Raw genomic sequence first — 56,368 nt, forward strand, 5'->3', positions numbered from 1 at the left:
AGCCAGCTGGAGCGTGAGCGAGAGCTGGAACGTCTGAATGCTGAGGTAGCCTCTGCATCGCATGCGTGGAAAGAACAGCTTGCGACACTGACGGCAGATCGTGATGAGCTGTTGCTGCAGGTCGCAGAGCTGCGCAAGGAAGTTGTCGAAACCCGTGAACGCGCCCTGCTGCAGGAATCTGGTGTCTATGAGTATGCGCATCCGCTACAAGACGCGGTTGCCTACAAGGATCGGCTTGATCATATCCGCGGACTTATCAAAGAACTGAACAAGGCGGACGGCCGCGCTGTTGTAGCTGCAGTGGGCTGGACCGTTAACGGCTCAGAAGCGCAGGGCAAGACCATGCTTCGGGACTACTGTAAATTGATGTTGCGGGCATTCAATGCAGAGGCCGATGTTCTGGTACGTGGCTTGAAGCCATATGCACTTGCTGCGGCAATCGATCGGATTGAAAAAGTAGCCAAGACAATCCAGCGCCTGGGCAAGACCATGAGCATCCGTATTACGCATGAGTACCTGCAGCTTCGTATTACAGAATTGCAGCTCACTGCGGATTTCGTGCAGAAGAAAGCTGAAGAGAAGGAGTTGGAACGGCAAGAACGCGAGCGGCTGAGGGAGGAGCGAAAAACCCAGCAAGAGATGGAGCGCGAGCGTTTGAAGCTCGAAAAGGAACGTCAACACTACCTCAACGCGCTAAAGGCTCTGCTGGCCAAGGGTGATCCAGAAGCTGTTGAGCGGATGCGCGCCCAGGTATCAGAGGTTGAGCGTGCAATTGCGGACGTCGACTACCGCGTAGCCAACATCAGGGCAGGCTACGTTTACGTGATCTCCAACATTGGCTCTTTTGGTGAATCGCTGATCAAAGTCGGTATGACGCGTCGTCTGGACCCGATGGACCGTATCCGCGAACTCAGTGATGCATCAGTGCCCTTCAACTTCGATGTGCACGCGCTATTCTTCTCGAAGGACGCTGTTGGAATCGAAGGTGCAATGCACGCACGGCTGGCGAAGAGCCGGGCAAACCTTGTAAACCATCGCCGCGAATTCTTCCGTGCAACCCCGACAGATGCAAAGAATCTACTCGCAGAGCTTGCTGGTGATCTCCTTACATTTCACGACATTCCTGATGCGCTTGAGTTTAGGCAGAGTCAGAAGATGATGGGGGTAGGCAAACCGTAGCGATGACCACTCCTTCGACGCAACACGAGAGCGGGGCAGAGTAGTTTTTCAGAATAGAATAACTGGGTCAGGTTCTTAGCGGTCGACGGCGCATGGCTTGGGTGACCGACGAGCGGGTCTGGCGCCTGCGAGGCAGCAGGCCTTGACTTCTACCATCGTGCGGAAGGCGTCGTTGCACAGGGCTTCATTGAGCAGGTACGGTAGGCGTTAGATGCCGGATCGGATCATTGACAAGCGCAAACCAACAGGGATGTGGCATCAGTGCCGAGCGCTCGCGCTGAACCCAGGTGGGCAGCTGGACTGGTGATGCGCCACCGGGTCTTCGGTCAGGCGAGCATACATCGGGTTGAGTTCAATGTAGCGATAGCAGTGAAGGATGTAGTCAGAACTGTCCACAAGACAAGCTTTATACGGATCTTCCCATAGCCTGCCAGTGTGCCCATGGCGACCACTGAAAGCACCACATAGTACGCGCAAGCCGCTGCATCAGTTGCCTGATCTGGCCCGGTGCAGGTGGCGTGGCAGGCAAGTACGCATGGTCGCCCATCAATACATAGGCATGAAGCTGGCAACGTATGGCATGTAGGATCTCATTTGGGTGACGGGGTCAGGTTCACTTCTAGATGTAAGTTAACCTGACCCCATTTCCTGCCATGTCTCCCCTTAGATAACAGCATTATCCCTATTGAGGGCCTCAATTACCTATCAAAGCTCGTTAGGCTTTTCGGGATTCACAACGGGAGCATGGGACTCATAGTCGGTTTGTCTCCACTCCCCGCCACCACCGCCGCCAACCCATTCAAACGTCCAAGTTTCTACATAGCCGCCGGGAAGCTCGTTTGTGATCGTGATTTTTTCGCCCGGGCTTCCAGACGCAGGCAACGGAACCGGAGGGCCATCGTTAGCCGCAGTCACCATCCCTCCTTTGGATGTCTTTGAGCTCCTTATGGTAATTTTACCCAGATCCATGGTCCGCCTGTCCGCATTCGGCACAGAGTCCAGCCATTTCTGGATTGCACTCGCTTCGGGCGTGTTGGCCCGGTAAACCTTTGTCGTCTGAACGGTGGTGGTGCTTTGGCTGGCCGCCGCTACGGCGCTGCTGCTCAAGCTCCCTAACGCCATGGAAAGGGCTAAGAACAAGGTGCGATTGACCGACATATCACCCTCCTGAGAGTTGCTCCATGTGACGCGATTGCGTCACTTTTAGGGTGCACATCGAAAAAACCACTTTCAAGTGACGAGTCTCACAAAAGACGCGATATCAACGCTAATTTATTCAATGTCTTGCATGCTTTTTCGGGCATAGGCTCACGCTAAGAGGTTCAGGTTCTTATGTGGCCGGCGGCACTCGGTTTGCGTAGCCAATGAGCGCGTCTGGCACCCGCGAGACGCGGCGGGTCTTGGCTTCGACCATCGCGCGGAAGACGTCGTAGCCAAAAGCTCGCTACTGCTGTAGATGAAGGCGGATGTTGGCGAGCAGTTCGTCGGGCAGGGCTTCATCGAGCAGAGCGTGGTAGGTGTTGGATCGCTCAATCGAGTCATTGCCAAGCGCAAGACAGCAGGGATGTGGCGTCAGCGCGGAGTGCCCGCGCTGGCCTAGATTGGCCGGGCAGCTGGACCAACGATACGAGGCCGGATCGTCGGTCAGGCGAGCGCGCACTGGGTTGAGCTCAATGTAGCGATAGCAGCGAAGCAAGTAGTCCGCACTGTCCACGAGGCAGGCCTTGTAGCGTCCCTCCCATAGCGTACCGGTACGCCCGTGGCGGTCATTGAGCAGAGCGCTACGTAGCTGCGGCCAAGCCCCTGCATCAGCTGCGCGACCCGCCCCGTTGCAAGTAGTGTGGCACGCAAGTACACATGGCTGTCCATCAACATATAGGCATGCAGCTGGCAGCTGTGGCGTGCAGGCCTCAGGCAGCTGGTGGAGGTAGCGCAATCGGTCGCCATCATGCAGAAAGCATGGCAAGCGGTTGTTACCGCGCTGCACGATGTGCTGCAGGATGCAAGGGAGTCGATGCGCGGGAGTTCGGCCAACTGGCAAGAGGCGCAGCAAGGCATTGGTGCAGATGGCGAGGGCACCCTCCCGAAAGATAAGGCCGCAACCTGAAATTTACGTAGGAAGTAACCTGGCCGCTGTCAGCGGTGTATAAATAAGCAGAGCCATAGACGCGCGGCTCGCTGGTCTTGCTTAAAGTGAAGGGATACACATGCACCGATACGGGCAACTACTGCTATGTGTTCTGGTCTGCTCAGGCATCTCGCTGCTGACAAGTTGCCAGGCACAGACAACCCAGACGCAGGACGTGCCAACGCGCGTTGCGGCTGATGGGCAGGTTCCCATCGTACGACCGCTGCAGTTGGCGACGATGACCAGTCCGATGGTGGTCGAATTCAACGTGCAGCCTCCTGGCAAGAGCGCGACTGGCACACTCTTTCTGGGTATCCGCGTCGGTGACGAGGATGCTCTGAAGTCACTTGAAGCTGCTCAAACGCTCCGCAGATCCGGCCTGCACGCTGAGCTTGTTCTGAAACGGCTTGAACCAAGCGGTGCAATCAACATGCCGTTGGTGCGTGTTGAATCGCAGGCAGGCGTCCCCGCTCGGACCGTCGCCGTGAGTGCAGACGGGCGTGTTCCAGGCGTCTGGCTGGACGAGGTGGATGGCGCGTCCCTTCAATCTGCGGGTCTGGAATCTCCAAAGCGTCGCTATACGCAGCTTGCCTTCGCATGGGCGCAAGGAATTCAGCCTGGCAAGTATCAGCTGAGCATTAGGCTGCTTGGCCAGCCGCCGCAGTTGGCATCGATCAAATCCGAGTTGCTGGTCGCTTACCGGCACAAATCAAAGTAGGAACACCTCATGGACGATAAATACGCTGTCACTCTCTACGTTGCCGCGCCGGGGACACCGCTTCTTGACGGTGGAACATCAGCGGCAGGGCACATGTACTACACAGTCACGCACGGGAAGGAACAAACCAGCTTCGGGTTTGCGCCCATCGAGCACGGCGTGATGGCAGGGCCTGGAAAGGTCTACAACGATGACGCCGATCAATACCAAAAGCCTTTCTATCAACGCACGATGGAGATCAGCAAGGATCAGTACGAAAAATTGATGGAGTTTGGTGCAAAGCCCGGCGAACACGGCTTCAATACGCAGTATCACGGCGCAATGAACAGTTGCATCGATTACACATGGGGCGCTGTCAATTACGCCGGTCTGCATCGTACCAACCTGAAGTTCATACAGGATAAGGACTTCGAGGGTGGCCTGAAACCGCTCAGCAACGTTGAGTACATCCGTAGTATCAAAGCCCCTGTTCCCGACAGCGAATTGAACACTGAGCAATACAACCCGATGCCGGAGCGGACACTCCTGCAGCGCGTGATCAGTGATGCGCAGTTGCCAGACAAGGATCGTGAGATGCTCAACACGATTCGGGAACAGGTTGCAGGCATCGATCAGCAACATGGCAGGGCCTACGATGCCACTAGCGAGAGGATTTCCGTTAGTTTGCTGGCAACCGCCAAAGAGGGCGGACTGAGCCGCGTAGACCACGTAGTACTCGGAAACACTCCCGGTGATGGAGCAGGCCAGCGCCTATTTGTAGTGCAAGGCGAGTTGGATAACCCTGCTCACCTCAGAGCATCGATAAACGCCGAAGAAGCAGCAAAAACACCTGTCGAGCAGTCCTTCGCAAAGGTCGAGCAAATCTCTAGCACTCAACAAGAACGTGCGTTGGCAGCACAGCAGGAACCTGCGCTTGAGCAAAGTCGGGCGCCGATGCAGATGGGTTGATCGCCGTTGGTTTGGCTGGGGAACGGAGCCGGTTGGTGAGGGAATGGCTGGGGTCAGGGTTACTTATCAGTTGGCGGCACTTGGCTTGCGTGACCGATAAGTGAGCTTGACCCCGGCGAAGCAGCAGGTCCTTACTTCGAGCGTCGCATGAAAGACAGCGTGGCTGGGCCTCTGCTGCTGCCATGAATAATGGCAGATTACGGTTTTTATCGTTCTTATGATTGAATTAGAAGGTCAACGTTTCTTCGGTGTCTGCATAGACCAGCACGACCTTTTCGCCTGCATACGGTAAGGCGACCTCAGGTGACGATGGCTCAGTCTTGGAAAATTCAACTTTCGCCATGGTGCCACATTTGTCACTGATGCTGCATCTGCGAATGGCGATACGCAATACGCCGTGGTCGTTTGCGAAATCCACACCGGGAGAATAAAAGAGGCTTTCTGCAGGCATGTGGTAGCTAATTCGGATTGCATTGCCCTCTGCTTTTTCGATCTTGACGGGCTGAACATCTTTCTTCTTGTAATCAGAGCGTATCTTTCCTCCTGTACATGCAGTCAAAGTTGATATCGCAAATAATCCCGCAGCAAGAGTAAGCCTGATTTTCAAATTCACATCAATACCTATCTGTAAATTTGCCAAAATAACTTGGCGCCCACTCCCCAATGTCCTGCGGAGCTCGGTGCACTATAAGCTTGCTTAGGTGGATTCCGTCTGCAGAATGAAATCCGACCATCCATGTAACCGGTACAGGTGGCGCGGCCACCGAGGGCTGCGCTTCTTTCATGATGGAGGGAAGCTTGCAAGCTACTGACGCCTTGTAACCTGCCCCCGAAGAGCTAAGTGCCTTGCATTGGAAGCCGAGGTTCTCAAGATTCTTTTGCGCGGCTGTAAGAGGCGAGCCGATCGGATTATCCGCTTCAAGCTGCTGCCTTGCTTCAGTGGAAGACTGTTGAGTATTAAACACGAGCGGTGAGTCTTGCTGCATGGCAGAGCACCCCGATATGAAAAAGAGGCTAGCAGCTACCAGTGGTGCTAGAGAACTACGCTTGGCTTGAGGATCGTTTTGCATGATTTGACAGCTCCACCGCAATCACACGGATGGTCATCCATGTGGATGTCGGTTGCAAGTATGCTCCTATAAGGTAGTGGAGCTATGACGTAACAGAGTCCGGTTTAACTTGATCTCGTTTCATCGCAGTCTGTGCGTCGGTTGCTGCCACATCTTTCGCTTTGCTCTTCAATGCCATCTCGAGCAAATATTCATAGGTCTGAAGCTTACCCCTAGCAGATGTGGCCACCCAGCAGATCATCCAGAAGAACAGCAGGAAAATACCCACCATTGCTGTCAATGGGGACATTGCTAACGGATTGCCACCTGCGCGCAGAACCAGAAAGAGCGACACCGCGACCGGTAGAAGTCCTAGCTTGTCGATGCTTCCAGCCAATAGCGCAATGCGGCCCGCACGGCGCATATGACTGTAGCGGGCGTGATCTAGCATGACTTGCAGGGTTGCCGCCGGATACCCTTTCAGCCAAGTCACCTCCTGCATGAATTGCTCCAGTTGATGATCAGTGCGCATTGCTTGATCTACTGTCCACCGACGTAGATCAATCACAATTCCATAGATGCTAAGCACAAACAGGACGATCAGCGCTACCAATGCAACCCAGAAGCCAGCCGTTGCTGCCTTCTTTAGCAACTGGGGAGGAACATTGGTAAAGCTTAAGAACGATGCAATAAGGGTCAGGGCGATTCCCAATGCCATAACGATGGCTGCGCCGCGCAGGAGGCGGCTTGGGCTGGCAGTGTCGGCCGGGAACTCTGGTAGCGCGCGCAGGCGTTCTTCTAATACCCTGAAGGTCAAGGGAACGACCGGTGCTACGCCGCTACTTTCCATGACGCCTGCCATCGTTGAGTGATACGGCAAGATTAAAGGTGTCTGGTCTACACGGCCAGGTGGAAATGATGGGACGGCACGAAATTTATTTCGTAGTGCGCCCGGTTCGTAGCGGGCCTGTGATCTTAACTTTCTAAGCACAGGGGCTGTGTTTCCGCGCCTTTTGGATCTGCCTTTCAAGAACAGATGGCCACAGTTGACATCGCGATCCGTGCGTTGCAATCTCCAACTTAAGGAGCGTCGAAACTCCTCACACAGCGGTACCCACCTCCGTCAAACCGGTGGGTTTTTTGTGCCTGCATCCTGCAGGTACAAGCCGACGCAATGCCTGCGTCGGGAGGGCGGCTAATACAACACCCGCAAGGGGAATACGCCCGCCGGCTGTGTGCGGTTTCGAACCTCCCGACATCCCGTCGCCGTTGGCGGCGGTTCTTGGGTTGTTCCAGGAGGGCGTTGCCATGTCTACCGCACCATCCATGCCGGCATTTGTGCCGGTTGATCTGTTGCCAACCTTCGCTCACCGCCTGCGGTGGGATGTGCGTGAGGTGCTGCGCCGGCTCGCCGCACGCGCAGCTCTTAAGCAGGTGAGCGAGCATCTCGCGCATCCGCTGAGTTGGCAGCCCGCTGTGTTGCCGCACACTTTGCGCCGCCGGTTCGTACGCAAGGCCGTGGCGTTGCAGCAGCGCGTTGCCGCATCCACCAACCACCACCCGGAGGCGCCATGACACGCCGCCGCCCACCCACGGCATCTGCCAGCGCACTGCCCACCCGCACGCGTACGCGCCCCGCGCCACCCAAGCGGGTGCAGTGGGTTGTTGTGGAACCCGACCGCACCAAGCTGCCACCGATGCTGCCGCCCGACCCGGACGCCTCCCCGCAGGGCCCCGGCACGCTACGCGCACCCCGCCGCGCCCGCCGCCCGCGCCAATGCACCGTCAGCTACACCCATTACCCCGGTGCCCACGACCACGCCGGCGACCAGCACGTGCCCCACGTCCGCCTCAGCGGCCTATGGCTGGAACAACTGGGCTTCGCCATCGGTACCAAGCTGCGCATCACCGCCAGCGAAGGGCAGCTGCTGATGGAGGTGTTGCCGCCGGTGGAGGTGCCGGCCAAGGCACGCAGCGTGCGGTGATGATGGTGCGGCTGCCAGACCCCTTGCGATTGACCTCGGTGCCCGATGCCACTAGCGTCGCAGCCACACCAGCGCACAACGGACGTTTCATGATCGCGCGCCCTCTCTACGCCTTGCTCACCGCCTTCGCCCTGGGCGCATGCGCCCACACGGCGGCCACCCCAGCCCCGGCAATCGTCACGGAGACATCTGCCATGAGTTCCTCAGCCGATCACGTACCTGCAGATCCTTCCAAAGGTGGACCACGTACCGCGCAGGAAGCGTTGGAGCGGGTACTGGAGCTGATTCGCACAAGCACAAGTATTGAATCGTTCACTGCCGACCATGTGTCTCGAGCAATGGGCCAGTCGGTACAGCATCGCGGTGATGGTTCCGGGCGGTTCGGTGCCAGCGGAGTGCTGACCCGAAACTGGAACTACGGGTTTGGTGTCAACAAAACCGAAATAAAGGGTGCATGGTTCGAGTTCCTGTTCCTGCCTAATCCGCCAGAAGTGTCTCCGTCTATGTCGGATATCTGCCAGATCGACTTCGAGGCATTTGCGGCGCACCTCGAAAAAATGGGTTTCTCGCGGCAGCGCAATCTTGTCGAGGACGGGCGATGGATGAGCGATATTTTTCAACGCCCAGGGATGCGCGTAGAGCTCTTCCCGCGTGGCGAGGCTGACGAACCTTTAGCGCGCACTACTCATCAGTGTGTCGAGTGGGTTCAAATTCGCTAGTCCAAGGAGCGGACATGTTGAGCCAAGAAGCAAGTGCCGTGGTGGCGTCATTTGGTCAGCAACCAGGTGTCACACGTGAGCATCTGGACAACGTCAACCGGGTCCTGAACGATTCGCCCGAGTTGACCCGCCAAATCAACGAGGCGGTGCAGAAAAAGGTGCTGAAAGGCTTCGCGCCGTTAAACGATCCGCATGCGGGAGGCACCTATGATCCACGCGATCAGGAAATTCATCTGCCACTTGCAGCGCTGGTGAATGATGCCAACGGAAAGCATGCAGCAGCAGGCGATTTGACTTTCGTCTTGGGACACGAAATTCAGCATAGCCTTTACAATCCCACTGCTGCGCTGGCGCGGGAGCAGTTCAAAACAGAGGCAATAAAAATTGCCAGTAGCACGCACGATTACACTGCTGCTGGCGAGAAGGTGCTGGCCAGTAACCGTGCGGACGAAGCAACGGCCGAAATAGCCGGATGGAACGCTATCGTGAGCGCGGTCAAGAGTCGTAACCCTAATCCTACGCTTGAAGATGTGTACCTGTTTGCGGATGGTCGGGCCAGAGATTTCGTCACGCGCAGCGGTTATCCAAGTGTCTATACGCCCAAGGCAAACCTGACGTTCAATAGCGACCTGAAGTTGTCGCCCACTGCGGGTAACGTCGAGGCAATGGGAGTGAATTACTTCGACAAATCGGTCAAGGACACTCGTATCGGTCATGCGGGCCAGTCCGACTACGTCAACCATTACGGTCCGTGGGTGGTCGGCGCAGCCGCCATCTACGAGCGACACTACAACAAGTCAAAGCCCGGCGAGCCGGAGCAGCCAATGATCCTGGACATGCAGCGCCTGGGATTTAAAGAAGAAATTTTGGAGCACAACGGCATTGACCTGGGCAGCGATACCCGCCCCATGCCATACCTGGACAGTAGTACGCAGCCGCCAACCCCTGGGCTCTTCCAGCACAGCAAAGACACTCACCTGCACGTCTCGCCGATTTCTGCCTGGGCGCTGGAGCAGGAGCTGCGAGAGCGCGATCCGCAATCGCCACCTTTCCCGGCGCAGACTCCTTCACAGCCAAGCCACCCAGACTACGCGCTGTATCAGCAGATCAAAAGTGGTGTGATGCAGCTCGACGCCCAGCACGGCAAAGAGTGGGACGGGGCGAGCCAGCGCATGACTGCCAGCCTGCTTGCGTTGGCCAAAGAGGAAGGGCTGTCGCGGGTGGATCATGTAGTGCTCAACAACCCAACCCCTCAGCTGGCCGGCGGCGAGAAGGTCTTCGTCGTCCAGGGCGCCCTCAACGACCCGGCACACCAGCGCGCACACATGCCGACGGTGGATGTCGTGCAGGCACCAGAGAGCCAGTCGTTCGATCGCCTGCAGGCAATCAACCAGACCCAGGCCCAGGCACGCGAACAGCAGCAGGCGCTGGAGCAGTCGCAGCAAGCCGTTACCCAGGCCGGCCCGTCAATGACGCGCTGAGGGTCAACAGAATAAGGTAAGTCTCGGCCGCCCACACGCCTGCCCGCCGCCGTAAGTGCAGTTGGCCATGCGGGGTGAGTAAGCGATACGACGTTGCATAGTGACCGCAGAAGATGCAGCTAAGATGGCCCATGGTCCTGGACGCGGATTTGTCTTGAACCTCAGATCCAGCATCACACTCACAGGAGAGATACGGTGCTTATTACAAGCGGTCGAATGCGCTTTGCCGTTGCAGCATCGATCATCGGTCTGATCATAGGCTGCAGCATGCAATCGCCCCCCGCAAATACCTCCATCGCAAAGGAGCAGTCAGCTATGCAAACCACGGTGCCATTGACGCGAAGCTTGCTTCCGCACGACGGCGAAGAAATGGTGCTTGAGTTCGACGTACCTGCCCAGCCGGATGACGCGAGTCCACCAATTTTCATCGGCGTTCTATTGACGGGACGTGAGACCGGCACGGTAGCGGATGCCGCCGACCGTCTGGTGCGTGCCGATATCATTGCAGTCGTGCATCTGGAACGTATCGAGCAGGCCGGGGCGGTTCCGGTGGAGCTGCAGCGCAGTCAGCGTGTCGGAAGAGAACAAGAGTTGCCTGTTGCCATCGCCGCAGACGGCATTGCAAAGGGGTTGTTTGCGCTAAATGCAGATGTCGCGACAATGGCACGCGCCGGGCTACCCCCGACCGGCACGGTCTCCGAGGAGCTCGCGTTTGCCTACAGTACTTCCCTCCAGGCTGGTCGCTATCGTCTTCGATTGCGTATTGATCAGAACCGGCAGGCATTGCTAGATGAGAACGCTCAGCTGTTGGTTGCTTACACTCACAAAGCAAAATAAGGTTGGCGAGACATGGATGATCACGACAAGCGCTACACCGTCACCGTCTACGTCGCTGCGGCGGGCACCCCACTCTTGATCACCGGCGGCAACTCCATGGCCGGCCACATGTACTACACAGTAAGCGACGGCAAGGAAGTTAATAGCTATGGGTTTGCTCCCGCTGAACACGGCGAGTCTAGCGGGCCAGGAAAGGTATTCAAGGATGACGTCAGGAACTATAAAGATCCTTATTACTCGCGCACGATGGAAATCGATCAGTCGCAGTACGAGAAGCTAAAAGACTTCGGCAAGTCGCCTGCGAAACATGGGTTCAATATGGAGTACGGTGGCGCTTCCAACAGCTGCATCGACTTCACGTGGGGTGCGCTGAACCATGCGGGACTGCATCGTACGACCAGACAGGGGGTCGACAAGGACTTTGAAGGCGCGCTCAAGCCGGTAGGGAATGTCGACGAGATCAAGAGCATCCATGCCCCCTTGCCCAACAGTGAGTTGAACCGGGAGCGCAGTAATCCTAAGCCCGATCAGCTTTGGTGGCAGAAAGTGATCGGAGAGGCGCATCTACCCGGTAATCAGGTGTCCCCGGGCGAGGTCAATGCAGTAGCCGCGCATCCACAGGCGCATGATCCACTTCATCGCCAGGCCGAGGATGCCGTGCGTCGCCTTGAGCAAGGCATCGGCAGGGAGTACGACGACAACAGCGCACGGCTGGCAGCAAGCAGCGCGTATCTAGCCAAGGAAAACGGGCTGGCGCGGATCGATCATGTCGTACTGAGCGAGAACACCAAGTCCGTGCGACAGGGCGAGAACGTCTTCGTGGTGGAAGGCGCGTTGAACGACCCCGCTCACAAGATGGCGTATATGAAGACCAATGACGCCATTGCACAGCCGGTTGAGCAGTCTCTCGCGCAGTTGCAGGCCTTGAACGAGACGCAGCGCCAGCAGCACTCCCAGCAGCAGGAGCAGCAGCGCGAGCAATCGATCGCCCCACAGCACCGTATGGTGTGACGCCTCATACATTTGGCTGCCTCGTGCAGGGTCGCACGCATTCTCCTGCGGCATGCTGCGAGAGGTAGGCGAGATGCTGTGCTGGTTGCCCGATGCCTGGAAAACATCGCTTTACCGCTGAAGGGAGCCAAGCCGTATGCCATCGCTATCTGTCGTGCGCTACCCGATGTCTTTCGTGTTTGAGCCTGTCGGTCACGGCTAGTCCTTCTTTTGCCTGGCAAGCCCTTTTTTGCACAACCCAATATTGGTTCTAGCTGCGCGGACGATTGCCAGATAGCGATCGGCAAGGACAGGCGGCCAGTTGTCCGTCACCGCATCGTCTGGTGACGCTGCATCTTCAGTGTAGTCGTGCAGCGTTTCCAGGCATTGCGTGTACTGGGAAGTCTTGTACTGGGTGATTGCCAGGTCGTTGCGCATATCTCCCTTCTCGTCCCATTCCAGTGTCTGCCCGCACTGCGTCAGGATGGGAGACAGTGTAGAGAGCGCTGCTTGATAGTCCTTGCGATCGTAGTGCTGCTGAAACACCGCGCGCGTGCGGGCAATGGCGTCGCGGTCGCAGCCTGTCGGGGCACGAAGGTAGCGCGCCTCAAAACCGCCGTTATAGCCGCACAGGGTTTTGCATTCCATTGGGGTGGGCGTTGCGACGTCGATGCCTTCGGCGACTGGTGAGAACCGAACCTTGCAGCCTGTAGCACCAGTTTCATCCTCTGCGTTGCCTTGCGTGCCGCGGACGGTGCCCTGCAATGAACACATGGATTGGCCGGTGGTGCTTTCTACGGAGAATCGGAGCGCGCCATTGTCTTTGGTCAGCAGCAACCGGCCCCATCCCGCATCTGTAATGTATTCGCCTGGCTCAAGCGGCTTGGCCTCCACATGCTGCGCAACGGCAGATGTATGGGGAGCTGCCGTCAATGCGGTTGGCTCAGGCTTACCGATGGTTGACTGTGCAGCAATTGGCGCGGCGATAAGGGTGCCGGCAAGCCCTGCGAACATCCAGGCGGTACGCATGAGGTAGTCCATTACGTCGGGTTTCCTTTGCTTTTATGCGTGTGGCGTAAGTTGGTTGCATCGATCTACGCGGCGTCCGAATCCGGATGGCAGCGTGCCCTGATTCCGTCATCAGCACTGCAGACGATAGTCTGCCCGTTTCGCTTTGCATCTGCCGTATGTATGTGCCTGCTGACTGCAATATGGGGGCTCATTTGTTCTCGGCTATGCATTGGTCTAGTGCACGCTTCGTAGCAAGCGGCGTATCCGTTATCTGCAACTGCTAAAGCGTGCCGCCTCGCTGTTTGCATAAAGTGCGCGGGAAAAGCGTGGCAACCAGGCGATGCCGCGCTCCGCTGCGTGCAGCGATCTAGTGTCGAGCGCGTGGTGGTCATGCTCCAGGCTGACTAACGCGCAAAACGTAGGGGGTTAGCATCGCTTGCCGTCATAGAGGAAGAGGTGGGGCTGCGGTTCGGGGTGCGGTGCCCACCACCCACTCTCCACCTTTTGGCTGCACTGCTCATGTTCAGATCCACTTGCACGGCCCTTGCGCGCGCATGGCGCTGGTGTGTTGTGTCGCAAGATGCGTGGGGGCGTTGGTGGGCAGCGGCACTTGGCCGAAGGCGCGGCGATTACGATGAGCTCGCGTGACGGGCCGCCTGCGGCGCGCGGCCAGCTGTCGCTTGGGGAAAGGGAGCGCCTGCGTGCCGAGTTCGACCAGGCGCTGGCCGCACTGCATCCTGAGCTGTTGGTGTACCTACGCCGCCGTACGCGCGATGCCGAGACGGCGGCAGACCTGGCGCAGGAGACCTTCTCGCGGATGATGGTGTACCGCGATGCGCCCAACATCGGCGACCGCCGGCTGCTGATGTATCGCATCGCGCACAATCTGGTGATCGAGCTGCGGCGCTCGCGTCAGCGGCGGCTGGCGGCGCAGCATGTGTCGCTGGATCAGGTGGCGCCGATCAGGGCCGACGAGGCCGGCGTGGACGAGATTGCCGAGGCGCGCCAGACGCTCGATGTGCTGCTCAGGCGCACCTTGCTCGAGCTGCCGCCAAAGTGCCGGCTTGCGTTCAAGCTGAGTCGGTTCGACGGGCTCACCTATCCGCAGATCGCCGCGAAGATGGGCATCTCCATCAAGATGGTGGAGAAGCACATCAGCCGTGCGCTGCTGGCGTGCCGCGCGGCCGTGGGGGAGTTGCCGCAGTAACCGGCCTGCGAGGCGGCTGGCTGGCGCCGCCGGAAGTTGCTGGTAGCATCGTGCGCGAGGGCGCAGGGAGACCGCCCGCCAGGAGTCACCAGCCATGCGTGCAGAGTCCGAGCGCATCCATGCGCAGGCGGCCGCCTATCTCGTGCGACGGGGCAGCGAGAACGCGGCCGAGCGCGCCGCACGTGAGGCATGGCTGGCTGCCGACCCGCGCCACCATGCGGCCTACCAGCAGTTGCTCGAGGTGGACGCACACGCGTCGGCGGTGCTGGATGATCCCGAGTTGCAGGCCGCCACTGCACGCGATCTGGAGCTGCTGACGCCACTCTCCGGTCGACGTCGTCGCTGGCCCTGGCTGGTGCTGACAGCGATGCTGATTGCCGCGATCGGCTATGCGGTGCATCACCTGCTGAGGCAGTAGCGCGCACTCGGCACTCTGCACTGCCCGTCGCATGGACCGTTGAATGTGCGCTCTACTGCAGCGCTGCCTGCACCTTGCACACATTGTTGGTAGGGCATTGCGCTTGCGCAACATCACTTGTTGTCGGGGACGCAATGGCGATGGTGCCGCGCCCAGGACGCGAAGGATGCACATGCACGCACGACGGGCAGTAACGGGGAGCGGTGTCGGTTTTGATCATGCACGCAGCAGGCTGGCAGTGGCGGGGATGGCACTGCTGTCGCTGCACGGCCATGGGGCGCAGCAACACGCTGCCGCGCAACGCGTGCCGGTACCTGCAGTAGAAGCCGACACGCAGCGCGTTGAGGCGCCTGCCAACGTAGCCGTCGCAAGGCGTGCACTGGCGATGGCGATGCGTACATAGCGCGTCGAACGCGCAGCAGGTGGTGGGGGAGGGCAATAGCGCACACAGCGATTGACGTGTCGGGGCCCGGATGGGTGCCGTGGCACTTTGCGTGCGCGACGATTGCTCGCAAGCAAAACAGTTAGCGATTCTGATCACTGTTCGCCGCGTTGCGGTGACCGTGTTTCAGCAGTCAGGTGCAGGACCCATCTTGCTCAGCTGGCGGTGCGCACCGGGCCGACCGGAGTGCGCCGTCGGCGGGCCAACCCAGGCAAGCCAAAGGACGCAGCATGAAGACACGTACGTTACGCAACGCTATTTCCATCGCCCTGTTCGCCATGGCGAGCGGGGCGGCAGGTGCGGTGGGGGCACAGTCGGCGACGGCGGAGGTGGCGACGGGACCTCAGGCAGCGGCGCAGAAAACGCCGGCAGCCGTGGCACCGAACGCAGGCGAGCCGGCCAGACCCGGCCCGCCGGAGCCTGCGATTGCGGCAGCACCGCCAGCGCAAACCGCCGCGACCGAGTTGGAGTCCATCGAAGTCACCGGCACGCGCATCAAGGGCGGTGCAGTTCCGTCGCCGGTGATTTCGATCAGCGCTGCGCGGATCCAGGAAGAGGATTTCAGCGATCTGGGCGAGGTGATCCGCAGCGTGCCGCAGAACTTCTCCGGTGGGCAGAACCCCGGCGTGTTGAGCGGCAATCTGGCCGGGGCCGGCAATGCGAACCAGAACATGACCGGTGGCGCGAGCCTCAACCTGCGCGGCCTGGGCGCCGATGCCACGCTCACCCTGCTCAATGGGCGCCGGCTTGCCTATGGTGGATTCACCCAGGCGGTGGATCTCAGCGCAATCCCGGTGGAGGCAGTGGAGCGGCTGGAGATCGTGGCCGACGGTGCGTCGGCAATCTATGGGTCGGACGCAGTGGGTGGCGTGGGCAACGTGATCCTCAAGCGCGACTACGACGGGGTGAACGTCGGTACGCGCTTCGGGCGGGCGACGCAGGGTGGGCTCACGTCGCGGCAATACAGCGTCACGGCCGGCACCACGTGGCGCAGCGGTGGCGTGATTGCGACCTACCAGGACGTCTCGGCAGACCCCATCTATAGCCGTCAGCGCAGTTACACCACACAGCTGGTGGACCCGTCCACGCTGTATCCGGGCAGCGACCTGCGCAGCGGGCTGCTGAGTGCCTACCAGGCGCTGGGCGACAATGCCGAGCTGCGCCTGGATGCGTTACGCACTGAACGCGACCAGCTGCACTTTTATGCTGTCAGTGGCCGCAACAGCCGGGTCACGCCGACCACCACCAGCCTGCTGCTGTCGCCGAGCCTTGCGGTGTGGTTGCCCAACGACTGGACGCTGACGCTGGGCGCCACCGACGGCAACAGCAAGCACGATCAATACCGCCAGGAAACGGCGCTGGCCAGCGGGGCGGTGAGCGTGACCGACCTGTGCTACTGCAACGACAGCCGCAGCTACGAGCTGGGTGCCGAAGGGCCGCTGTTCGCATTGCCTGCAGGCGATGCGCGCCTTGCCGCAGGGGTGGGGTATCGCAGCAACACGTTCCGCAACGTCAACCACGTCAACGGCGTGGAGACGATCGACGGCAGCGAAAGCGCGCGCTTTGCCTATGCGGAGGTGAGCCTGCCAGTGGTGGACCCGGCGCAGGGCGTGCCCGGTGTGCAGCGACTGACGCTGACCGCGGCGGTGCGCGGGGAGGACTACAGCAGCTTTGGCGGGGTGACAACGCCCAAGTTCGGTGTGCTGTATGCGCCTGGTAGCGACGTGACGCTCAAGGCATCGTGGGGCAAGTCGTTCAAGGCGCCGACGTTGTTCGAGCGCAACTACGCGCAGGAGGCGTGGCTGTTCCAGCCGGGCGCGTTCGGCGGGGTGGGCTTTCCCGCCGGGACGACGGTGCTGGTGGCCGATGGCGGCAACCAGGATCTGCAGCCGGAGCGCGCCATCACCCGCTCGGTCTCGCTGGCCTGGCACCCCGAGGCGCTGGATGGCCTGGAGGCGGAGCTGACCTGGTTCGGGGTGGACTACAGCAACCGCGTGCTGCAGCCGATCGCCAATGCCAGCCAGGCCTTGCGCAATCCGATCTACGCGCCCTTCGTGGACCGTATGCCGACGCCGCAGGCGCAGGCCGATGTGATTGCGCTCGCCAGCCGGTTCTCCAACTTCGCCGGCGTCGCCTACGACCCGAGCCGGGTGGCGGCAATCATCTACACGCAATACGCCAACGTGGCGCAGCAGGATATCGAGGGTCTGGACCTGAGCGGTAGCTACCAGGTGGCGTTGGCGCGCGGCACGCTGACCTTGCGCGGGGCGGCGAGCTGGCTGGACAGCACGCAGCAGACGTTGCCCACGCAACCGGCGTTCGATCTGGCCGGCACGCTGTTCAACCCGCCCAGGCTGAGCAGCCGCGTGGGCGCGGTATGGAAGCAGGGCGGGCTCACTGCCTCGCTGTTCGGCAACTACCGCGGCGGGGTGCGCAACCGCGCCGATGGGGTGGAGTCGGCATCGTTCACCACATTCGATATGGCGTTGCGCTACGCCACCGGCGCACGCCGCGATGCGTGGGCGGGGCTGGAGTTCGGGGTATCGGTGGACAACGCCTTCGATCGCGATCCGCCGTTGTACCGGGTGACCTCGCCGCTGTACGTGGCCCCGTACGACTCCACCAACTATTCGGCAATCGGCCGCTTCGTGAGCGTGTCGGTGTCCAAGCGCTGGTGATGCGTCGGCTGCCTGCCGCCGCCGATGTACAGGCATGGCCCTTGAGCGTTGCTGAGAGGAGTGTGTGCGTGAGGAATCAAGAAACCTGGCGCCTGCTGCTTGCAGGCGTGCTGATGACGGCAGGTGCGTGCGTGTGCCACGCGCAAGCGGTATCGCCCCAGCGCTTGCTGGAGGTGGTGGATATCGGCAGCCCCACGCTGTCGCCGGACGGCCGCAGTGTGGCCTTTCGCACCGAGCAGGCAGCGGTGCAGCGCAATACCTACGACAGCGTCTGGTATGTGCAGGGCCTGCAGGATGCCGCGCCCAGACGCGTTGCCGATGGCGGCGTGCCGTTGCGCGATTCGGCTGGCGGGTCCTTGCCTGCAAAGGTGCTGTGGTCGCCGGATGGCCGTTGGCTGTACTACCGCGCGTTGATCGATGGCGTCATCGCGGTGTGGCGGGCGGCGGCGGACGGTTCCGGGGCGGAGCCGGTGACGCACGATGCGGCGGATGTGCAGGAGTTTTCGCTGGATGCGGACGGGCGCGTTCTGCGTTACCGCATCGGTGCGACGCGCGCGCAGGTGCTGTCGGCAGAGCAGGACGAGTATGCGCAGGGCATCCGGATCGACGAGACGGTGCCGCTCGGGCAGGGCCTGTTCCGTTCCGGCAATGTCGATGGGCGCCTGGCCACGCAGCGCTTCGGCTCGGCGTGGTTCGATCGTACCGGGCTGTCGGCCGGGGTGCCGGCGCGGTGGATGGCACTGGATCTGGCGACTGGGGCCACACAGGTGCTCGCCGATGCACAGCGACCTGACGCAGAGCCCGACGTCAGCGCGCTGCGCGGCCTGGTCGGCGATGTGTGGAAATCTGCGCGCGCGCCACAAGGCGGTGCGGTAGCGGTGTTGTCGCGCGTGGGTGACGGCAGTGGGCAGCTGTCCCGGCCGGACGTGGCGCTGTCAGTATTGCCCGGTGCACATGCGCGCAAGGCCGTGCGCTGTACGGCAGCGGCCTGCGTGGGAAAGGCAATCACTGCAGTGCAGTGGCGCCCGGGGAGTGCGGAGGTGTTGTTCACCATCACCGATCCCGCCTTGGGGCTTGCGCAATCCATCCACCGCTGGGACCCGGCCAGCGGCCAGGTGCAGCTGGTAGTGCAGGGCGGCGGGTTGATCAATGGCGGGCGCGATCCATCGGCACACTGTGGCGCATCGGCCACGGCACTGGTCTGCGTGACGGCCGATGCCGACCGCCCGCCACGCCTGGAACGCATCGCGCTGGACAGCGGCACGCGCGGCGTCCTGTTCGACCCCAATGCGGCGTTGGCGGTGGACATGGCAAACGCGACGCCCGCGCGCCTGTTGCAGTGGACCGATACCCGCGGACGGCACTACAGCGGGCAGTTCTTTGCGGCACGCGGCCACGGCGACGGCCAGGTGCCGTTGTTTGTCACCTACTACAGCTGCCCGGGCTTCGTGCGCGGTGGCGTGGGCGATGAGTGGCCGCTGGCCGCGTTGGCGCAGGTGGGCATCGCAGCGCTGTGCATCAATCAATTGCCCGGGTACACCATGGATGCGGTGGAACGCCACGGCGAAGGACTGGCGGCGGTGGAAAGCGCGGTGGCCTTGCTGTCGTCGCAGGCGGGCATCGATCGCAGGCGGGTGGGCATGGGCGGGCTGAGCTTCGGCGGTGCGGTGACCCTGTGGACGGTGACCGAGTCGAACCTGCTGGCTGCGGCTTCGGTGGCCAACCCGGTGGTGTCGCCGTCGTACTACCTGTTCGGCAGCATGAAGGGCGAGCCCTTCCTCAAGGGGCTGCGCGAGATGTGGGGCCTGGGTGCACCGGAGCAGACACCCGAGCGGTGGAAGGCACTGTCGCCGGCGTTCAAGCTGGAGCGGATTCGCGCGCCCATCCTGTTCCAGCATTCCGAGCAAGAGTATCTGTACGCGCTGGACTACCTGATTCCACTACTGCGTGCGCAACGCGCCGAGTTGTACGTGTTTGCAAACGAGCCGCACCAGAAGTTCCAGCCCCGGCACAAGTTGGCCGTGTATGCGCGCAACGTCGACTGGTTCCGCTTCTGGTTGCAGGATTACCAGGACCCTGCACCGGAAAAGGCCGCCCAGTACGCGCGCTGGCGTGCAATCAAGGCGGCACTGCCGGCGCGTGGCAACTAGCGTGCGTGGTGCGGCTGACGCGTGGTCCGCTGGCATGCGGGCGGCACGCATCTACGCAGCGCAGGCAATGTCAGCGCTGATGACGGACCCAGTTCTCGACCGCACACAGGTCGAAGATGCGCATGACGCTGTGGTCGCCGTCGGCCAATGTATGGTCGAAATGGTGGCGCAGGGCATCGGCATCCAGCAGGCCCTGGCCTGCAAGCCGACCCTGCAGCAGATAATCGCGGATCTGCTGCCTGCCCCCACGATAGACCGCGCCGGAGTAGTTCATGAAGGTGCCTTTGCTGCGGCGGTGCAGGATCTGTGCAGGCAGCGCATCCGCAAACGCATCGCGTGCCACGGCGCGATTGCGGCCACCAGCGATCCACATCCAGCTTGGCACTGTCAGGCAGGCTTCCACCACCGGTTGCGACAGCAGCGGCATGCGCAGGTGCCACGACGCACTGCGCGCCAGTCCATCGCGGAACACCTGGGTGCCGGCCAGATCGACAATACGTTCGCGGTCGCCGGGCAGGCTGTCGGGTGGGGCATCGAACCAGGGATGTGATTGCAATGGAACCGCAGCCTGCGTGCTCGGCAGAAACGATCGTTCCGGCGTGCGCGGCGGGCCGGCCTTGGCGCGGAGTTTCCTGATCGTCAACCTTCCTGCTTTCCAGAGCGTGCACTGGTGCAGCTCGGCAAGCGCATGGACTGCGCTGACACCGGCGCGCAGGCCGCCTGCACGGAAGGCATCTGCGGCGGGTGCGGCGGTTCTGGTGTTGCAGAACACGGTGTCGCCACCGCCGCCGGAAAAGAAGCTGGTGATGGCCAGCTGCGTGCCGATCGCTTCTTTCAGCGCATTGGAGGCATGCTGCAGAAACCAGGTGCTGGGCGCGACCGCATGTGCCGGCGGTGCGAAATCGACCGGTGCAGCGTCGAGTCCCAGGGTGCGCACGATCAGCTCGGTGCCCAACAGATCGCTCATCTGCCGGGCATAGTGCCGCTCGTCGGCGCCAGGCACCGGCGTGACCAGATTGCAGCACGCAACGCGCGCGGCGGTGTCTTTCAGGCATGCGGCGAGGATGGAAGAGTCCAGGCCGCCAGAGAGTTCCAGCAGCACGGACGCATCGGTCTGCGCCCAACAGGTGACGCTGGAGGCCACCGCCTGACGCAGCTGCGCCTGTGCGTCGAGTGGGTCGTGCCGGCGCCGAGAGGCTGCGACGAAATCCCAGGGGTTCCAGACGTGTTCGACACTGCTGCGGTCGGGCTGCAGACACAGCTGGCTGCCCGGCAGCAATTCGCGTACGCCGACAAGCCCGGTGCGCTCGGTCTTGAGGTGCGGGTAGTGCAGATGATGGGCGATGGCGTCCCAGTCGATCTCACGCGTGTACACACCCGCATGCGTGGCGATCGAGATGTCTGAGGTGATGAAGCCATGCTGTAGCCCGTAGACGCATGCCACGCCGCCGGAAGGTTCGCGCATGACGGTGATAGAGCTCGGGTCCGCGTGCGGTGCGTGCAACAGCAGGTACTCGCCCCAGTGCGTCTCGATCAGGTGCCGCGTCCGCTGTGCTGCGGACAACGCATGCAGCGATGCGCCGTCGACCAAGGGGGCGTTGTCGCGCTGCGAAAAGACATGGCCGATCAGCGCGCCACCACCAGGCAGGTCGAGCACGGGCGTGTCGTCTGATGCATACAGGTCGATATGCCCAGCGCGTTGCCGTAGCTGTAACCCGATCTGTCGCAACGACGCATCGACAGCGGCGCGGTTGCCATCGCGGTGTGCCTGCGCATGGTTGAGCAAGGCGATGTAGCGGTACATCACACCACCCGGATGGGGGTATGCGCGTGGACGTTGCCGACCGTGTCGTTCAGGACCAGATCGCCTGTCTGGACCCAGCAATGGGCCGAAAACGGATCGAGTGCGACGCCGAAGACAACCTGGGCGTCGAGCTGGCGCCGACGCAGGAATCTTGCCAGTGCGACTGAATCGAGCAGGCAGCGCATCTCGACCGGCACCCACACGCGTGCGCGCCGGAAGACGGATGCCGCATCGGTGAGCCGTTGCTCGAGTTCGGCGAGCGGGCGTTGCTGCATCCCCCGACCCTGTGCTGCAGCGGAGAGGCTGCCAAGGACCCTGCCAAGCGGGTTGCGCTTCAATGCCAGGCGTGTGGACAGCACAAGTGCCAGTACCTCGAGTTTTTCAAGCAGCTGTGGTCGTCGCGCCGGCGCGGGCATTTCCATCGCGCTACGCGCAACAGGCATGACGGAAGGCTGCGGGCCTACGGTCGCTTGCGACCGTTCCACCAGCAGTCCCCGTTCAACAAGGTCGTTGATCTCCAGGTCCGACACCGGGTCTTGCGCCAGATAGGTGAGCAGGGAGTGCTCCAGTGCTTCGGGCAGGCGGAAGTAGCGGTCGTTACAGACATCCAGGAACACCAGGCGCTCGCCAATGCGGCAGAACGCTAGGTCGTCGCGCAATGTGTAGCGTTGCATGGCGCTGTCCTTGAGAGGGAGAAGGGGCGCACCGTTGCAGTGCGCCCCGTGGCCTGGGAAGTTGCTCACCGGCATGTACAGCCGAGTGGCGACTGCGCGCGTTGGCAGTGCCTAGTCCTGGCTGATGCCCAGCGTGGTGATGCCGCCCATTTCTTCGCCTGCCAATGGCCCGCCCTGTGTGTCCAGGCTTGCGATGCCAAGCACGATGAGATCCTGGCCAGACGTCGTGGTATGCGCGTCGTTGTTGCTGGTATCCATGGTCTCTACTCCTGGTGGGAGGGGCGTGCGCTCAGGCACGCCTCGGGTTCACTCTTCGGAAATGCCCGGCACATTGAAGCCGCCGATTTCTTCGCCAGCGAGCGGGCCGCCCTTGGTGTCGGTGCTGGCAACGCCAAGCACCGTGATCTCGCTGGATGCATCGCTGTGGGTGGTGTCATTGATGTTCATCGCTGTCTCCTGGTTGTGCCATGGGGATCCATGACACAGACACGTTAGGAAACGGGTGTATTGATTTTCAAATGATTAAGTCGTAACACCGTCATAATTAAATGCACTGTGTGACCGCCATCGAAGATGACCGTGCAACCTTGGCCGGTGGCGTCGCATCGCGCCATTCATTCCACATCAGGCGCACGCTGCCGGCGGTGCGCCAGCACAGAATGTGGATCTTGCGAGGCGTAGCGCTGGCGACAGTCAGTGCCGCGCTGTCAAACCTGACGGCCGCGCTCATGCATGATCGCCACGATGCGCGGCACGGCCTGGATGCGACGCGCATGTAGGCATGCAGCGCAGCACTTAGCGCCGCAGGGTCAAGCTGCACTGGCAGCAGCGTGGCCGCGCTGTCAAACCTGACGGCTGCGCTCATGCATGACCGCCACGATGCGCGGCACGGCCTGGATGCGGCGTACGTGATAGGCATGCAACGCTGTTTGCAGCGCCGCAAGTTCACGCTGCTGCCAGTGCAGCGTGAGCTCTGCCAGTTCTTCCTCGAGCCCGTCGAGCAGGCCGTGTTTGGCACGTCGCACCGGGGCCAACCTGTCATTGGTCTGCCTGACCGCGTGGTGCAGCGACCAGTGCGCGGTGGCACGGGCGATGGCGTCGAAGAGCTTCCAGGTCTGCTTGACCACGTCTGCCGCTGCACTGGTGGATTCCAGCTCGGCAGGGGCATGCGGCACCAATGCAACGCCCATATCGCAGGCCATCCGCAACAGGCGCTCCATCCAGTCGTACAGATCCCGCAACTCGACCTCGGTGAGCAGCGGCACCTGAAAGCCATAGCGTGCGTGATCGATGAGCAGGCCTTCGCCGACCAGGCGATACAGCGCAAAGCGAACTGGCGTGGAGCTGATCTTCAACTCGGTGGCCAGCTTTGCCGGGTCGATGCGCTGACCGGGCGGATACCGGCCGGATTGCAGTGCGCGCCTGACCTGCGCATAGGCAACTGCACGTTTGGAGTGGATTTCACTCATGACGAACTCCTTGTCTGACCGCGACGCCTCCCCTGGCTGGATCGTACATGCAATGGCTGCGGCAGGAGTTGCCGCAGTAGTCCTTTTGGTCCCGGGCTTGTCACATCGTGCCGCGTACGAGTCAGGCTGCGAGCCAATACGCTGCCCCCGACAGTAAGAGTCTTTATAACGCCCAAACTGAGGCCACTAAAAGAGGGCCGCCTGGTTTGCCAGGGCGGCCCTCGTTTGAACATTATCTATTCCTGCTGTTGCGTGGCACGACCGGCGTGCCAAACACCGTGGCTTGCTTAGCGAAACGACTCACGCAGCCGCTTGCCCGCATACTCCTGCGCAGCCTTTGCCTTGGCAACGACGGCCGCACAACCGAAGAACTCGTGCGTCACGCCGGTGTAGACCTCACGCTCGACCGGTACGTTGGCCTCCTTGAGTGCGTCTTCCAGCTTGGCGCCGTCGCTGCGCAGCGGGTCGATGGTGGCGTTGATGATCGTCACCGGTGCCAGGCCGCGCAGGTTGGCGTTGACCAGGTCCAGGCGCGTATCTGCCTTGTCCGCATCGCTACGGATCAGGTGCCCCACGAACCATTCGATCATGGCCTTGTTCAAGGGCTTGGCGATGGCGTTTTCGATGTAGGACTCGGTGTGCAGGCTGCCGGTCTGGCCGACCGGGTACACCGCCAGGATATGCGTCGGTGCCTGCAGCCCCTTGTCGCGTGCGGCCACGGCCGTGGCGATGGCCAGGTTGCCGCCGGCGCTTTCGCCTGCAAGGGCAACGCGCTGCGGATTGCCGCCGATGCTGGCCGCGTTTGCCAGCACCCATTCGTAGGCGGCGAGTGCGTCGTCCCAGGCAGCGGGGAACTTGTGTTCGGGCGCCTGGCGATAGTCGACCGAGACCACGATGGCGCCGGTTTCCTTGGCCAGTCCGCGCGCGCCGCCGTCGTAGACCTCGGCATTGGCGATCACCCAGCCACCACCGTGGAAATAGACGATGACCGGCAGTGCGGTGCCGCCCTGCGGGGTGTAGACGAAGGCAGGAAGATTGCCGGCAGGCGTTTCCAGGGTGTGGGAGGTACGCTTGACGCCGGGTACCAGCACCTCGGGATCGGCGGTCTTGCCCTGATCCTGCAGCAACTTCTTGACCGCATCGGCGATGGTTGGCTGCTGCCGGGCTTCGGCCGGCGTGAGCTTTTCGATGGCCTTGGGTTCGAGCGCATCGTGGGCCTGGGCCAGGTCGTGCATGTCGTCGTCGGCACGGATGGCGCCGATGACGTTGGAAAGGGTGTCGATGATCGGGTTGGGCTTGCCGTGCTCTGTCATGTGTGCGTCTCGGTTGGTTGACCCTGACGCTAGCGGTGGCACAGTCAATGGGGTGAAAAGGGAGCTCGGCCGTTATGCACATGGCCGCAACATCTGCGGCGGACGCCGCTTGCAATCGCTGCTGCATGATCGCAGCGGCGCGCGCTTCGTGCCGCTGGCGGCATCACGCGAAGCGCCGGCTGCAGGCAGCGCTCACCAATCGGTGGGCGCATAGTCCTTGAGGAACTGCCCCCACACATGCTCGCCGGTGTTGGCGCCGTGGATGATGGGGTCGACGATGCGGGCGGCGCCGTCGACGATGTCCAACGGCGGGTGGAAGCGTTCCTGCTGGACCTTGAGCGCGGCGATGTCGGCCGGATCCTCGTCGGTGACCCAGCCGGTGTCGACGCTGTTCATGTGGATGCCGTCGTTCTGGTAATCGGCCGCCGAGGTGCGCGTCATCATGTTCAACGCGGCCTTGGCCATGTTGGTATGCGGATGCCGGGTGGTCTTGAAGTTGCGGTAGAACTGCCCTTCCATCGCCGAGACGTTGACGATGTGCTTGTCGCGCTCGGGCGTGCGCAGCATCAGCGGCTTCAGCCGCGCATTGATGATGAAGGGCGCGATGGCGTTGACCAGCTGGGTCTCCAGCAGCTCCACCGAGGGCACTTCGTCCATCAGCAGGCGCCAGGAGTTGCGCCCGCGCAGGTCCACCTGCTGCAGGTCCTGGTCCAGCCGTCCTTCCGGGAACAGGTGCTGCTGGCCAACCAGTTCGTCGTCCAGCAACGCCACCTGCGACAACTCGGCGGCGCGGGTGAGGCCATCGGCGCCGTCCAGGCCGCGGCCATGCACTGCCGGCAGCGCCATCGCCGAGGCATCGCGCAGTGGTTCGGGCGTGCGCAGGCCTTCGTAATGGCCGACCAGGTTGCGCACGGTGTCCGGCAACTCATGCAGCGCGGCGGTTTCGCCGGCCATCATGTGCGCGTAGAACTGCGGCGGGCGGCGCACGGTCTGGCAGGCATTGTTGATGATGAAGTCCAGCCTGTCGCGGGTGGCCAGCAGCTGGCTGCAGAACGCTTCCACGCTGGGGGTGTGGCGCAGATCCAGGCCGAACACCTGCAGGCGATGGCCCCACTCGTTGAAGTCCGGCTCCTGCGCATAGCGGGCGGCCGAATCGCGCGGGAAACGCGTGGTCACGATCAGTTCCGCACCGGCACGCAGCAGTTTCAGGCCGGCCTGGTATCCGATCTTGACCCGGCCGCCGGTCAGCAGCGCCACGCGTCCGCGCAGGTCGGCGGTTTCGGTGCGCTTGAAGTAGTTCAGCTCGGCGCAGGTCGGGCACATCTGGTCGTAGAAGTGATGCAGCTGGGTGAACTTCTGCTTGCACACGTAGCAGTGGCGCAACTCCGGCGAATGCGTGGGCTCCGGTGCGGCGGTGGCGTTTTCGCCGTTGTGCGCATCGTGCAGGCCGGCGGCATGCGGCGGGAAGAAGTTCGGCGTACTGAACACCGGTTTGCGCCGCAGTGCGCGGATGCCGCGCTGCTCCAGCAGCGCCTCGGCCTTGCGCACCTTCTCCTGGTGCCGCTCGCGCTCGCGCTGCTTGAGCAGCTGCCGCCGCGCCTTGGGCTCGGGGTGATAGACCCTGGCCACCACCTGGTGCAGGCGCACGCGGTAGGCCTCGGGCAGGGTGTCGAGCACGCTGCGGTCGGCCTCGATGGCCTCCAGCAGGTCCAGCGCCGCGCGCAGGCGGTCGGTGAGCGGCAGGTCGTCGTTGGCGGGCACGGGCGGGACGTTGGTGTTCAAGATGGATCCGGAAAGAAGCGGTACAGGGGCGTGGCGGGAGCGGCCGGCTGCCAGACAGCGGGAAGGGGCCGGCAAGAACGGCGGCAGGCTGCCGGCTGGAGGCAAGCGATCGGCCGCAGCGCAGGCATTTTCGCCGATTGTGGGGCCGTGGCGCCAATCGATGGGGGTGTAGGGGCCGAGTTGCCGCCGCGACGCCCGAGCAACTGGTGGCTACGATAGCCCCGAAGGTGCAGGGGCCGGCTGTTGCTGCCAACCAGGTGTACTGATGCCGCATGCGGGTGCCTGGTTTCCCTCATCAGCGCGCTGGCACCCTTTAGAATCGGCCGTACATGGGGCCGGCAACACGGTTCTGTGGGAGACCCACACCACGTCCAGACAGGAAGGACCCGCCATGCCAGCATTTGCGCTTCAGTATTTTCGTCGGTTAGCCCTTGTCGCGGCGATGACGGGATTGGCTGCGTGCGGTGCTGCTCCAGAGCAGTCGAATCCGGCGCCCCCGATCAGCCGCGAAGCGGCCGCGAAGCGAACTGTGGTCCCACTAACGCGCCCCGTTGCCCTGGACAAGGCCGGCACGATCGCGGATCTGGAGTTTGATCTTCCGCCGCCTCGCCCTGGTGCATCTGCTGATTTGATGCTGGGCCTGCGCGTGTGGGCGGCGGATGCGACTTCCATGTACGAGATCAAGGATTCGATCAACCATGGAGAGTTCCATGCGAGATTGCATCTGACGCGCGTGGATGGCGCAGCCCCTGTGCAGATTGCACTGACGCGTATCAGCAAGGACTTGAGCCATCGACTTCCCGTTGCCGAAAGTGGTGAAGTGTCTGCTACCACATCGACCAGCGTAGACAGTGCAATGCTCAAGGATGCCGGACTTCTCGACCAGCGCTCGGTGTATGGCGTGCTCAGTCTGGCCCAGGTGCAAAGGGCTGTGCCCGGGAGATATCGCCTTGTTGTTGAGCTCCGCGGTGACCGGCCGGATTTGAATGAAAAAAATGTTGAGCTGATTGTTGCTTACTTCAATAAAGGGAAATAAGTCATGGCCAAGGAAGACCCTTACCTTCTCACAATTTATCTTGCATCCCCCGGTACGCCGCTGAAAGAAGGGGGAACATCCTTCACCGGACACATGTATCTGGGAACCTCCCACGGCGATGTCCATGAAAGCTTCGGCTTTGCACCAAGCGCAAGGCCCAGAGCGCAGCGGAGTGATTCGGATGACATCCCGGGGGAAGTGTCCGGAAAAGATGTAGAAAATTACAGGGACCCTCAGTACGCAAGAACGATGGAAATCAGCAAGGATCAGTACGACAGAATCCGAGAGTTTGCAGCCGACCCTGCAAAGCACGGCTTCGACATGAGATACGACACGTTTTCCAACTCGTGTGTCGACTTCAGCTGGGCCGCATTGAATCATGCTGGCCTTTATCGCCAGACCGTTCTCGGAGGCATCAAAGGCTATGAAGGCGAGCCGAAGGTACTGCATAACGAGCCTGAAATTCAGAATCTCAAGGCGCCTTTTCCGGAGAGTGAGTTGAACAGGGAGGTGCGACACCCCAAGCCTGAGCGGGATCTGTGGCAACTCATCTTGTCCGATAACCAGACACAGGTCGATACCGGTCGCCTGGTTGCTGATGGCACGCCGATAGACCCGCTGCATCGCCAGGCCGAGGAGGCAGTGCGCCGCCTTGAGCAAGGGCTTGGCAGGGAGTACGACGAAAATAGCTCACGCCTGGCGGCCAGCTCCGCGTCCTTGGCCAGGGAGCATGGGCTGTCACGGATCGATCATGTTGTATTGAGCGAAAAAACGGCTACAGCGCGGCAAGGCGAGAACGTGTTTGTTGTGGAGGGAGCTCTGAACGATCCAGCGCACAAGATGGCGCACATGAGAACCGGTGATGCGATCGCGCAGCCCGTCGCCTACTCCTTGGCGCAGCTGCAGTCCTTGGGCGAAACGCAGCAGCAGTTACAGCAGCATGAGCAACTGCGGGAGCAAGCGATTGCACCGCAGCACCGGATGACGTGAGACGGGCTCTTCTGGCAAGGCGGCCGCCGCGATTGATGGAACGGCGTGAGGGTGAGCCGGTTACGGGGATCTGCTCTTTGAGCAGATCCCATGCCGAACGCAGGGATGTGATCGCCTGGACGATTGGGTAGTCTTTCACCCACCGGGCGGATAGGCGCCCGGACATTCAGGGGACATCGATGAAGACTTCCATGCTTGCCAGTGGGTTGGCCGGCTTGCTGTGTGCGTGTACGGTGGTATCGCCCGACCCGGGCCAGAAAGCGGTGTTGGTGGATAAACCGATGCTGTTCGGTAAAGGCGGAATCCGCCTGGACGACGTGCGTGACCCGGGTCGGACGTATGCGTGGCTGACCACATCCGCCACCTATGTGGATGTGACGCCGCAGACCGTGCAGGTGGCCTTCGACGACTTTTCGTCCAGTGGCAATATCCTGCTGGATTTCTCCACGCAGATTCAGTACCGGATCACCGCACCGGCAGTGTTGTTGTCCGGCTTCGGGCAGGGTTGGTTCAAGAACAATGTCGCCAGCCAATATGCGTCCATCGTGCGCGACCAGGTCAAGCGCTACGACATGACCAGGATGATGAGCGATCCCGATACCGCCAGACAGATCGACGATTCGGTGACCCAGAACGTGCGTGCGCTGGTCAAGGGGCAGCAGTTGCCGATCGAGATCCAGAACATCACCTTGGGCCGCGCACGTCCCAACCCGGATGTCCTGCAGCAGATGAACCTGACCGCTGCACAGCAGCAACGGGTCAAGACGCTGGTCGAGGCCACCACGGCTGAGCGGCAGCGTGAACAGGAGCAGGTGGCCAAGGCCGATGCCGACAATGCGTACCGCAATCGCATGGGTCTGACGCCCGAGCAGTACCTGGCCAGCCAGATCGCCGAGCTCAACGCCGATGCCTGCAAGAAGGCGCAGGCCTGCTATATGGTGCCTTCCGGCACGTCGGTGATTGCCAGATAGCGCGCGTTGCCGGCCGCATGCGGTGCAGGGGCCGCGATTGCCTTGCAGTCGTTGATCTCCGGTCTTGCAGCGCAGATGGCTGGTCGCGGTTGCTCATGCCAGCAGGCCCACTCACGCACTCTCCAAATCGGCTGGGCTAGGGTTGCGGCCTACTGGTGTAGCGGGAGAACGCGGCATGGGCCTGTTGGTCGACGGCAAGTGGCAGGACAGTTGGTACGACACCGACAAGAGCGGCGGGCGTTTCGAACGCTCGCAATCGCAGTTCCGCAATTGGGTGACGCGCGATGGCAGCCCTGGTCCGCACGGGGAGGGTGGCTTTCAGGCTGCTCCCGGTCGCTATCACCTGTACGTGTCGCTGGCCTGCCCATGGGCGCATCGCACGCTGATCTTCCGGCGCCTGAAAGGGCTGGAGGCGATGATCGACGTGTCGGTGGTGAACTGGTTGATGCGCGACCAGGGCTGGACGTTCGATCCTGGCCCGGGCGTGATCGCCGATCCGGTTCACCACGCCAAGCGCCTGTACGAGGTGTATCTCAACGCCGATCCGCAGTACTCCGGGCGGGTGACGGTGCCGGTGCTGTGGGATCGCGAGCGCAATACCGTGGTCAGCAACGAATCGGCCGACATCATCCGCATGTTCAACAGCGCCTTCGATGCCGTTGGTGCGGCCGAAGGGGACTTTTATCCCCCTCCGCTGCGTGAGCAGATCGATGCGCTCAATACGCGTATCTACGACACCGTCAACAACGGCGTCTACAAGGCGGGCTTCGCCACCACGCAGGCCGCCTACGAAGAAGCCGTGGTGCCGCTCTTCGAGACACTGGACTGGCTGGAGGTGCGCCTGGGCGAGCACCGCTATCTGTGCGGCGAGGTGCTCACCGAGGCGGATTGGCGGCTGTTTACGACGCTGGTGCGGTTCGATGCAGTGTATGTGGGGCACTTCAAGTGCAACCTGCGACGGATTGCCGACTATCCCCACTTGTCTGGATTCCTGCGCGAGCTCTACCAGGTGCCCGGTATTGCAGACACGGTGAATTTCCAGCACATCAAAGGCCATTACTACCAGAGTCACGGCACCATCAATCCCACCGGCATCGTGCCGCTGGGGCCGGTGCTGGATCTGCAGGCGCCGCATGGGCGTGGCGGCTGATGCAACCGGCGGCTGCACGGCGCAGCGCTCGGGCGCACTGCCGCATGGCGTGCACTAAGCTGTGCGCCTTGGTGACCAACAGGAGCGGTAAGTGCTGAATCATGTGATGGTGGGATCGAATGATATTGCGCGATCCAGGCAGTTCTACGACGCGGTGCTCGGCGGCGTGCTCGGTGTCGCCGAGCCATTGGTCAACCCCGCCGGCTCCGGCCATGTGCGCCTGTTCTATCGCCATGCCGGCAGCACCTTCGCCGTCAGCGAGCCGATCAACGATGCACCGGCGACCAGCGGCAACGGCGCCACCGTCGGTTTCACCTGCAGTTCGCCCGGGCAGGTGCAGGCCTTCCACGACGCGGCCGTGGCTGCAGGCGGGGTGTCCATCGAGGATCCGCCGGGCGAGCGTGAGAGCCGCATGGGAGCGGTCTGGCTGGCCTACGTGCGCGACCCGGATGGCAACAAGCTCTGTGCGATCTACCGGCCCGTCTAGACCCGGATGCCTGCGCTGCGGCGACATGCCGCAGCGCTGTCGGGCATCGTGCTGTTGCTGCGCCAGGGCGACGGTGGGGTGACCGTCGCCGCGGCGCGGCACGCGGTTGCGTCAGGTGACGGACCCAGGCACCGGGTGTTGGGCTAGTGCTTTGCCGCGTCGCGCATGATCAGCGTCGCAGCGCCCACCGTGATCGCGTCCTCGACCACACCGGTGCTGGTCTGGCCATAGCGTTCGATCGCGCGCATGCGCACGTTGAAGGTAAGGTAGGCGGCCGCCACTGCGGTGGTCGCGCCCAGCACGGCAGCCACGCCGCGCTGATGGCGCGGTGCCAGCGCGGTGCCGACGATGACGCCGGTGGCGATGCGGGCAATCATGCCGGGCAACACGATGCGGTCGGGAGCGGTTTTCATCTTGTCGCCGGCCAGCTCACCACCGGCCAGCGCCAGCATGCCGGCCGATGCGAGGGGATTGGCGAGCAGTGCCGGCGCGCCGTTGTCGGCGGGGAGCTTGCCGGTGCGCGCAGCGTTGGCCACTGCGGCCAGCGGGGTCATCGAGCGCATGCCGGCGACGGCGCTCATCAGGAGGGAGTGGATCAAAGCCATGTGCACCTCTGCAGGAGCATGCTGCCTGGCGCCAATGTGGAGCCGGCAGGCATGCGTCGGGTTGTCGATGCCCAGAGCCTAGGAGGCCGGATGTCTGCGCGATGGCAAGGCGGTGCCAGTGCGATGTGCCTGCCTGGCGGGAGGGCGGTGTTGCCTGACGCGTGGGGGAAGGTGCAGGTCGATCCATGCCGGGGTAGTGGTGCGGGCGTGCGGCAGCAGCCGGCAAGGCCATGCCCGTGTCGGCGCGCTGCCTGGCCATGCGGGCGCGGCAGCGCGTTGCCATCGCCAGGACCGGTCAGGGCTGCTTTGCAAAGCTGCCCGCGCGCCACGCCAGCCACAATACCGACAGACCCACCGCCAGGCAGATGAGCACGCCGGGCAGCGAGGCTTCCGGGCCGAAGGCCCCGCCGGTGAGCCATTGCGGAAATCCGGGCGTTGCCGTGCTGCGGGCAATGGCCGGGCCCATGTCGGTCCCGGAGACCGCCGCACCGAACAGATAGCCCTGGGTGAAGTTCCAGGCGATATGCACGCCGATCGACATCCAGATGCGGCCGGTCAAGGCATAGAACGCGCCCAGCAGGATGCCTGCTTCCAGTGCGATGCAAATCGCCGCAAACGCGGTTGCATGCGGGTTGGCGATATGGCCGAAACCGAACAGCGCGGCAGAGGCGATAAACGCCACCCACGGGCCGAACGCGCGCCATACCAGGCGCAGAAAGATGGCGCGGAACAACAGCTCTTCGATCACCCCGGCCTGCAAGGCCTTGCGCACCGCCGTCCAGGCCGGCGCCGGGCCAAGCGCCTGGATGTCGTACAGCCCGAACAGCGCCATGATGCCCATGACCGCGGCGAACATGGCCGCGCCGATCAACAGTCCAATGCTCAGCTGCGGTAACATCGGGCGTAGTGCGAGCTCGCTGGCGCGCCGTCCTTCGGCCAGGCGCACCGCCACCACGTAGACCGCCAAGCCCACCGCGATACCGACCAGGCTGGCAATCAGTTGCAGCGGCCCGGAGTCCTTGGGCAGCAGGCTGCCGACGGCCCTGCCGGCCATGGGCGCCAACGTGGCGACCGCCACCAGCAGCAGGACCGCCCAGCCGATCGCCCGCAGCCAGCGTAGGCGGCCGGGCTGCAGGACGTTGCGCTCGCCCAGCGCAATGCGGTGGGACGCGTGGCCGTGTGTGGTCAGTGCGCTATTGGAAACCGCCGGCGTTGGTGCGTGCATGGGTTGGGGGCCTGTGGGTGGTTGCTAGCGGGTGGTTGAACGGGACGAGGCGTCTGCCACGACTGCGATACGGCTGGCGAATGAGCGCTGTTGCACTGCCGGGTCGATCAGCGCGTGTCGCCCGGTGAGGAGCTGCTGCGCAACAAGGACTTGAGCCCGTGCGTGATGCCGCGCGGTGCGACGCTCAAGTGGTCTTCGTCATCGAGAACCTCCAGCGCGAGATGCAACGATGGATAGTGTCGCGCGCGCAGCGTCTGCGCCATCTTCTGTGCGTCGATGACCATGTCGTAATTCTGGTGGTGGCGCACCTGCTCGTATTCGCCGACATACATGTACACCTGCGCCGGCAGGTCGGTATGCGACGCGGCAAAGCTGTTTTCCTGCGGCACCATCGCGTGCTCGCCATACCAGTACGAGGGGCTGCCCAGGATGTAGCCGGCGAACATCTCCGGTGTGCTCAACAGGATCTGCGTGCCCAGCAGGCCGCCGTACGAGTGCCCCAGATACAGGCGCCGCTGTTCGTCGGTCCGGTAGCGGTTGGCGACGAACGGCAGCACGCGATCGCGCAGGTAGCGGATGTAGTCGGAGCTCTTGCCGTGGGTGGCAACCGGCGCTGCGGTCGGGCCATCTTCCGGGGTGGGCGTGTAATCGCGTCTGCGGCTCGGCATGGGCTCGTCGCCGACTGCGTAGGACAGCCCGACCAGAATGAAATCGGCGATGGCTGGCCCTTCGCCGTTCAAGCGCCGCGCGATCTGCTTGACCAGCGGGAACGCATAGTCGCCATCGGTGGCATACAACACCGGGTAACGATGCTGCGGATTGTCCGCATAGCCGCGTGGCAGCGCGACGAAGACCTGGTAGGTGCGGCCTGTCGCCGGATCGGGCACGTCCCAGACCTGCGTATCGGCCAGTTCATACGGTTGCCCACTGCCACGCTGGCTAGCAGGCGCGTGAGCGGGCGTATCCGCTGTGGCTGCTGGTGTCGCTTTGGCAATGGGTGTGGGTGCTGGCGGTGGTGCCTTGCCGCAGCCAGTCAGTAGCAACACTGCCAATCCAGCCCATAACAGCTTGTTCAATACAGCCTCCTGCATGTGGTGAAGCGTGGTGCCGTTGCAGCGGTGCAGACGAGAGCTGGCTGTCGATACGTGGCGGACCGCGCGTGCCGGTTCTGTCGCGTTGGGTGCGTACCGACATCGACGATGCCAGCAATGCCGGAAGACGCGACTGGCATGGCAACGTATAACACGGGCCGCTGCCAGGTTCTCGATGCTCGAAGAACCCAAGCTCCCGCGGAATCATCGAGAACCCGGGAGCACCCGTGCTCAGTGCAGACGACCAACCACGCGCAATGCCGCCGACTTGGCCATATCGTTCGGATTGGTGCCGGGCAGGCCCTGCGGCACGGCCATGCCCTTGCTGCGATAGAACTCGGTCCAGTATGGCGACACCTGACCGGTCTGCGGGTTCCTGAAGTTCATCGGTTGCAGCGCAAACACGTGATGTGCGCGGAAGGCGCGCTCGATGAAGTCCGAGCAGTAGTAGCTGTTGTCATCCTGCACGTAGGTCTGGTTGTAAGGCTTGCCGAGCATGCGCCGTGCCTGCGCGATGGCGCCGGGGATCGCGCTGCGCTGTTCTTCCGTCAGCCGGTACACATGGATCTGCCGGTGCCTGGTATTGGCGTCTTCGACGAACGCCTGCAGGGGCTGCTGCCGCGAGCCTTGTTCGTCTGCATGCAGCAGCACCTGTTCCGTGCCGTCATGGGCGAGCAGCGCCACGTGATCGAAGCTGGGTGCGTCCTGTTTGGCGGTGGCATCGTCGATGGCGCCGCTCAGGCCGGTGCGGGCGGCGGTGACGAACAACAGGTCGCCGTCCTGGAGCTGGACTGCGATGGACGTTGCGGGCAGCAGTGCCAGTGCGAGCACGGCGAGCAGGAGGGGGATGCGCATGGGAGGCCGGCAGGTGATGCAAAGGGCGCCCATTATCGCCAGGAACGACGGCGGGCGGCTGGTGCGCGATGCGCTCTGTAGAATGCGGTGGCCAGCGGGCGTCGCCGCCGCCATCGCGTCGCGGCAATCCCTGTCCGTCTGGAGTGTTGCATGCGTGCTTCTTCTGCGTTGTCGCCGATCGGCCGGCTGTTTGCCGCCGCCGCCTTTTTCGAAGGGCTGACCTGGGCCGGGCTGTTGGTCGGCATGTTGCTCAAGTACGGTACCCACACCACCGAGCTGGTGGTGTGGGTATTCGGGCGCCTGCATGGCGCGGCCTTCCTGTTCTATGTGGCGGTCAGCGTGTTCGCCGCGCTGCGGCTGCGCTGGCCGTGGTGGGCGTGGGCGCTGAGCCTGCTGGCCGCGTTGCCGCCGCTGGTGACGGTGCCGCTGGAGATGTGGTTCCGGCGCATCGGCTTGCTGGGTGTGCGCACACGGGGCGGTGTCTGAGCACATCAGGGGCAGGCCAGGCATTGCCAGGCGGCCGTGCGTGGTACGCGGCATCTCGCTGTGAACGCATCCAACGTCACGCCAGAGGATGGACGCCGCCAACCGCCTTTGCCACCATAGGTGGACCAAGGAAGAGGCGGAGTGTCGCAATGCATTACTGGATGAGGAAGGCGACTGTCGCACTGGCGGTGGCGATGGCAATCACCGGATCGGTTTGCGCGCAGACGCCGCCGCAACCGGTGGATCTGACGCCCTATCTCAAAAGCGACCAGTTCGAGCGGATCAAGATCTCGCCGACGGGCGACTATTTCGCGCTCACCATGCCGCTGGAAGATCGCACCGTGCTGGGCATCGTGCGGCGCCAGGACAAGGTGGCCACCGCGAAAGTCACCGGTGGCGCCAACAGCGTGGTGGACGATTTCTGGTGGGCCAGCGACGACCGCATCGTGGTGTCGATGGCGCAGCGGCTGGGTTCGCGCGACGAGCCGATGGCGATCGGGCAACTGCATGCCATCGACGCCGATGGCAAGAATGGCCGTCTGTTGGCCAGCCCCTATGGCACCAATTCGGAGATCAACGGCGTGCAGTTGAAGATGGACCTGGAGCCTGGCACGTTCATGCTCGATACCTTGCCCGGTGATCCGCGCAACATCCTGGTGTCCACGATCCCGTTCGTCGGCGACCCGAGCATCCGCATCGACAAGCTGGATATCCTGACCGGCCGGCGCAGTACCGTGGCGACATCGCCGGTGCGTCGTGCGAACTTCGTGACCGACCAGCAGGGGCGCATCCGCTTTGCCAACGGCGCCGATGTGACCAACGTCAGCAAGCTGTATTACCGCGACGACGATGCTGCGCCGTGGCGATTGGTCAACGATGCCGCCAGCAGCGGGCATCGTGCGTTTCCGCTCGGCTTTGCGGCCGATGGCAGCCAGGCCTACCTGCAAGTGGAGCAGGCGACCGGCACCGATGTGCTGGTGGGATGGGACCCGGCCAGCGGAAAGTCCACGCCGTTGTTGCACGACGACACCGTCGACCCCTACCGGATCCTGCGCGACCTGGATGGCACCACGCCGATCGGTGCGTCCTACATGAGCGACCGGGTGCGCAACCGCTTCTTCGACGAGAAGTCGCCGACGGCAAGGCTCTACCGCAGCCTGGAAAAAGCCTTCGACGGCAATGCGGTCTACATCACCTCGGCCACCCGCGACCGTCGCCTGGTGCTGGTGTATGTGTGGAGCGATCGCAACAACGGCGATTATTATTTGTTCGACACGGTCAGCAAGAAGGCCGACCGGGTGTTCAGCCGCCGCGAGTGGTTTCCGCCCGATGGCGTGCCGGCGAGCAGGCAGGTGAGCTTCAAGGCGCGCGATGGCCTGGAGTTGCACGGCTATCTGACCCAGCCGCTGCACGCCGAGGCAGGCAAGCCGCTGCCGTTGATCGTGATGCCGCATGGTGGCCCGTTCGGGATCTTCGACAAATGGGAGTTCGACGACGACACCCAGCTGCTGGCCGCAGCCGGTTACGCGGTGCTGCGCGTCAATTACCGCGGCTCGGCCAATTACGGGCGTGCCTTCACCCAGGCCGGTGCCAGGGAGTGGGGTGGGCGCATGCAGGACGATCTCACCGATGCCACCCGCTGGGCTATCGCGCAGGGAGTGGCCGATGCCTCGCGCATCTGTCTCTACGGTGCCAGCTACGGTGGTTACGCTGCGCTGATGGGGGTTGCCAAGGAGCCGGCGGTGTACCGCTGCGCCGCTGGCTATGTTGGCGTCTACGATCTGGACATGATGGCCCGCGACACCGCGCGCTCCGCGCGTTGGGCAAAGAACTGGACCGGCGACTGGCTGGGTGCACGTGACACCCTGGCTACGCGCTCGCCGGTGGTGCTGGCCAAGCAGATCAAGGTGCCGGTGTTTCTGGCGGCCGGCGGCAAGGACGAGCGCGCGCCGATCGAGCATACCAAGGCCATGGAACGCGCGTTGAAGGGTGCGGGGGTGCCGGTGGAGTCGCTGTACTTCCCCAACGAGGGCCACGGCTTCTACACCGAGGCGCACCGACGCGAGTACTACACGCGCTTGCTGGCGTTCTTGGGCAAGCAGCTGGGTGGTGGGACCGCGAAGTAACGGGGTGGCGTTCCACCAGGTGTTGCCTGATGGGGCGCGTGATCTCGCGTGCCGGTGGTGGTGCATGCGGTTTGATGTGGCAGCTGTACCGTGTGCGCCTGCATTCCTTTGCGGTGCTGTGTTGCGGCGTTTGCGTGTGCGGGTAGGGCGTCGCGGCCGGGTCCGCTCCTACGGTTCCTGGGGGGCATGGTGTCGCGCCCAGGGCCGATGCTGCACGACGGCGCAGGCTGGCTGCGGCGCCGCTTTCTCTGCACTCCCGGTTCAACTGCGCGATAGCGCGGCACCGTCGATGGCCGACGATGCCGCTTCCAGCGTCGCCTACTTCTCCGGCATCGGCTTCATCTGATACTGCGCCGGCGGGGTGGCGCCGAGCAGGTGCTGCACGAAGTAGTCCCAGCGGCGGCGGGCGACGTAGGGGGTGAGCTCGCCGTAGCCGTGTTTGGCGTTGGGCAGCATCAGCATGTCGAAGTCCTTGTTGGCCTTGATCAGCGCATCGGCGACCAGCAACGTCAGGTACGGCGGCACGTTGTCGTCCAGCGTGCCGTGCACCAGCATCAGCTTGCCCTTGAGCTTGCTGGCGCGGGTGGCGTTGGCCTGGTCATCGTAGTTGGAGGTGCCGTCCTTGTTGACGATGTGCTCGCCGTGATACTTCTCGGCCCAGTCGTCCTCGTAGCCACGGTTGTCGTGGTTGCCGCTTTCCGACCACGCCACCTTGAACAGCTCCGGGTAGCGCAGCATCGCGGCGGTGGACGCATTGCCGCCACCCGAATGCCCCCAGATGCCGACGCGGCTGGTATCGAACCACCGGTAGCGCTGGCCGAGTTCCTTCACCGCGGCCACCTGGTCGGGCAGGGTGTTGTCGCCCATGTTGGCGTACCAGGTGTCGTGGAAGGTCTTGGAGCGCCACGGCGTGCCCATGCCATCGATGGCGATCACGATGAAGCCCAGTTCGGCCAGCGACTGGTTGTCGCCATGGCCGGCCAGGAAGCTGCGGCCGCGCACCGAGCCGGTCTGCGGGCCGGGGTAGACGTAGTCGATCACCGGGTACTTGCGCGCGGGATCGAAATTCGTCGGCTTGAACATCAGGCCATACAGCGTGGTCTTGCCATCGCGCGCCTTGACCGTGATCGGCTCCGGCGGCACCCAGCCGGCGGCCTTCAGGCGGCTGATGTCGGCGGTGGCGATGGTGCCGAGCGTGCGCCCGTCGGTTGCATCGCGCAGCACGCTTACCGGCGGCGTGACCGAGGTGGAATAGGTGTCGACGAAGCGCTTGCCATCGGGCGACAGCGCGATGCTGTGGTCGGCGACCTCGGGCGTGAGCAGCACCGGCTCGCCGCCGTCCAGGCTCACCTTCCACAGCTGCTGGTAATACGGGTCCACGCCCGGCGTGCGGCCTACGCCGACAAACCATGCAGTGCGCGTCACCGGGTCCACGCGCAGCAGTTCGGTGACGTTGCCTTCGCCGCTGGTGATCGCGCGCTTGGGTTTGCCGGTGGCCAGGTCGTAGAGATACAGCTGGCCCCAGTCGCTGCGCTCGGAGAACCACACCGCCTCGTTGCTGCCGGGCAGGTAGGCCCAGTTGGCGGCGACCTGGCCACTTTCGTAATAGGTCTTGGCGGTTTCGTCGAAGGCAGTGCGCACGGCGCCGGTGCCGGCATCGGCGATGCGCAGCCAGACTTGCTTGTGGAAGCGCGAGGTCGAGGCGAATGCCAGGGTCTTGCTGTCCGGCGCCCACTTCACGTCGTCCCACAGGCCCGGCGAGCAGCTCACGTCGTCGCACAGCGTGGAGCGGTGCTGGTCGGCTGGCATCTTCAGCCGCACCACGCTGGCACTGGGCACGTCGATGATCACGCGCTCGATCGTGGTCACGTCTTTGTCGCCGGCCAGCGGGTATTTCCACGACTGCAGTTCCGGATGCCCAAGCTTGGTGCTGACCAGGTACATGTCGCCGGTCTTGCGCTGGTCCTGCTGGAAGGTGGCGATCTTGCGCGAGTCCGGCGACCACGCCACGATGGCGTTGTCGCTGTGCTGCCAGCCGGCGTTGTCGGTGGCGTAGCCGAAGTTTTCCACGCCATCGCGGGTGAGCTGGGTTTCCTGGCCGCTGGCCAGATCACGCACCCACAGGTTCCAGTTGCGGATGAACGCTTCGCTGCGCTTGTCCGGCGACAGCACGCCCGGTTCGGGCTTGTCCTTCGCATACAGCTTGCTGCAGCGCGCACGGGCGTCGCAGACCACCGCGGTGTCGCGCACGTTGAGGCGGTAGCGGCCATCGGCGCCAAGGCTGACCTTGGGCGCCAGGGTGGCGGCCTTGAGCGGCTTGTCACCGGTCTTGAGCAGGGTGTTGAGCGCGGTGGCCAGCGCCGCGGGCTTGAACAGCGGCGCGGTCTTGCCGGTGGCGGTGTCCAGCTGCAGCAGGCGGTCGCCCTTGGCATCGTGGTCGACGTAGACCACATGGGTGGCATCCAGCCAGGTCACGCGCGTGGCCGCATGGTCGACCAGGGGCTGCGCGGCGTAGTAGATCAGGCGCTCGGCACGGGCGTAGTCGGCCTCGGTCACGCCCGGTGCCTGCGCGCTGGCCACCGCGGGCAGCAGGGCGGTCATCAGGGCAGCGAGCAGGTGGCGCAACGGCAACGGTGTGGGCATGTGGACCTCATCAAAAGGGTGCGCGCCGACAACGGCGGTGCAACCTCGCATGCTACGTGTGCGGGCAGGGCATGCGACCCTGCCAAACGTCGTGCCTTGCCGTGGAACGAAGATGCCAGGCGTGGCGCCCCAGGTGCCGCTCGCCCTGCGGCACCGGCGACTACTTGCCCATGCAGCGCTTCCAGCGCTCGTTCACACGTTGCGCGAACCAGGCGGTGGTGAGGGTGCGGGTGATCTTGGGGCTGTCCAGGGTGATGCCGGGCAGTACCGCCCGTGGCAGCGGTTTGCCGGCGCTGCGCTCGGCCAGCGCGAACACCTGGCGATACAGCTCGGTGTCCTGGAAATCGATGGAGTTGCCGGCCTCCAGGGCACGGCGGAGCTGACGGTCACTCATCGCCAGCTGGCTGCCCAGGGCGCGTGCGGCGCGTTCGGTGGCGCCGGGCGCATCCAGGCTGGCGCCGGGCGTCAGCAGGTCGCCGTCCAGGGTCAATGCGATCCCGCTGGCCTTGCTCAGCGCTGCCTGGAACGCGGCATTGCGGCTGGCGTACCAGCCGGCGTTGAAGTCGGCAAAGCGGTACAGCAGCGCGTCGTAACTGGCCGGGTAGCCGAGCAGGTGCCGGGTGCCGAACCACAGCCCGCCGCGGCGGCTGAAGACCTCGTGGCGGATCGAGTCGCCAGGCGGATACGGATAGCGCTCGGCGTGCTGCTCGGCAAACGCGATGCTGACCTGCATCGGCCCGGCGGTATGCACCGGATTGAGCCCGTCGAACAGGCGCGCGCCCAGCGGCACGCTGCCGGTGAAGTCTTCGAAGATGCGGCTCAGCTCCTGTTCGGTGCGCGCGCTGGCAATGCGCGTGGCATAGCTGCGGCCATCGGGCGAGGCGATGCGCAAGGCGGTATCGACCATGAAGCCGGGGATGTGATGCGCGCTGGCGCGGCGGTCGATCTCCGCGCGCGAAATCCTGCCGAGATTGGGCACGACCGGGTTGGCCTGGTAGGTCGACTCCTGCTCGGTCACCGCCAGCACCGCGCAGATGTCCTCGGCGCTGGTGTCCAGCCCCTGCGAGGACAGTGCCACGTACACATCGTCGGCCCAGCCGGCGCGATCGGTCAGCGTGGTCGGCAGGCGCCGGGCGATGTCGGCCTTGACCGCGTCCGGCGAGCGCTGTGGCGCGCGCGGCGCCTGGGTGGCGCAGGCCGACAGCAAGGCGACGGCAAGCAGCGTGAGCATGCGGGGCAGGCGGGATGTCACGGCGTCTCCAGGATCGGTGGGGGCGGCAGGTGCCGTGCGGCAGTTTACGTGGCTGTCGCCGGGCCGCATCCGGCGAGTGCAGCAGGGCGGCTGCGGCCAGCCTGCCGGGTCGCAGGCGTTTCGCAACGCGCGCGGCCGCCGGTTGCCACCGGCACGAGCTGCAGGCCGATTCAAGCCCGCAGCCCGCAGGCCGCTAACGATCCTGGCGCAATGCGTGGCGATCACATGACCTGCCGCGCTCGCCAGTCATCATGACCGTGTGTTTGCATCGCGGCGTCAGGCAGACGCCGACGTCGCTCCGATTCCACCGCCAGCCAGCCAGCCACGGGAGAGCTTCAGTGCTGCAGCAACCAGCAAACCCGATACGGGGCGGGCGGCATGTCCCGTCCACGGCAGCCATGCGGTGTGGCTTGTCGTCGCCGTGAGGGCCCGATGAGCGGCGCGACGCCGCGCTGGCGGCGCATGGTCGTTGCGATGGCCGCGATGCTGTGCAGTGCGACGCTGTGGGCGCAGCCGCAGCCATGGAAGCGCATCGAAACCGCCACGATCGACGACCCCAGGGCCGCCCTGCAGGTCGCCCAGGCCGCGTTGCAGCGTGCCCGCAGCGATGGCGATGCCGACGCGCAGTTCTGGGCCTTGCTGGCGCAGGCGCGCGTGCTGATTTCCCTGGAAGAGAGCGAGCGCCGCCAGGCGGCCCTGGCCCAGGCGCGTGCGATGTTGACGAACGTGCGTGGCAACACGGCGCAGGCGCAGCTGTGGCTGGCGATCGTGCAGGCGCTCAGCGATGTGCGCGAGAGTCCCAACCGCGGCATGCTGGCGCGGCTGGAAGCGCTGCGTCAGCAGGCGCGTGCGCTGGGGCGCAACGATCTGCTGTGCGAGGTCGAGGCGGTCGACATGTGGAGCATGCTCGCCTCCGGCAGCAGCGACGAGGCCTGGAACGCCGCACAGGCCAGCTACCAGTGCGCAGTGCGCGAACACAGCCTGGGCCTGGAGCTGGATGCCTTGACCCAGCTCGGCTCGCTGGCCAGCCGCGTGGGTGGCCGCTCGACCGAGGACAACGACGCCGAAGACTACCTGCAGCGCGCCCTGGAGCGCCTGCGCGGCCAGCCGGCACGCTTTCAGCGCAGCCTGATCGAATACGAGTACGGCACGTCGCTGGCAGCGCAGCAGCCGGACGCGGCGTTGCTGCATTTCAAGCGCGCGCTGGCGCTCAGTCGCGAGCTGGGCGATCAGGCCGGTGTGGCCGCGGCATTGACCAGCGGCAGCGAGGTCCTGATCGAAGCCGGCGATGCCACCGCGGCATTGGCAATGGCGCGCGAGGCACTGCCGTTGATGCAACGCCAGGGCAATGTCGGCCGGGTGGCCGCCTGCCATGCGGTGTTGCTGCAGGCATTGACCGCGCTCAAGTCCGGCAGCCTCGGCGTGGAGATCGTCGCGGCCAAGGCGGCGGACGACCCCCATCTGTCGCTGGGACGGCGCGCGAAACTGCTCGATGCCATTGCCCAGGCACTGGCGGCGGAGGGGCGTCATGCCGAGGCATACCAGGAACTGCAACGCGCCAACACGCTGCGCGCGCAGAGCCTGGATCGCCAGCGCGACACCGTGATGCTGCGCCTGCAGGCGCGTTACGAAGACGCGCGCCGTGGCGCCGAAACCGCCGAGCTGCGCCGGCGCAGCGAGACCGCGCAACTGGCCTTGCAGGCCCGCGAAGCCGGTCAACGCGCCTTGTGGATCGCCCTGTGTGCGGCCTGCCTGTTGTTGCTGGGTGCGTTGGTGGTGCTGGCCTTCGGTGCGTGCCATCGGCGGCAACTCTCGCGGCTGGCGATGCGCGACGAGCTCACCGGCCTGCCCAACCGCCGCGCCATTCGCGCCGAGGCGCAGCAGCAGGTCGAGCAATCGGTGCGCTCGCAGGTGCCGTGCATGCTGGCATTGATCGACCTGGACCACTTCAAGCTGATCAACGACGTGCACGGGCATGCTGCCGGCGATGCCGTGCTCAAGGCGCTTGCCTGCGCCTCCAGGCTGGCGCTGCGGACGCAGGATCGCCTGGGACGGCTGGGCGGGGAGGAATTCCTGCTGGTGCTGCCGGGCTGCAGCGCAGAAGAGATTCCTGCCGTGTTTACGCGGCTGCGTAATGCCGTGGCCGCGATCGAGATCGCCGGCCTGCCCACCGACCAGCCGGTGCGCTTCTGCATGGGCGCGGTGAGCGTGACTGCAGGAACCGGGCTGGATGTGCTGCTGGGGCAGGCCGATCTTGCCCTGTACGCCGCCAAGACCGCCGGGCGCGATCAGTGGGCGGTATGTTGACGCGTGGATGAGGGCGCCTGCGGCCTGGCTGCCGCAGCGCTCGCTGATGCACCGAGTGCAGTGCGCGCGGTGGTGCGTGGCAGCGGTCACCAGGCTCTGCCCGCGATCGCCCGACACCCATGGGCGTACACTGCGCCGCCTCCATCGAACCGATGCCCGCGTGAAAAAAAAGCGGCCCAAATCACCGCCACCTGCGCCAGCGCCCGCAGCATCCCGGATCCATGAATGGATCATCGGCGGGGGGGCCGTTGTCGTGGCGATCGCCTGCTGCATGCGGCTGTGGCTGTTGCTGGAGGCGATCGTCACGGGGCGCTATATCAGCGTCATCCGCGGCCGGCCGACCAGGATCTTCCATGCGGATGCAGACCCGCAGCGGTTCTGGATCGCCATCGGCTGGGATGCGTTACTGACCAGTGTGCCGTTGGCGGTCATCGCCTGGTTCGCCTACGTCGCCTGGACGGCGCACAGACGCGGCCGGCGATGACCTGCGCGGTGCTCCACGGCATGCGCAACTGCGGTGCCGCACTGTCGACGACGACGCGGCTGCGCCCGCGTGCGGCGAGCCGCTGGTCAGTACACGGTGTTGATCAGCAAACGGGTCGCAAGGCGGTGGCAACCGCCTGCGCCGATCGACACCTGCGCGTCATGCGGCAATCAGGGCTGCGTTTGCTTTTGCTTGCGCGATGGCGCCTGCGTCTCGCGCTTGGGCCAGGTGTCGTAGCTGTAGACGAACTGCTTCTGATCGGCGCCCACGGTGGGGTCGCAGTGCCACGAATTGGCGACGCTGCCGGGTTCCAGCACGCCATCCACCTCGCGCACGGCCTGCGCTTCGAATGCGCAGATCGGCCCGTACAGCTTGATGTCCCAGTCCGGCTCCGCCCGGGGGTGGGCGTGTTGCACGAGCACGATATCGCTACCGTTGAAGTGATGCACCTGGGCGCCATGCTCGCGATTGATGCTGAAGTAGCACGGCGCGCCGATGCCCAGCGGGAGCACTTCATCATCGCGCAGCAGCGCGCACTTGCCGGCGTGTTCGCCCAGGCGAATCGCGCGCCCGGCCAGGACGGCGGTGGTCACCGGATGGCGGGCGGTGACGTCGGACATGGGTTGCGACGGTGACGGTGTTTGCGGCGCGGTCTGCGCGTGGACTGGCGCGCCCGTCGTCGTCAACAGCGCGGAGAGCAACCAGGTCGTAAGGTGGATGCGCATGCAACGTCCTTGTCGTGGGCAGTGCAGTATCGCAGATCCGTTTGCATGCCAGATGCGGGTGGCAGACGCGATGCGCTCCGCGCATGGCTAGCCGATACTCGACGCGGCCTGTGTCTGCTGTAACGCAGTTTGGCGCACAGTATCGCCGGATGGCTGGCTGCTGCTGACCGCGCGTTTCAGTTGCCGCAAGACGCGTGCGATCAGCGCCGCGTCGGCAGCGTTGCCAGCACGCCATCCAGCGCCAGTTGCGTGCTGAAACCAGCCTTGCTCAGGCGTTTGCTTACCTCGTTGGGCACATCGCGCCCGCTGGTGAGCCGGTTGGGCGCGCCGGTGTAATGGAACAGGCGCCCGCCACGCCGCAACACCCGCGCCAGCTGGTCGTAGAACAGCTGCGAGTACAGCTCGCCGGCGATGCCGAAACGCGGCGGGTCATGCAGGATGGCGTCGAACGCACCGTCAGCCAGCGTGGCGATGTGCTGCGAGATATCCGCCTGGGTCAGCTGCAGACGCCCGCCGTGGGCGGCATCGTCCGGATCCGGCGACCACGGATTGAGCGTGCGCAGCCACAGCACGTCGGCATTCTTCTCGAACGACTGCAGCTGCGCCACCCCGGCCTCCAGGCAGCAGGCGGCGAAGTAGCCCAGCCCGCCACAGGTATCCAGCACGACCTTGCCGCGCGGATCGACCAGCGCCACCTTGCGGCGCGCATCCTCGAACGGCGACAGCTGCGCCGAGGGCAGCATCTTGATGCCATCGATCTCGAAGGTCGGCGCGCCCCATTCGGTGGGGACCAGCTTGATCAACGCGCCGCCGAAGCGCGAGATCGGGGCGAAGTCGTCGCCGTCCCAGAAGTACAGCGTGCGCTCCTTGAGCTTGCCCGGGTACGGGTAACCCCGGCCACGCCACTGCCAGGTCTGCGCGTCCAGCTGCGCGATGCCGGTACTGCGGCCCAGGTCCAGCGAGCCGGTCCATTGGGTCAGGCCACTGCCGCGCGCGGCAAGCAGTGCCTGGGCATCGGAGCAGGTGAGGAGTGGGCCGGAGTAGTGGGGCACGGGTCGCTGGTCTGGGGTCGGCGCGCGTGACGCGCGTCGCCATTACAAGGGATGGACCGGCATCGTAACCGACCCACCGCGCATGGGCATCCAATGCATGACCCGCACGCCGGCGGGGGCGGCGCAGCGGCCGTTCTGCAACGCGGTGGCCAGCGCGGCCGTGTGCGGCGGTGCCGGTGGCAGTGCATGAGCGCCCGTGCCCGGAGACCTGCGCCGATTCCTCTGGCGCACGCCGCACCGCATACTTCGCACTGCCCCGTCGACATGGTGTCCGATTGGCGCCAACCGTGGAGGATCGGCAATGGAGGATCGGCAATGCTGAAGGGTGTGTTGTTGGGGTTTGCCTGCTATGCGGCCTATTCGATTAGCGATGCGTTCGTGAAGCTGCTGGAAGGCACGCTGCCGGTCTACGAAGTGCTGTTTCTCGGCGCCTTGCTGATGCTGGTGGCCGTGCCATTCCTGAAGAAGCCGGACGACCGGTTGCGCGAACTGGTGATGGCCAAGCAACCCAGCCTGTGGCTGTTGCGTGCGCTTACCGGCGCCATCGGCAATCTGACCTCGGTGATTGCGTTCACCACCTTGCCGATGGCCGAGGCATTCGCGCTGATCTTCCTGATGCCGATCTTCGTCACCGTGCTGTCGGTGGTGTTTCTCAAGGAAGAGGTGCACTGGCGGCGCTGGTCGGCGGTGATCGTGGGTTTCATCGGCGTGTTGATCGTGCTGCGCCCGGGCTTTCGCCATCTCACCCATGGGCATGTGGCCGCGATCGTGTGCGGCCTGGTCGGCGCCATCTCGGTCATCACCCTGCGCATGGCCGGCCACAGCGAAAAACGCCTGACCCTGTACGGCGCCGGGGTGATCGGCCCGTTGGTAATGGGCGGGATCATGATGTTGCCGACCTTTGTCTGGCCCACGCTGTCTCAGTGGGGCCTGTTGGCCGGCTATGGCCTGCTTGCCGGCCTGGCGGCGATCTGCCTGATGTATGCCACGCGCATGGCGCCGGTGAGTGTGGTTGCGCCAACGCAATACAGCCAGATGCTGTGGGCGATCGCCTTCGGCTACCTGCTGTTCCACGACCACCTGGACTGGCCGATGGCGGTCGGCATCGCGCTGATTCTGGGCGCCGGGCTGTTCACGCTGATCCGCGAAGAGCAGGTCTCGCGCTGGTGGCGGCGGACCAAGATTGTCTGAGGGCGGCGCTGTGCGCCGCGGGAATCGGGAATGGGGAATGGGGAATCGGAGGGGCGCTATATCGAAATGTCGCGATGCGCTTGATGCTGTTGCGATTCCCGATTCCCGATTCCCGTCACGGCGCCGTCGTGGATTCCTTGCGCGGTGCACGCCAGGTTTCGACGATGCGCGCGTACTCGCCGCTGGCCTTGCTCAGGTGCAGCCACTGGTCGACATAGGCTTTCCAGGCGTGGTCGTTGCGCGGTAGCGGGAAGGCCTTCTCGCCGTATTGCAGTGGCTGCTCCGGTGCGACCGCGCACAGGCCGGGGAGGCGTGCCTGCTGGTGGAGCGCTTCGGAGGCGTCGGTGATCATCACGTCCGCGCGCTGCGCCAGCAGCTCCTGGAAGATGGTGGTGTTGTCGGCGAACAGGCGCAGGCTTGCGCGCGGCAATTGGTGGCGTGCGAAGGCCTCGTTGGTGCCGCCGGGCGGCTCGATCACGCGCACCTCGGGTCGATTGAGTTGCGCGATGCTGCGGTAGCGCGCCTGGTCGGCGCAGCGCACCAGCGGAATCTTGCCGTCCACGTCCAGCATCGTGCTGAAACTGGCCTGGCGCTGCCGTTGCAAGGTGACCGAAATGCCGCCGACGGCGATGTCGCAGCGGTTGGCGAGCAGGTCGGGCATCAGTTGCGGCCAGCTGGTGCGGACGAACTCCACGCGCGCGTCCAGGCTGCCGGCCAGCGATTGCGCCAGAGCGATATCGCTGCCTTCGAACTGCCCGTCGGCGCGCAGCAGCGAGTAAGGACGATAGTCGCCGGTGGTGCAGACCCGCAGCACACCGGACTGCAGCACCGCATCCAGGCGCGAGGCAGGCTCGGGCTCGGCCGCGTGGGCGATGCCGCAGCTCAGCAGCACTACAAGGCAGATGCGATGGCGCATGGCGTGGCCTCGAAGGAGTGCGGCCATGATAGTCGCGGTCGGCACGGCGTGGTCGAGTACGGCTCAAGCGGACAAGTCGATCTCAGGCGAACGCGCCAACGCTTGCGCTCCAGGCCGGCCAGGCCGCAGCGGCGTTTGCACGCAGACTGCCTTGGCGATAGAAATGGCCCTTTGTCTTTTGGTCGCAAAGTGCCAAGTGCAAGTGCCAGTGCAAGCGCAAGTGCCAGGGACAGGCGCCAAGTGCCAAGTGGATGAGCCGTGTCGACACGCGTCAGCCTGCCGGCGTCAACGCTATGTCAGCACGATCCCTCCCTGGATCACGGTGCGGTAGCGCTGCGATGCGCACTGTCGGGGCTCCTTTCGAACCCACCGGAGCCACTCCATGCAGCTCAATCCACGCACTGCGCGCCCGATGACCATCGCCAATGCCGGTCTGTCGGCACACGGCACCCCCGACCCGGATACCAATGAAGAGGAGATTCCGCTGGAAGAGCAGACGCCGCAGCAAGGCGGTTTGCGCGAGGAGGTGGGCGACCTGGAAGAAGATGACGATCAGGCCTTGCCAGGCCGAGCTGGCGGTGGGCTTGCGGGTGGGTAATACGGGGGGTAATCGCGGCTAAGCTCGATTAGTCACCTGGTGCGCGGCCGGCACCGGGATTCTTTCAGCGTCGGTCGTTGCAATGCGCAGGTGCCAGGCAAATGGCGATGACGCTCGGGGCGTGGGGTGCGCGCATCGACGGGGCTGCGATTCCTCGATGAGAGCAGTGCCGGACGTGCGGATATCTGGCGCACCACGATGGGGCAAGCCGGCCACCTGCGCCGGCGCCCGCAGTAGCCTACCCGGCACGGCGACGCAAACCGCTGGTGTGCGCTGCCGCGATCTCGTATTTTTGACGGCTTGTTCACTTGCCGGTGCCGTGCCCCATGTCTGATCCGTCCGCGCCCGATCATCTGCAACGTAGTCTCTCCAATCGCCACCTGCAGCTGATCGCCATCGGTGGCGCGATCGGCACCGGGCTGTTCATGGGCTCGGGCAAGACGATCAGCCTGGCCGGCCCGTCGATCCTGTTCGTGTATCTGATCATCGGCGCGATGCTGTTCTTCGTGATGCGCGCGATGGGCGAACTGCTGCTGTCCAACCTGGAGTACAAGTCGTTCATCGACTTCTCCACCGACCTGCTCGGGCCGTGGGCCGGGTTCTTCTGCGGGTGGACGTACTGGTTCTGCTGGATCATCACCGCCATCGCCGATGTCATCGCGATCGCCGCCTATGCGCAGTTCTGGTTTCCGGGCCTGGCGCCGTGGATCCCCGCCATTCTCTGCGTGCTGTTGCTGCTGAGCCTGAACCTGGTGACGGTCAAGTTGTTCGGCGAGATGGAGTTCTGGTTTGCGCTGATCAAGATCATCGCCATCTGCGCGCTGATCATCACCGGCGCCGGGCTGGTGGCCTGGGGCTTCCGTTCGCCGTCGGGCAACGTGGCCTCGCTGTCGAACCTGTGGAACGACGGCGGCATGTTCCCGATGGGCATTGGCGGGTTCTTTGCCGGGTTCCAGATCGCGGTATTCGCCTTCGTCGGCATCGAGCTGGTCGGCACCACCGCTGCGGAAACCGCAGACCCGCGCCGCAACCTGCCCAAGGCGATCAACTCGATCCCGGTGCGCATCTTGATCTTCTATGTGCTGGCGCTGGTCGCGATCATGGCGGTGACGCCGTGGCGGCAGGTGGTGGCCGACAAGAGCCCGTTCGTGGAGCTGTTCGTGCTGGCCGGCGTGCCGGCGGCTGCGAGCCTGATCAACTTCGTGGTGCTGACCTCGGCCACCTCCTCGGCCAACAGCGGCATCTTCTCCACCAGCCGCATGCTCTACGGCCTGGCCGAGGAGCAGCACGCGCCCAAGGGCTTTGCCAAGCTCTCGCGTGCGGCGGTGCCGGCACGCGGCCTGCTGTTCTCCTGCCTGTGCCTGTTGCTGGGCGCGATGCTGGTGTATCTGATCCCCAACCTGGTCACCGCGTTCACGCTGGTCACCACCTTGTCGGCGGTGCTCTTCATGTTCGTGTGGTCGTTGATCCTGTGCGCCTACATCGCGTACCGGCGCAAGCGGCCCGAGCAGCACGCGGCCTCGGCGTTCAAGATGCCCGGTGGCGTGTTGATGTGCTACGTGTGCCTGGCGTTCTTCGCCTTCGTCATCGTGCTGCTGACCTTGCAGGCCGATACGCGCCAGGCGCTGCTGGCCAGCCCGGTGTGGTTCCTGATCCTGGCGATCGGCTATGCGGTGAAGCGGCAGCAGGCGCGCAGCGGCTGAGCGCTCGCACGGCCGATACATCCACCGAAGACATCCTCAAGGCCCCGCATTGCGGGGCCTTGGCGTGTGTAGCTGCACGGCGCCGAGATAAAGGCCACTGGCAGCTAAGCGCGTTGTGCGCGTGACGTTGACGCGGATCGGATGGAACGGGATGCTCGCCGCCATCCATCGCCACGGCCCACCGCATGATCACCACGCACCCGATCGCCACAACGCAGCACACACAAGGGTGCTGGGTCGACCTGTGCCAGGCCAGCGCGCAGGAACTGGCGCAGGCCGCAGACACGGTGGGGTTTGCGCTGCCGGATCGCGCAGCCATCGGCGAGATCGAATTCTCCAGCCGGGTGCGGCGCCAGGGCGAGGTGCTGTTTCTCAACGTGCCGCGCTTTCAGGACGACGATGGCCCGACCGCGCCGCTGGGCTTTGCGCTGTCGCCCACCATGCTGGTGACCCTGCGCGAGCAGCACATGGGTTCGCTGGATGCAGTAGCGGCGCAGCTGCAACATGACCCCTGCCATAGCGCCGACGATCTGCTGCTGCGCATCTTCGACCAGCTGGTGGGGCGGCTGGCAGACCGGCTGGAATCGCTGGAAGCCGAGGTCACCGACACCACCCGCCAGGTGTTCGACAACCCACACAAGACCAAGGACCTGGAGCGCATGCTGCATCAGGTCGGTGGCATGGGGCGGCGTCTGGGCGGGCTGCACAATGCCGGGCAGGGACTGCTGCGCCTGGTCACCTATCTGGACGGCACTGCGCCGGACTGGTTCGGCAACGATGCGGCCAAACGCATCGGCTTGCTGCACAAGGACCTGACCACCCTGAGCGAGTTCCAGCAGCACATGGACGACCGCATCGAGTTCCTGCTCGACAGCGTGCTGGGCATGATCAACATGGACCAGAACAACGTGATGAAGGTGATGGCGGTGGCGTCGGTGGTCGGCATTCCGCCAACGGTGCTGGTCGGCATCTGGGGCATGAACTTCGCCTACATGCCCGAGCTCAAATGGCACGATGCCTACTACTGGGCGCTAGGCGTGATCGTGCTGAGCATGGTGGTTCCGCTGGCGTGGTTTCGCAAACGTGGCTGGGTGTAACGCATCAGAGCCATAAACCCGTAGGAGCGCACCCGGGCGCGACATGGCGTTACCGGTAAGTCCCTCGCGCCCGGGTGCGCTCCTACAAAGGGCTGGGGTGCGCAGCTGTCACTGCGCACCCGTATCGTGACTGGAAAACTGCCTAGCTGCGTAGCGTGCGACCAGGCGATGCGCCTTGCTGATTGCTACGGGGCGGGCTGGATCAGCCCTTGGCCTGGAAGCTGGCCTCTTCGTACGGCTGCACCACCACCCAGCCTTCGCCGGCAAAGCGCATCTGCAGGCTCTCGCCCGAGCCGCGGCCGAACAGCGTGCCGATCGACACGTCGGTCACCAGCTCCGGGCTCAGCGTGCCCGACCAGGCCACGGTGGCATTGGGGTCGGTGAACACCGGGCCGCTGGCGGCGGTGACCGGCAGGGTCAGCGGCTCGTAGTGCGAGGTGATCGCCACGATGCCGTGGCCGCTCAGGCGCACGTTGAACAGGCCGCCGGACAGCATGCCGGCCACCTTGCGCATCATCGTGATCTTGTGTTCGACACCGGATTCGAAGGCCAGCACATCGTTGCCGTTGACGAAGATCGCCTCGCCATTCAAGCGCAGCAAGGTCACCAGCTTGCCGAGGTCGGCCAGATACACCCGGCCCTGGCCTTCGGCCTTCATCAGCTGCATGCCTTCGCCGCTGACGGCCTTCTTCAGCAGATTGCCCAGGCCCTGTTCCAGCAGTCCCTCGCGGGTGAACTTGACGTTACCGGTACGCGCGACCATGGCGCCGGCCTTGGACCACACCATGCCGTTGAGGCGCACTTCCAGCAGGTGCGGGTTTTCCAGTTCGAACGGATCGGGGCTGACGTCCTTTTCCTTGGAATGGGCGAGAAATTCGTTGAGCGTGCGTACGGCCATGGGTCCATCCCGATGCGTGAAAGAGTGCGCATGATACGCGGCAGGCTGGTGTCTTCGAAGCGTACTGGTGTGCGAGTCGCTTTGCGTCTGCACAGATGGCGCGCTGATGTTGCGGCGCACATGGTGCGCAGTCAGCGCGTCGCGCGCGATGACAGCCACAAGCTGGCGACCATCCATCAGGGTCTGTGCGTCATGGCGAAGTGGTGCTGTAGCTTTTTGCAGCGTCATGGATGCGGGTTGTCATCGACGCACTGCACGACGATGAAGAGATAACGCCGATACGCCACTGGTGCAGTGACACTGTGCGCGCGCCACGCTCCGGCGTATGCAATCTCGGCTGCGTTACACAGTTCGGCACGAAGGCACGTCGCAAATAAAACAACTGCTCGGCCTGCGCCGTGCTTCTGGGATCGGCGTCGGATTCGTGGCATTGCGGCCGGGCTAGATTGCTCCTGCAGAAAACGTGTTTACGTTGTTCAAGGAGTGGGGCGATGCGCGTTGTTGGTGGTAGTCGAGTGGAAGGGGGCTGGTCTGGAATGTCGCTGCGTGGTGGCGCGATCGCGTCGTTGTTGGCCCTGGCCGCTGCTGCCGCTGGCTTGCACAGCGCACCCGCGCACGCGGCCGTGGGGCCGGGTGTGGTGAGCGGCGACACCATCGTGCACGATCCGTCGGTGCTCAAGCTGAGCGACGGGCGGTACTACATCTATGCCACCACCGGCGTGGTCACCAGTACCGACCGGACCAAGTTCAGCAATGCGGGCGCGATCTTCAGCAGCATGCCGAGCTGGGTGCGCAGCTACAACCCGGACAACCAGCTGTGGGCGCCGGATGTGTCCTTCCATGGCGGCAAGTATCTGATGTATTACACCGCCTCAAGATTCGCCACCAATACCTCGGCGATTGCGCTTGCCAGCAGCAGCACCGGCAAGCCTGGCTCGTGGAAGGATCAAGGCATCGTCTATACGTCCAAGAGCAGCGACGACTACAACGCCATCGACGGCAATCTGGTGGTGGATGGCAATGGCAAGTGGTGGCTGGCGTTTGGCTCGTTCTGGTCGGGCATCAAGCTGATCCAGCTCGATCCCGGCACCGGCAAGCAGCTGTCCGGCAACACGACGCGCTACAGCCTGGCAAGCCGGCCGTCCCCGGGCGCGGTGGAGGCGCCTTTCATCCAGCAGGCCAATGGCTGGTACTACCTGTTCGTGTCGTTCGATGCGTGCTGCAAGGGCGCCAGCAGCACCTACAAGATTGCGGTGGGGCGTGCGCGTTCGGTGACCGGGCCGTATCTGGATCGCGCCGGTGTGGACATGCGCAACGGCGGCGGCACGGTGATCCAGTCCGGCTTGGGCAGCATGCATGGGCCGGGCGGGCAATCGGTGTTCCGCGATGGCGACGGCGACATCCTGGTCTACCACTACTACGACGACCGCGGCGATGCGCGCCTGGGCATCAACCGGCTGGGGTACGACAGCAGTGCATGGCCGGTGGTGCAGTAGCAGCAGTCAATGGAGCACGCTGCGGCGCCTTGCAATGACGCAACGATCCGGCGATGCGTGTCGGAGTGATCGGCCGGCGCTGCCGACTGATCGACATGCGATGCCGCCAGCGGATGCCGGGCACTGCCCGGCAGCGCTGGTGCACATTCAGCGCGTGGCCGCTTCGGGCTTGCGCACGCGTTTGACAGGCGCCGGCTTGGTCGCCGTGTCCGGATACAGGTTCAACAGCATCAAGGTGACGCCGTTGGTCCAGCCGAAGCCGTCCTGCAGCGCGTATTCGCCACCGCCGCCGCCGGCCGCATCGGCTTCCAGCCCGTATTTTTCGACCAGCTTGTGCTCGCGCGCGAACAGCGCCTGCACCTGGGTGAGGAAGCGCTCGCCGATGGTGCGCGCCAGCGCGTCTTCGCCATAACGGCGCAGGCCATCCACCGCCACCCATTGCAGCGGCGCCCAGCCATTGGGCTCGTCCCATTGCTGGCCGGTCTTCACTGCGGTGGTGGCCAGGCCACCGGGGCGCAGCAGGCGCGCACGCACGGTGCTGGCGGTGCGTTTGGCATGCGCGTCGGTCGCCAGGCCGGTGAATAGCGGATACAGCGCCGCAGCGGTGACCTGGTCGCTGAGCTTGCGCGCCTGCCAGTCGTAGTCGGCGTAGTAGCCGGCCGCGTTCCACAGATGCGCATCGATGGCCTGCTTGCGTTGCAGTGCCAGCGCCGCGTAGTCCTGCGTGCATTCGGCACCGGGCTGCGCGCAGGCCTGGGCCAGCGTGCGCTCCAGGTGGTACAGCAGGCTGTTCAGATCGATCGGCACGATCGCGGTGGTGCGGATGGTGCGCAGGTTCTGCCCATCGGCCAGCCAGCGGCTGGTGTAGTCCCAGCCGCTCTCGGCACCGGCGCGCAGGTCGCGGTAGACCTCGGCGGCCGGGCGGTCACCGGCCTCGGCGGCGGTGCGGGTGTCGTGCAGCCAGGCTTCCGGGCGTGGGGTGTCGCGCTCGTCCCAATAGCGGTTGAGCAGGCTGCCGTCGGCCAGGCGCACCACATGGCGCGCGGCCTGGCCGGGCTGCAGGCCGTCGCTGCCCTGCATCCAGTAGGCGTATTCCTTCTGCAGCTGCGGCAGGTAGCGCTGGTAGACCGCTTCGCCTTCCACGCCGGCCTGCAGTTCCACCATGTAGGAGAAGAACGGCGGCTGCGAACGGCTCAGGTAGTAGCTGCGGTTGCCGTTGGGGATATGCCCGTAGGTGTCGATCAGGTAGGCGAAGTTGTCCAGCATCTGGCGGCTGAGCGTGGTCTGCCCGCTCTTCACCAGGCCGAGCATGGTGAAGTAGGAATCCCAGTAGTACACCTCGCGGAAACGCCCGCCCGGCACCACGTACGGATATGGCAGCGCCAGCAGGCTGCTGTACGGCGGCACGTGGGTCTGGCTGCGCACCAGCTTGGGCCACAGTTCGTCGATGTGTTCGCGCAGCGCGGTGTCCTGGCGGATCGCGTCGGTCTGCACCGGCGGCGACTCTTCGAAATTGGCATCCACGAACTTGCGCAGGTCAAAGCCGGGGTGATCGTGCTGCGCCAGATAGTCGGCGTTGATCAGCGCCGGGTCGCGCAGCGGCAGAAAGTCGACGAAGTGCTTCTGGTCGTCGAACAGCTCGCCGCGCTGCACCGCCTGGAACAGTTCCGGGTAGGCCAGGTCGGGCGTGGGCGGGGTGGCCGCCGGGGCGTTGACGACCGGAGTGTCCATCGGCGCGGCGGTCAGCGTGCAGGGCGCCACGAACATGCTCAGCGACAGGCCAAGCAGCGACGTGCAGCACGGGGGCGCGGCAGAACTCATGGCATCTCCAGAACGGGCAGTGACGTGCGGCATGGTAAACGACCGAAGTGGCGGGCGGGGCCGGACGAGGGGGTCGGCAGGCCGACAGACTTCGCACGGAGACGACAGGATTCAGCAAGGCGATCGGGCGCGGGACTGCAGGTGGTTGCGCCGGTTGCCTTGCCGATTCAGGCCTATCGGC

53 protein-coding genes (1 of these 53 cut by a window edge) are annotated in these 56,368 nt (G+C 64.0%); 30 read left to right on the forward strand and 23 right to left on the reverse strand.

The annotated features are described in order from the left end of the window. Positions 1-1,179 carry the 3' portion of an SNIPE associated domain-containing protein gene (locus tag H7A86_RS02870; protein WP_119130493.1) on the forward strand. Its footprint begins 129 nt before the window's first position, so 1,179 of the gene's 1,308 nt are visible here — the last part of the coding sequence; its start codon lies off the left edge, out of view; it ends in the stop codon at positions 1,177-1,179. Positions 1,180-1,884: 705 nt separating this feature from the next. On the opposite strand, the gene H7A86_RS02875 is transcribed toward H7A86_RS02870, so the two are convergent. Further along, positions 1,885-2,337 carry a hypothetical protein gene (locus tag H7A86_RS02875; protein WP_119130495.1) on the reverse strand — a complete coding sequence of 151 codons (453 nt, stop codon included), beginning with the start codon at positions 2,335-2,337 and terminating at the stop codon, positions 1,885-1,887. A gap of 298 nt (positions 2,338-2,635) precedes the next feature. Between H7A86_RS02875 and H7A86_RS20875 the strand changes: the two genes are divergently transcribed. The 4 genes from H7A86_RS20875 to H7A86_RS02890 all read left to right on the forward strand — a co-directional run bounded on the left by H7A86_RS20875 (position 2,636) and on the right by H7A86_RS02890 (position 4,973). After that, positions 2,636-2,779, forward strand: coding sequence for a hypothetical protein (locus H7A86_RS20875; protein ID WP_232099205.1), 144 nt, complete (start codon positions 2,636-2,638; stop codon positions 2,777-2,779). A 348-nt stretch (positions 2,780-3,127) separates the two neighbouring features. Continuing rightward, the gene (locus tag H7A86_RS02880; protein WP_180707847.1) at positions 3,128-3,286 is read left to right on the forward strand and encodes a hypothetical protein; all 159 of its coding nucleotides are present in this window, start codon (positions 3,128-3,130) and stop codon (positions 3,284-3,286) included. A gap of 259 nt (positions 3,287-3,545) precedes the next feature. After that, positions 3,546-4,025, forward strand: a complete 480-nt coding sequence (locus tag H7A86_RS02885; protein WP_232099207.1) for a hypothetical protein — start codon at positions 3,546-3,548, stop codon at positions 4,023-4,025. A 9-nt stretch (positions 4,026-4,034) separates the two neighbouring features. After that, a complete protein-coding gene (locus H7A86_RS02890; protein ID WP_119130499.1) occupies positions 4,035-4,973 on the forward strand; it encodes an XVIPCD domain-containing protein in 939 nt (312 codons plus the stop codon). Positions 4,974-5,199: 226 nt separating this feature from the next. On the opposite strand, the gene H7A86_RS02895 is transcribed toward H7A86_RS02890, so the two are convergent. The 3 genes from H7A86_RS02895 to H7A86_RS02905 form a co-directional block, all read right to left on the reverse strand. Next, positions 5,200-5,586, reverse strand: coding sequence for a hypothetical protein (locus tag H7A86_RS02895; protein ID WP_232099209.1), 387 nt, complete (start codon positions 5,584-5,586; stop codon positions 5,200-5,202). Position 5,587: 1 nt separating this feature from the next. Further along, positions 5,588-6,043 (reverse strand): hypothetical protein, encoded by a 456-nt coding sequence (locus tag H7A86_RS02900; RefSeq protein ID WP_119130501.1) that lies wholly within the window; start codon positions 6,041-6,043, stop codon positions 5,588-5,590. Between the two features lie 82 nt (positions 6,044-6,125). Then, positions 6,126-6,872 (reverse strand): hypothetical protein, encoded by a 747-nt coding sequence (locus H7A86_RS02905; RefSeq protein ID WP_232099210.1) that lies wholly within the window; start codon positions 6,870-6,872, stop codon positions 6,126-6,128. 458 nt (positions 6,873-7,330) lie between these two features. Between H7A86_RS02905 and H7A86_RS20880 the strand changes: the two genes are divergently transcribed. The 6 genes from H7A86_RS20880 to H7A86_RS02935 all read left to right on the forward strand — a co-directional run bounded on the left by H7A86_RS20880 (position 7,331) and on the right by H7A86_RS02935 (position 12,055). Then, positions 7,331-7,597 carry a hypothetical protein gene (locus tag H7A86_RS20880; protein WP_232099212.1) on the forward strand — a complete coding sequence of 89 codons (267 nt, stop codon included), beginning with the start codon at positions 7,331-7,333 and terminating at the stop codon, positions 7,595-7,597. Beyond that, positions 7,594-8,007: a SymE family type I addiction module toxin gene (locus H7A86_RS02915; RefSeq protein ID WP_119130505.1), complete on the forward strand. Its 414-nt coding sequence runs from the start codon at positions 7,594-7,596 to the stop codon at positions 8,005-8,007. Before H7A86_RS20880 ends, H7A86_RS02915 begins: the two co-directional genes overlap by 4 nt. A gap of 89 nt (positions 8,008-8,096) precedes the next feature. After that, positions 8,097-8,726, forward strand: a complete 630-nt coding sequence (locus H7A86_RS20885) for a hypothetical protein (RefSeq protein ID WP_119130651.1) — start codon at positions 8,097-8,099, stop codon at positions 8,724-8,726. A gap of 14 nt (positions 8,727-8,740) precedes the next feature. Next, entirely contained in the window at positions 8,741-10,207 is a 1,467-nt protein-coding gene (locus H7A86_RS02925) for an XVIPCD domain-containing protein (RefSeq protein WP_180708020.1), read from the forward strand. Positions 10,208-10,402: 195 nt separating this feature from the next. Beyond that, a complete protein-coding gene (locus H7A86_RS02930; RefSeq protein ID WP_232099214.1) occupies positions 10,403-11,044 on the forward strand; it encodes a hypothetical protein in 642 nt (213 codons plus the stop codon). 108 nt (positions 11,045-11,152) lie between these two features. Beyond that, complete coding sequence (locus tag H7A86_RS02935; RefSeq protein ID WP_180708120.1) at positions 11,153-12,055, forward strand: XVIPCD domain-containing protein; 903 nt, start codon at positions 11,153-11,155, stop codon at positions 12,053-12,055. A 198-nt stretch (positions 12,056-12,253) separates the two neighbouring features. On the opposite strand, the gene H7A86_RS02940 is transcribed toward H7A86_RS02935, so the two are convergent. Continuing rightward, positions 12,254-13,075 (reverse strand): hypothetical protein, encoded by an 822-nt coding sequence (locus H7A86_RS02940; RefSeq protein WP_232099216.1) that lies wholly within the window; start codon positions 13,073-13,075, stop codon positions 12,254-12,256. 604 nt (positions 13,076-13,679) lie between these two features. Between H7A86_RS02940 and H7A86_RS02945 the strand changes: the two genes are divergently transcribed. The 4 genes from H7A86_RS02945 to H7A86_RS02960 all read left to right on the forward strand — a co-directional run bounded on the left by H7A86_RS02945 (position 13,680) and on the right by H7A86_RS02960 (position 19,940). After that, complete coding sequence (locus tag H7A86_RS02945; protein ID WP_232099218.1) at positions 13,680-14,252, forward strand: RNA polymerase sigma factor; 573 nt, start codon at positions 13,680-13,682, stop codon at positions 14,250-14,252. 94 nt (positions 14,253-14,346) lie between these two features. After that, positions 14,347-14,670, forward strand: coding sequence for a DUF4880 domain-containing protein (locus H7A86_RS02950; protein ID WP_119130514.1), 324 nt, complete (start codon positions 14,347-14,349; stop codon positions 14,668-14,670). A 672-nt stretch (positions 14,671-15,342) separates the two neighbouring features. Beyond that, a complete protein-coding gene (locus H7A86_RS02955) occupies positions 15,343-17,790 on the forward strand; it encodes a TonB-dependent receptor plug domain-containing protein (RefSeq protein ID WP_119130516.1) in 2,448 nt (815 codons plus the stop codon). 68 nt (positions 17,791-17,858) lie between these two features. Then, on the forward strand, positions 17,859-19,940 hold the full coding sequence (locus H7A86_RS02960) for an Atxe2 family lasso peptide isopeptidase (protein ID WP_232099232.1): 2,082 nt from the start codon (positions 17,859-17,861) through the stop codon (positions 19,938-19,940). Between the two features lie 70 nt (positions 19,941-20,010). Here the strand turns inward: H7A86_RS02960 and H7A86_RS02965 are convergent, their stop codons facing one another. The 4 genes from H7A86_RS02965 to H7A86_RS02980 form a co-directional block, all read right to left on the reverse strand. Next, positions 20,011-21,744 (reverse strand): lasso peptide isopeptide bond-forming cyclase, encoded by a 1,734-nt coding sequence (locus H7A86_RS02965; protein WP_119130520.1) that lies wholly within the window; start codon positions 21,742-21,744, stop codon positions 20,011-20,013. Next, entirely contained in the window at positions 21,744-22,418 is a 675-nt protein-coding gene (locus tag H7A86_RS02970; protein ID WP_119130653.1) for a lasso peptide biosynthesis B2 protein, read from the reverse strand. The genes H7A86_RS02965 and H7A86_RS02970 overlap by 1 nt, the downstream gene beginning before the upstream one ends. A gap of 111 nt (positions 22,419-22,529) precedes the next feature. Then, positions 22,530-22,676 (reverse strand): benenodin family lasso peptide, encoded by a 147-nt coding sequence (locus H7A86_RS02975; RefSeq protein ID WP_104573314.1) that lies wholly within the window; start codon positions 22,674-22,676, stop codon positions 22,530-22,532. A 48-nt stretch (positions 22,677-22,724) separates the two neighbouring features. Then, on the reverse strand, positions 22,725-22,865 hold the full coding sequence (locus H7A86_RS02980) for a lasso peptide xanthomonin 1 (protein WP_016903879.1): 141 nt from the start codon (positions 22,863-22,865) through the stop codon (positions 22,725-22,727). A gap of 110 nt (positions 22,866-22,975) precedes the next feature. Between H7A86_RS02980 and H7A86_RS02985 the strand changes: the two genes are divergently transcribed. After that, positions 22,976-23,197: a hypothetical protein gene (locus H7A86_RS02985; RefSeq protein WP_147421297.1), complete on the forward strand. Its 222-nt coding sequence runs from the start codon at positions 22,976-22,978 to the stop codon at positions 23,195-23,197. Between the two features lie 63 nt (positions 23,198-23,260). Here the strand turns inward: H7A86_RS02985 and H7A86_RS02990 are convergent, their stop codons facing one another. The 3 genes from H7A86_RS02990 to H7A86_RS03000 form a co-directional block, all read right to left on the reverse strand. Next, positions 23,261-23,887 (reverse strand): GntR family transcriptional regulator, encoded by a 627-nt coding sequence (locus tag H7A86_RS02990; RefSeq protein WP_180708021.1) that lies wholly within the window; start codon positions 23,885-23,887, stop codon positions 23,261-23,263. A 287-nt stretch (positions 23,888-24,174) separates the two neighbouring features. Next, positions 24,175-25,200 (reverse strand): alpha/beta hydrolase, encoded by a 1,026-nt coding sequence (locus H7A86_RS02995; RefSeq protein WP_115675932.1) that lies wholly within the window; start codon positions 25,198-25,200, stop codon positions 24,175-24,177. Positions 25,201-25,392: 192 nt separating this feature from the next. Then, the gene (locus tag H7A86_RS03000) at positions 25,393-26,982 is read right to left on the reverse strand and encodes an SDR family NAD(P)-dependent oxidoreductase (RefSeq protein ID WP_119130524.1); all 1,590 of its coding nucleotides are present in this window, start codon (positions 26,980-26,982) and stop codon (positions 25,393-25,395) included. A gap of 391 nt (positions 26,983-27,373) precedes the next feature. Between H7A86_RS03000 and H7A86_RS03005 the strand changes: the two genes are divergently transcribed. The 5 genes from H7A86_RS03005 (at position 27,374) to H7A86_RS03025 (ending at position 31,616) form a co-directional block, all read left to right on the forward strand. Further along, the gene (locus H7A86_RS03005) at positions 27,374-28,018 is read left to right on the forward strand and encodes a hypothetical protein (RefSeq protein ID WP_147421298.1); all 645 of its coding nucleotides are present in this window, start codon (positions 27,374-27,376) and stop codon (positions 28,016-28,018) included. A gap of 93 nt (positions 28,019-28,111) precedes the next feature. Further along, positions 28,112-29,008: an XVIPCD domain-containing protein gene (locus H7A86_RS03010; RefSeq protein ID WP_425509747.1), complete on the forward strand. Its 897-nt coding sequence runs from the start codon at positions 28,112-28,114 to the stop codon at positions 29,006-29,008. Between the two features lie 191 nt (positions 29,009-29,199). Next, complete coding sequence (locus H7A86_RS03015) at positions 29,200-29,979, forward strand: SPFH domain-containing protein (RefSeq protein WP_119130530.1); 780 nt, start codon at positions 29,200-29,202, stop codon at positions 29,977-29,979. Between the two features lie 175 nt (positions 29,980-30,154). Next, positions 30,155-31,129, forward strand: a complete 975-nt coding sequence (locus H7A86_RS03020) for a glutathione S-transferase family protein (RefSeq protein WP_119130532.1) — start codon at positions 30,155-30,157, stop codon at positions 31,127-31,129. 91 nt (positions 31,130-31,220) lie between these two features. Further along, positions 31,221-31,616, forward strand: a complete 396-nt coding sequence (locus H7A86_RS03025) for a VOC family protein (protein ID WP_119130534.1) — start codon at positions 31,221-31,223, stop codon at positions 31,614-31,616. 143 nt (positions 31,617-31,759) lie between these two features. Here the strand turns inward: H7A86_RS03025 and H7A86_RS03030 are convergent, their stop codons facing one another. From H7A86_RS03030 to H7A86_RS03045, 4 genes are all read right to left on the reverse strand, one after another. Further along, a complete protein-coding gene (locus H7A86_RS03030) occupies positions 31,760-32,221 on the reverse strand; it encodes a DUF4126 family protein (RefSeq protein ID WP_164738995.1) in 462 nt (153 codons plus the stop codon). Between the two features lie 295 nt (positions 32,222-32,516). Further along, positions 32,517-33,446 (reverse strand): CPBP family intramembrane glutamic endopeptidase, encoded by a 930-nt coding sequence (locus H7A86_RS03035; RefSeq protein WP_102583358.1) that lies wholly within the window; start codon positions 33,444-33,446, stop codon positions 32,517-32,519. A 107-nt stretch (positions 33,447-33,553) separates the two neighbouring features. Beyond that, positions 33,554-34,537, reverse strand: coding sequence for an alpha/beta hydrolase (locus tag H7A86_RS03040; RefSeq protein ID WP_180708121.1), 984 nt, complete (start codon positions 34,535-34,537; stop codon positions 33,554-33,556). A 231-nt stretch (positions 34,538-34,768) separates the two neighbouring features. After that, positions 34,769-35,392, reverse strand: a complete 624-nt coding sequence (locus H7A86_RS03045; protein ID WP_119130535.1) for a YiiX/YebB-like N1pC/P60 family cysteine hydrolase — start codon at positions 35,390-35,392, stop codon at positions 34,769-34,771. 150 nt (positions 35,393-35,542) lie between these two features. Between H7A86_RS03045 and H7A86_RS03050 the strand changes: the two genes are divergently transcribed. Both H7A86_RS03050 and H7A86_RS03055 read left to right on the forward strand, forming a co-directional pair. Further along, positions 35,543-35,878: a DUF3817 domain-containing protein gene (locus H7A86_RS03050; protein WP_180708022.1), complete on the forward strand. Its 336-nt coding sequence runs from the start codon at positions 35,543-35,545 to the stop codon at positions 35,876-35,878. 194 nt (positions 35,879-36,072) lie between these two features. Then, positions 36,073-38,004, forward strand: coding sequence for an alpha/beta hydrolase family protein (locus H7A86_RS03055; RefSeq protein ID WP_119130656.1), 1,932 nt, complete (start codon positions 36,073-36,075; stop codon positions 38,002-38,004). Between the two features lie 318 nt (positions 38,005-38,322). Here the strand turns inward: H7A86_RS03055 and H7A86_RS03060 are convergent, their stop codons facing one another. Beyond that, positions 38,323-40,647 carry a S9 family peptidase gene (locus H7A86_RS03060; RefSeq protein ID WP_180708023.1) on the reverse strand — a complete coding sequence of 775 codons (2,325 nt, stop codon included), beginning with the start codon at positions 40,645-40,647 and terminating at the stop codon, positions 38,323-38,325. A gap of 160 nt (positions 40,648-40,807) precedes the next feature. Then, entirely contained in the window at positions 40,808-41,899 is a 1,092-nt protein-coding gene (locus tag H7A86_RS03065) for a DUF1615 domain-containing protein (protein ID WP_119130541.1), read from the reverse strand. Positions 41,900-42,331: 432 nt separating this feature from the next. On the opposite strand from H7A86_RS03065, the gene H7A86_RS03070 reads away from it, so the two are divergent. Both H7A86_RS03070 and H7A86_RS03075 read left to right on the forward strand, forming a co-directional pair. Beyond that, a complete protein-coding gene (locus H7A86_RS03070; protein ID WP_119130543.1) occupies positions 42,332-44,206 on the forward strand; it encodes a GGDEF domain-containing protein in 1,875 nt (624 codons plus the stop codon). A gap of 271 nt (positions 44,207-44,477) precedes the next feature. Then, the gene (locus tag H7A86_RS03075; RefSeq protein WP_119130657.1) at positions 44,478-44,690 is read left to right on the forward strand and encodes a hypothetical protein; all 213 of its coding nucleotides are present in this window, start codon (positions 44,478-44,480) and stop codon (positions 44,688-44,690) included. Positions 44,691-44,860: 170 nt separating this feature from the next. Here H7A86_RS03075 and H7A86_RS03080 read toward each other — a convergent pair whose 3' ends face one another. Together H7A86_RS03080 and H7A86_RS03085 are read right to left on the reverse strand one after the other, a co-directional pair. Next, positions 44,861-45,415, reverse strand: a complete 555-nt coding sequence (locus H7A86_RS03080; RefSeq protein WP_180708024.1) for a hypothetical protein — start codon at positions 45,413-45,415, stop codon at positions 44,861-44,863. A gap of 200 nt (positions 45,416-45,615) precedes the next feature. Further along, positions 45,616-46,467 (reverse strand): class I SAM-dependent methyltransferase, encoded by an 852-nt coding sequence (locus tag H7A86_RS03085; protein ID WP_119130547.1) that lies wholly within the window; start codon positions 46,465-46,467, stop codon positions 45,616-45,618. Positions 46,468-46,782: 315 nt separating this feature from the next. On the opposite strand from H7A86_RS03085, the gene H7A86_RS03090 reads away from it, so the two are divergent. Further along, entirely contained in the window at positions 46,783-47,658 is an 876-nt protein-coding gene (locus tag H7A86_RS03090; protein WP_046345616.1) for a DMT family transporter, read from the forward strand. A gap of 115 nt (positions 47,659-47,773) precedes the next feature. On the opposite strand, the gene H7A86_RS03095 is transcribed toward H7A86_RS03090, so the two are convergent. Then, a complete protein-coding gene (locus tag H7A86_RS03095; protein WP_119130549.1) occupies positions 47,774-48,574 on the reverse strand; it encodes a transporter substrate-binding domain-containing protein in 801 nt (266 codons plus the stop codon). A gap of 382 nt (positions 48,575-48,956) precedes the next feature. Between H7A86_RS03095 and H7A86_RS03100 the strand changes: the two genes are divergently transcribed. The 3 genes from H7A86_RS03100 (at position 48,957) to H7A86_RS03110 (ending at position 51,972) form a co-directional block, all read left to right on the forward strand. After that, positions 48,957-49,172, forward strand: coding sequence for a hypothetical protein (locus H7A86_RS03100; protein ID WP_119130551.1), 216 nt, complete (start codon positions 48,957-48,959; stop codon positions 49,170-49,172). A gap of 326 nt (positions 49,173-49,498) precedes the next feature. Then, complete coding sequence (gene cycA / locus H7A86_RS03105) at positions 49,499-50,875, forward strand: D-serine/D-alanine/glycine transporter (protein ID WP_104649257.1); 1,377 nt, start codon at positions 49,499-49,501, stop codon at positions 50,873-50,875. 185 nt (positions 50,876-51,060) lie between these two features. Beyond that, entirely contained in the window at positions 51,061-51,972 is a 912-nt protein-coding gene (locus tag H7A86_RS03110) for a CorA family divalent cation transporter (RefSeq protein ID WP_119130553.1), read from the forward strand. Between the two features lie 202 nt (positions 51,973-52,174). Here H7A86_RS03110 and H7A86_RS03115 read toward each other — a convergent pair whose 3' ends face one another. Continuing rightward, complete coding sequence (locus tag H7A86_RS03115; RefSeq protein WP_104583728.1) at positions 52,175-52,870, reverse strand: AIM24 family protein; 696 nt, start codon at positions 52,868-52,870, stop codon at positions 52,175-52,177. Between the two features lie 536 nt (positions 52,871-53,406). Here H7A86_RS03115 and H7A86_RS03120 point away from each other — a divergent pair. Next, entirely contained in the window at positions 53,407-54,366 is a 960-nt protein-coding gene (locus H7A86_RS03120; RefSeq protein WP_119129539.1) for an arabinan endo-1,5-alpha-L-arabinosidase, read from the forward strand. Positions 54,367-54,513: 147 nt separating this feature from the next. Here the strand turns inward: H7A86_RS03120 and treA are convergent, their stop codons facing one another. Then, positions 54,514-56,187: an alpha,alpha-trehalase TreA gene (treA, locus tag H7A86_RS03125; protein WP_115675961.1), complete on the reverse strand. Its 1,674-nt coding sequence runs from the start codon at positions 56,185-56,187 to the stop codon at positions 54,514-54,516. Between the last annotated feature and the right edge of the window lie 181 nt (positions 56,188-56,368).

The sequence above is a fragment of the Xanthomonas euroxanthea genome (genome assembly GCF_903989455.1).
Lineage (GTDB): Bacteria > Pseudomonadota > Gammaproteobacteria > Xanthomonadales > Xanthomonadaceae > Xanthomonas > Xanthomonas euroxanthea.

Bases quoted from the DNA above. Each gene is read 5' to 3' on its own strand.
- H7A86_RS02875 (WP_119130495.1), bottom strand. From the start codon at position 2,337: ATGTCGGTCAATCGCACCTTGTTCTTAGCCCTTTCCATGGCGTTAGGG.
- H7A86_RS20875 (WP_232099205.1), top strand. From the start codon at position 2,636: ATGAAGGCGGATGTTGGCGAGCAGTTCGTCGGGCAGGGCTTCATCGAG.
- H7A86_RS02880 (WP_180707847.1), top strand. From the start codon at position 3,128: ATGCAGAAAGCATGGCAAGCGGTTGTTACCGCGCTGCACGATGTGCTG.
- H7A86_RS02885 (WP_232099207.1), top strand. From the start codon at position 3,546: ATGACCAGTCCGATGGTGGTCGAATTCAACGTGCAGCCTCCTGGCAAG.
- H7A86_RS02890 (WP_119130499.1), top strand. From the start codon at position 4,035: ATGGACGATAAATACGCTGTCACTCTCTACGTTGCCGCGCCGGGGACA.
- H7A86_RS02900 (WP_119130501.1), bottom strand. From the start codon at position 6,043: ATGCAAAACGATCCTCAAGCCAAGCGTAGTTCTCTAGCACCACTGGTA.
- H7A86_RS02905 (WP_232099210.1), bottom strand. From the start codon at position 6,872: ATGGAAAGTAGCGGCGTAGCACCGGTCGTTCCCTTGACCTTCAGGGTA.
- H7A86_RS20880 (WP_232099212.1), top strand. From the start codon at position 7,331: ATGTCTACCGCACCATCCATGCCGGCATTTGTGCCGGTTGATCTGTTG.
- H7A86_RS02915 (WP_119130505.1), top strand. From the start codon at position 7,594: ATGACACGCCGCCGCCCACCCACGGCATCTGCCAGCGCACTGCCCACC.
- H7A86_RS20885 (WP_119130651.1), top strand. From the start codon at position 8,097: ATGATCGCGCGCCCTCTCTACGCCTTGCTCACCGCCTTCGCCCTGGGC.
- H7A86_RS02925 (WP_180708020.1), top strand. From the start codon at position 8,741: ATGTTGAGCCAAGAAGCAAGTGCCGTGGTGGCGTCATTTGGTCAGCAA.
- H7A86_RS02935 (WP_180708120.1), top strand. From the start codon at position 11,153: ATGTACTACACAGTAAGCGACGGCAAGGAAGTTAATAGCTATGGGTTT.
- H7A86_RS02940 (WP_232099216.1), bottom strand. From the start codon at position 13,075: ATGGACTACCTCATGCGTACCGCCTGGATGTTCGCAGGGCTTGCCGGC.
- H7A86_RS02945 (WP_232099218.1), top strand. From the start codon at position 13,680: ATGAGCTCGCGTGACGGGCCGCCTGCGGCGCGCGGCCAGCTGTCGCTT.
- H7A86_RS02950 (WP_119130514.1), top strand. From the start codon at position 14,347: ATGCGTGCAGAGTCCGAGCGCATCCATGCGCAGGCGGCCGCCTATCTC.
- H7A86_RS02955 (WP_119130516.1), top strand. From the start codon at position 15,343: ATGAAGACACGTACGTTACGCAACGCTATTTCCATCGCCCTGTTCGCC.
- H7A86_RS02965 (WP_119130520.1), bottom strand. From the start codon at position 21,744: ATGTACCGCTACATCGCCTTGCTCAACCATGCGCAGGCACACCGCGAT.
- H7A86_RS02970 (WP_119130653.1), bottom strand. From the start codon at position 22,418: ATGCAACGCTACACATTGCGCGACGACCTAGCGTTCTGCCGCATTGGC.
- H7A86_RS02975 (WP_104573314.1), bottom strand. From the start codon at position 22,676: ATGGATACCAGCAACAACGACGCGCATACCACGACGTCTGGCCAGGAT.
- H7A86_RS02980 (WP_016903879.1), bottom strand. From the start codon at position 22,865: ATGAACATCAATGACACCACCCACAGCGATGCATCCAGCGAGATCACG.
- H7A86_RS02990 (WP_180708021.1), bottom strand. From the start codon at position 23,887: ATGAGTGAAATCCACTCCAAACGTGCAGTTGCCTATGCGCAGGTCAGG.
- H7A86_RS02995 (WP_115675932.1), bottom strand. From the start codon at position 25,200: ATGACAGAGCACGGCAAGCCCAACCCGATCATCGACACCCTTTCCAAC.
- H7A86_RS03005 (WP_147421298.1), top strand. From the start codon at position 27,374: ATGCCAGCATTTGCGCTTCAGTATTTTCGTCGGTTAGCCCTTGTCGCG.
- H7A86_RS03010 (WP_425509747.1), top strand. From the start codon at position 28,112: ATGTATCTGGGAACCTCCCACGGCGATGTCCATGAAAGCTTCGGCTTT.
- H7A86_RS03015 (WP_119130530.1), top strand. From the start codon at position 29,200: ATGCTTGCCAGTGGGTTGGCCGGCTTGCTGTGTGCGTGTACGGTGGTA.
- H7A86_RS03020 (WP_119130532.1), top strand. From the start codon at position 30,155: ATGGGCCTGTTGGTCGACGGCAAGTGGCAGGACAGTTGGTACGACACC.
- H7A86_RS03030 (WP_164738995.1), bottom strand. From the start codon at position 32,221: ATGGCTTTGATCCACTCCCTCCTGATGAGCGCCGTCGCCGGCATGCGC.
- H7A86_RS03035 (WP_102583358.1), bottom strand. From the start codon at position 33,446: ATGCACGCACCAACGCCGGCGGTTTCCAATAGCGCACTGACCACACAC.
- H7A86_RS03040 (WP_180708121.1), bottom strand. From the start codon at position 34,537: ATGCAGGAGGCTGTATTGAACAAGCTGTTATGGGCTGGATTGGCAGTG.
- H7A86_RS03045 (WP_119130535.1), bottom strand. From the start codon at position 35,392: ATGCGCATCCCCCTCCTGCTCGCCGTGCTCGCACTGGCACTGCTGCCC.
- H7A86_RS03050 (WP_180708022.1), top strand. From the start codon at position 35,543: ATGCGTGCTTCTTCTGCGTTGTCGCCGATCGGCCGGCTGTTTGCCGCC.
- H7A86_RS03055 (WP_119130656.1), top strand. From the start codon at position 36,073: ATGGCAATCACCGGATCGGTTTGCGCGCAGACGCCGCCGCAACCGGTG.
- H7A86_RS03060 (WP_180708023.1), bottom strand. From the start codon at position 40,647: ATGCCCACACCGTTGCCGTTGCGCCACCTGCTCGCTGCCCTGATGACC.
- H7A86_RS03070 (WP_119130543.1), top strand. From the start codon at position 42,332: ATGAGCGGCGCGACGCCGCGCTGGCGGCGCATGGTCGTTGCGATGGCC.
- H7A86_RS03075 (WP_119130657.1), top strand. From the start codon at position 44,478: ATGCGGCTGTGGCTGTTGCTGGAGGCGATCGTCACGGGGCGCTATATC.
- H7A86_RS03080 (WP_180708024.1), bottom strand. From the start codon at position 45,415: ATGCGCATCCACCTTACGACCTGGTTGCTCTCCGCGCTGTTGACGACG.
- H7A86_RS03090 (WP_046345616.1), top strand. From the start codon at position 46,783: ATGCTGAAGGGTGTGTTGTTGGGGTTTGCCTGCTATGCGGCCTATTCG.
- H7A86_RS03095 (WP_119130549.1), bottom strand. From the start codon at position 48,574: ATGCGCCATCGCATCTGCCTTGTAGTGCTGCTGAGCTGCGGCATCGCC.
- H7A86_RS03100 (WP_119130551.1), top strand. From the start codon at position 48,957: ATGCAGCTCAATCCACGCACTGCGCGCCCGATGACCATCGCCAATGCC.
- cycA (WP_104649257.1), top strand. From the start codon at position 49,499: ATGTCTGATCCGTCCGCGCCCGATCATCTGCAACGTAGTCTCTCCAAT.
- H7A86_RS03110 (WP_119130553.1), top strand. From the start codon at position 51,061: ATGATCACCACGCACCCGATCGCCACAACGCAGCACACACAAGGGTGC.
- H7A86_RS03115 (WP_104583728.1), bottom strand. From the start codon at position 52,870: ATGGCCGTACGCACGCTCAACGAATTTCTCGCCCATTCCAAGGAAAAG.
- H7A86_RS03120 (WP_119129539.1), top strand. From the start codon at position 53,407: ATGTCGCTGCGTGGTGGCGCGATCGCGTCGTTGTTGGCCCTGGCCGCT.
- treA (WP_115675961.1), bottom strand. From the start codon at position 56,187: ATGAGTTCTGCCGCGCCCCCGTGCTGCACGTCGCTGCTTGGCCTGTCG.